Source organism: Bacillus nitratireducens, assembly GCF_001884135.1.
GTDB classification, from domain to species: domain Bacteria; phylum Bacillota; class Bacilli; order Bacillales; family Bacillaceae_G; genus Bacillus_A; species Bacillus_A nitratireducens.
In genome coordinates, this window is record NZ_MAOC01000051.1 from 55,770 (window position 1) to 113,440 (window position 57,671).

60 protein-coding genes, 1 tRNA gene and 2 riboswitches (2 of these 63 cut by a window edge) are annotated in these 57,671 nt (G+C 36.0%); of the genes, 15 read left to right on the top strand and 46 right to left on the bottom strand.

Going from position 1 to position 57,671, the window contains the following annotated elements:
- From BAU23_RS16200 to BAU23_RS16210, 3 genes are all read left to right on the top strand, one after another.
- A protein-coding gene (locus BAU23_RS16200) for a helix-turn-helix transcriptional regulator (RefSeq protein ID WP_000434128.1) crosses the window boundary here: on the top strand, positions 1–490 show its 3' portion. 206 nt of this gene lie to the left of the window's left edge; only the last 490 of its 696 coding nucleotides appear in the window; its start codon lies off the left edge, out of view; its stop codon occupies positions 488–490.
- Positions 491–621: 131 nt separating this feature from the next.
- Entirely contained in the window at positions 622–864 is a 243-nt protein-coding gene (locus tag BAU23_RS16205; RefSeq protein WP_000440717.1) for a DUF2626 domain-containing protein, read from the top strand.
- Between the two features lie 107 nt (positions 865–971).
- Positions 972–2,366, top strand: coding sequence for an L-cystine transporter (locus tag BAU23_RS16210; RefSeq protein ID WP_001094337.1), 1,395 nt, complete (start codon positions 972–974; stop codon positions 2,364–2,366).
- Positions 2,367–2,574: 208 nt separating this feature from the next.
- Here the strand turns inward: BAU23_RS16210 and BAU23_RS16215 are convergent, their stop codons facing one another.
- Together BAU23_RS16215 and BAU23_RS16220 are read right to left on the bottom strand one after the other, a co-directional pair.
- Positions 2,575–2,961: a hypothetical protein gene (locus tag BAU23_RS16215; RefSeq protein ID WP_000875404.1), complete on the bottom strand. Its 387-nt coding sequence runs from the start codon at positions 2,959–2,961 to the stop codon at positions 2,575–2,577.
- Positions 2,962–3,048: 87 nt separating this feature from the next.
- Positions 3,049–3,264 (bottom strand): DUF3912 family protein, encoded by a 216-nt coding sequence (locus BAU23_RS16220; protein WP_001008337.1) that lies wholly within the window; start codon positions 3,262–3,264, stop codon positions 3,049–3,051.
- Positions 3,265–3,516: 252 nt separating this feature from the next.
- Here BAU23_RS16220 and BAU23_RS16225 point away from each other — a divergent pair, with 252 nt between their 5' ends.
- On the top strand, positions 3,517–3,828 hold the full coding sequence (locus tag BAU23_RS16225) for a hypothetical protein (RefSeq protein WP_001095549.1): 312 nt from the start codon (positions 3,517–3,519) through the stop codon (positions 3,826–3,828).
- 34 nt (positions 3,829–3,862) lie between these two features.
- Here BAU23_RS16225 and BAU23_RS16230 read toward each other — a convergent pair whose 3' ends face one another.
- The 6 genes from BAU23_RS16230 to BAU23_RS16255 all read right to left on the bottom strand — a co-directional run bounded on the left by BAU23_RS16230 (position 3,863) and on the right by BAU23_RS16255 (position 11,716).
- Complete coding sequence (locus BAU23_RS16230) at positions 3,863–4,351, bottom strand: hypothetical protein (protein WP_000764257.1); 489 nt, start codon at positions 4,349–4,351, stop codon at positions 3,863–3,865.
- A gap of 79 nt (positions 4,352–4,430) precedes the next feature.
- The gene (locus tag BAU23_RS16235; protein WP_000675239.1) at positions 4,431–4,805 is read right to left on the bottom strand and encodes a nucleoside 2-deoxyribosyltransferase; all 375 of its coding nucleotides are present in this window, start codon (positions 4,803–4,805) and stop codon (positions 4,431–4,433) included.
- Between the two features lie 95 nt (positions 4,806–4,900).
- A complete protein-coding gene (locus BAU23_RS16240; RefSeq protein WP_079999300.1) occupies positions 4,901–5,161 on the bottom strand; it encodes a DUF3966 domain-containing protein in 261 nt (86 codons plus the stop codon).
- 247 nt (positions 5,162–5,408) lie between these two features.
- Positions 5,409–6,467, bottom strand: a complete 1,059-nt coding sequence (locus BAU23_RS16245; protein WP_001033972.1) for an undecaprenyldiphospho-muramoylpentapeptide beta-N-acetylglucosaminyltransferase — start codon at positions 6,465–6,467, stop codon at positions 5,409–5,411.
- A gap of 18 nt (positions 6,468–6,485) precedes the next feature.
- Complete coding sequence (gene metH / locus BAU23_RS16250) at positions 6,486–9,884, bottom strand: methionine synthase (RefSeq protein WP_000649666.1); 3,399 nt, start codon at positions 9,882–9,884, stop codon at positions 6,486–6,488.
- Entirely contained in the window at positions 9,884–11,716 is a 1,833-nt protein-coding gene (locus BAU23_RS16255) for a bifunctional homocysteine S-methyltransferase/methylenetetrahydrofolate reductase (RefSeq protein ID WP_000770347.1), read from the bottom strand. The genes metH and BAU23_RS16255 overlap by 1 nt, the downstream gene beginning before the upstream one ends.
- A gap of 70 nt (positions 11,717–11,786) precedes the next feature.
- Positions 11,787–11,896: riboswitch (SAM riboswitch) on the bottom strand.
- Positions 11,897–12,098: 202 nt separating this feature from the next.
- A riboswitch (SAM riboswitch) is annotated at positions 12,099–12,208 on the top strand.
- Positions 12,209–12,302: 94 nt separating this feature from the next.
- On the opposite strand from BAU23_RS16255, the gene metI reads away from it, so the two are divergent.
- From metI to BAU23_RS16275, 4 genes are all read left to right on the top strand, one after another.
- The gene (gene metI, locus BAU23_RS16260) at positions 12,303–13,415 is read left to right on the top strand and encodes a cystathionine gamma-synthase/O-acetylhomoserine thiolyase (protein WP_071734830.1); all 1,113 of its coding nucleotides are present in this window, start codon (positions 12,303–12,305) and stop codon (positions 13,413–13,415) included.
- Positions 13,412–14,575, top strand: coding sequence for a cystathionine beta-lyase (metC, locus tag BAU23_RS16265; protein WP_000122287.1), 1,164 nt, complete (start codon positions 13,412–13,414; stop codon positions 14,573–14,575). Before metI ends, metC begins: the two co-directional genes overlap by 4 nt.
- Before the next feature lie 162 nt (positions 14,576–14,737).
- The gene (locus BAU23_RS16270; protein ID WP_016130255.1) at positions 14,738–15,250 is read left to right on the top strand and encodes a cysteine hydrolase family protein; all 513 of its coding nucleotides are present in this window, start codon (positions 14,738–14,740) and stop codon (positions 15,248–15,250) included.
- A gap of 397 nt (positions 15,251–15,647) precedes the next feature.
- The gene (locus BAU23_RS16275) at positions 15,648–15,938 is read left to right on the top strand and encodes an ArsR/SmtB family transcription factor (protein WP_000894375.1); all 291 of its coding nucleotides are present in this window, start codon (positions 15,648–15,650) and stop codon (positions 15,936–15,938) included.
- Positions 15,939–16,082: 144 nt separating this feature from the next.
- Here BAU23_RS16275 and BAU23_RS16280 read toward each other — a convergent pair whose 3' ends face one another.
- Together BAU23_RS16280 and BAU23_RS16285 are read right to left on the bottom strand one after the other, a co-directional pair.
- Positions 16,083–17,195 carry a class I SAM-dependent methyltransferase gene (locus BAU23_RS16280; RefSeq protein ID WP_000525130.1) on the bottom strand — a complete coding sequence of 371 codons (1,113 nt, stop codon included), beginning with the start codon at positions 17,193–17,195 and terminating at the stop codon, positions 16,083–16,085.
- A gap of 9 nt (positions 17,196–17,204) precedes the next feature.
- Complete coding sequence (locus BAU23_RS16285; protein ID WP_000872320.1) at positions 17,205–17,834, bottom strand: MBL fold metallo-hydrolase; 630 nt, start codon at positions 17,832–17,834, stop codon at positions 17,205–17,207.
- 170 nt (positions 17,835–18,004) lie between these two features.
- Here BAU23_RS16285 and BAU23_RS16290 point away from each other — a divergent pair, with 170 nt between their 5' ends.
- Positions 18,005–18,178, top strand: coding sequence for a DUF2759 domain-containing protein (locus BAU23_RS16290; RefSeq protein WP_000524846.1), 174 nt, complete (start codon positions 18,005–18,007; stop codon positions 18,176–18,178).
- An 81-nt stretch (positions 18,179–18,259) separates the two neighbouring features.
- Here the strand turns inward: BAU23_RS16290 and glcK are convergent, their stop codons facing one another.
- From glcK to BAU23_RS16360, 14 genes are all read right to left on the bottom strand, one after another.
- Positions 18,260–19,243 (bottom strand): glucokinase, encoded by a 984-nt coding sequence (gene glcK / locus BAU23_RS16295; RefSeq protein WP_000391717.1) that lies wholly within the window; start codon positions 19,241–19,243, stop codon positions 18,260–18,262.
- 19 nt (positions 19,244–19,262) lie between these two features.
- The gene (locus BAU23_RS16300; RefSeq protein WP_000623706.1) at positions 19,263–19,463 is read right to left on the bottom strand and encodes a YqgQ family protein; all 201 of its coding nucleotides are present in this window, start codon (positions 19,461–19,463) and stop codon (positions 19,263–19,265) included.
- A 103-nt stretch (positions 19,464–19,566) separates the two neighbouring features.
- Complete coding sequence (locus BAU23_RS16305) at positions 19,567–20,145, bottom strand: 5-formyltetrahydrofolate cyclo-ligase (protein ID WP_000656843.1); 579 nt, start codon at positions 20,143–20,145, stop codon at positions 19,567–19,569.
- 105 nt (positions 20,146–20,250) lie between these two features.
- Positions 20,251–20,400 (bottom strand): 50S ribosomal protein L33, encoded by a 150-nt coding sequence (gene rpmG / locus BAU23_RS16310; protein WP_001265616.1) that lies wholly within the window; start codon positions 20,398–20,400, stop codon positions 20,251–20,253.
- Positions 20,401–20,469: 69 nt separating this feature from the next.
- Positions 20,470–22,821 (bottom strand): sugar phosphate nucleotidyltransferase, encoded by a 2,352-nt coding sequence (locus BAU23_RS16315; protein WP_000679291.1) that lies wholly within the window; start codon positions 22,819–22,821, stop codon positions 20,470–20,472.
- A gap of 300 nt (positions 22,822–23,121) precedes the next feature.
- Positions 23,122–23,778, bottom strand: a complete 657-nt coding sequence (phoU, locus tag BAU23_RS16320; protein ID WP_000251237.1) for a phosphate signaling complex protein PhoU — start codon at positions 23,776–23,778, stop codon at positions 23,122–23,124.
- Between the two features lie 324 nt (positions 23,779–24,102).
- Positions 24,103–24,918 (bottom strand): phosphate ABC transporter ATP-binding protein, encoded by an 816-nt coding sequence (gene pstB / locus BAU23_RS16325; protein WP_000226692.1) that lies wholly within the window; start codon positions 24,916–24,918, stop codon positions 24,103–24,105.
- A 28-nt stretch (positions 24,919–24,946) separates the two neighbouring features.
- Entirely contained in the window at positions 24,947–25,813 is an 867-nt protein-coding gene (gene pstA / locus BAU23_RS16330; RefSeq protein ID WP_001242567.1) for a phosphate ABC transporter permease PstA, read from the bottom strand.
- 1 nt (position 25,814) lies between these two features.
- Complete coding sequence (pstC, locus tag BAU23_RS16335) at positions 25,815–26,765, bottom strand: phosphate ABC transporter permease subunit PstC (protein ID WP_000940922.1); 951 nt, start codon at positions 26,763–26,765, stop codon at positions 25,815–25,817.
- A 27-nt stretch (positions 26,766–26,792) separates the two neighbouring features.
- Positions 26,793–27,710, bottom strand: a complete 918-nt coding sequence (locus tag BAU23_RS16340; protein ID WP_016130257.1) for a PstS family phosphate ABC transporter substrate-binding protein — start codon at positions 27,708–27,710, stop codon at positions 26,793–26,795.
- 367 nt (positions 27,711–28,077) lie between these two features.
- Positions 28,078–30,204, bottom strand: coding sequence for a peptidoglycan D,D-transpeptidase FtsI family protein (locus BAU23_RS16345; RefSeq protein ID WP_000038996.1), 2,127 nt, complete (start codon positions 30,202–30,204; stop codon positions 28,078–28,080).
- 109 nt (positions 30,205–30,313) lie between these two features.
- Positions 30,314–31,591, bottom strand: a complete 1,278-nt coding sequence (locus tag BAU23_RS16350; RefSeq protein WP_000871394.1) for an MFS transporter — start codon at positions 31,589–31,591, stop codon at positions 30,314–30,316.
- Positions 31,592–31,712: 121 nt separating this feature from the next.
- Positions 31,713–32,324 (bottom strand): superoxide dismutase [Mn], encoded by a 612-nt coding sequence (gene sodA / locus BAU23_RS16355; protein ID WP_001052033.1) that lies wholly within the window; start codon positions 32,322–32,324, stop codon positions 31,713–31,715.
- Positions 32,325–32,548: 224 nt separating this feature from the next.
- Positions 32,549–32,622, bottom strand: a tRNA-Ile gene (locus BAU23_RS16360).
- A gap of 238 nt (positions 32,623–32,860) precedes the next feature.
- On the opposite strand from BAU23_RS16360, the gene BAU23_RS16370 reads away from it, so the two are divergent.
- The 3 genes from BAU23_RS16370 to ispG all read left to right on the top strand — a co-directional run bounded on the left by BAU23_RS16370 (position 32,861) and on the right by ispG (position 35,323).
- Positions 32,861–33,628, top strand: coding sequence for a DUF1189 domain-containing protein (locus BAU23_RS16370; protein WP_000021681.1), 768 nt, complete (start codon positions 32,861–32,863; stop codon positions 33,626–33,628).
- A 66-nt stretch (positions 33,629–33,694) separates the two neighbouring features.
- Positions 33,695–34,060: a hypothetical protein gene (locus BAU23_RS16375; protein ID WP_000825424.1), complete on the top strand. Its 366-nt coding sequence runs from the start codon at positions 33,695–33,697 to the stop codon at positions 34,058–34,060.
- A 165-nt stretch (positions 34,061–34,225) separates the two neighbouring features.
- On the top strand, positions 34,226–35,323 hold the full coding sequence (gene ispG / locus BAU23_RS16380; protein ID WP_131802508.1) for a flavodoxin-dependent (E)-4-hydroxy-3-methylbut-2-enyl-diphosphate synthase: 1,098 nt from the start codon (positions 34,226–34,228) through the stop codon (positions 35,321–35,323).
- 79 nt (positions 35,324–35,402) lie between these two features.
- Here ispG and BAU23_RS16385 read toward each other — a convergent pair whose 3' ends face one another.
- The 4 genes from BAU23_RS16385 to BAU23_RS16400 all read right to left on the bottom strand — a co-directional run bounded on the left by BAU23_RS16385 (position 35,403) and on the right by BAU23_RS16400 (position 38,492).
- A complete protein-coding gene (locus BAU23_RS16385) occupies positions 35,403–35,816 on the bottom strand; it encodes a Fur family transcriptional regulator (protein ID WP_001054514.1) in 414 nt (137 codons plus the stop codon).
- A gap of 13 nt (positions 35,817–35,829) precedes the next feature.
- The gene (locus tag BAU23_RS16390; RefSeq protein ID WP_000613830.1) at positions 35,830–36,663 is read right to left on the bottom strand and encodes a metal ABC transporter permease; all 834 of its coding nucleotides are present in this window, start codon (positions 36,661–36,663) and stop codon (positions 35,830–35,832) included.
- The gene (locus tag BAU23_RS16395) at positions 36,663–37,433 is read right to left on the bottom strand and encodes a metal ABC transporter ATP-binding protein (protein WP_001059657.1); all 771 of its coding nucleotides are present in this window, start codon (positions 37,431–37,433) and stop codon (positions 36,663–36,665) included. Before BAU23_RS16395 ends, BAU23_RS16390 begins: the two co-directional genes overlap by 1 nt.
- A 180-nt stretch (positions 37,434–37,613) precedes the next feature.
- Complete coding sequence (locus tag BAU23_RS16400) at positions 37,614–38,492, bottom strand: YitT family protein (protein WP_000412583.1); 879 nt, start codon at positions 38,490–38,492, stop codon at positions 37,614–37,616.
- Positions 38,493–38,643: 151 nt separating this feature from the next.
- On the opposite strand from BAU23_RS16400, the gene BAU23_RS16405 reads away from it, so the two are divergent.
- Complete coding sequence (locus BAU23_RS16405; RefSeq protein WP_001048956.1) at positions 38,644–38,898, top strand: DUF2624 domain-containing protein; 255 nt, start codon at positions 38,644–38,646, stop codon at positions 38,896–38,898.
- 19 nt (positions 38,899–38,917) lie between these two features.
- On the opposite strand, the gene BAU23_RS16410 is transcribed toward BAU23_RS16405, so the two are convergent.
- Both BAU23_RS16410 and BAU23_RS16415 read right to left on the bottom strand, forming a co-directional pair.
- Positions 38,918–39,814: a deoxyribonuclease IV gene (locus tag BAU23_RS16410; RefSeq protein ID WP_000912449.1), complete on the bottom strand. Its 897-nt coding sequence runs from the start codon at positions 39,812–39,814 to the stop codon at positions 38,918–38,920.
- A gap of 233 nt (positions 39,815–40,047) precedes the next feature.
- Positions 40,048–41,358, bottom strand: a complete 1,311-nt coding sequence (locus tag BAU23_RS16415) for a DEAD/DEAH box helicase (RefSeq protein WP_000175089.1) — start codon at positions 41,356–41,358, stop codon at positions 40,048–40,050.
- Between the two features lie 181 nt (positions 41,359–41,539).
- Between BAU23_RS16415 and vrrA the strand changes: the two genes are divergently transcribed.
- Both vrrA and BAU23_RS16425 read left to right on the top strand, forming a co-directional pair.
- Positions 41,540–42,259, top strand: a complete 720-nt coding sequence (vrrA, locus tag BAU23_RS16420; protein ID WP_016130258.1) for a VrrA/YqfQ family protein — start codon at positions 41,540–41,542, stop codon at positions 42,257–42,259.
- Positions 42,260–42,348: 89 nt separating this feature from the next.
- On the top strand, positions 42,349–43,299 hold the full coding sequence (locus BAU23_RS16425; RefSeq protein ID WP_000706652.1) for a 4-hydroxy-3-methylbut-2-enyl diphosphate reductase: 951 nt from the start codon (positions 42,349–42,351) through the stop codon (positions 43,297–43,299).
- Positions 43,300–43,339: 40 nt separating this feature from the next.
- Here BAU23_RS16425 and BAU23_RS16430 read toward each other — a convergent pair whose 3' ends face one another.
- From BAU23_RS16430 to BAU23_RS16505, 16 genes are all read right to left on the bottom strand, one after another.
- On the bottom strand, positions 43,340–44,461 hold the full coding sequence (locus BAU23_RS16430; protein ID WP_016130259.1) for a Nif3-like dinuclear metal center hexameric protein: 1,122 nt from the start codon (positions 44,459–44,461) through the stop codon (positions 43,340–43,342).
- Positions 44,458–45,165 (bottom strand): tRNA (adenine(22)-N(1))-methyltransferase, encoded by a 708-nt coding sequence (locus BAU23_RS16435; RefSeq protein WP_001006562.1) that lies wholly within the window; start codon positions 45,163–45,165, stop codon positions 44,458–44,460. The genes BAU23_RS16430 and BAU23_RS16435 overlap by 4 nt, the downstream gene beginning before the upstream one ends.
- 316 nt (positions 45,166–45,481) lie before the next feature.
- Positions 45,482–45,838 (bottom strand): cytochrome c550, encoded by a 357-nt coding sequence (cccA, locus tag BAU23_RS16440; RefSeq protein WP_000828145.1) that lies wholly within the window; start codon positions 45,836–45,838, stop codon positions 45,482–45,484.
- 385 nt (positions 45,839–46,223) lie between these two features.
- Entirely contained in the window at positions 46,224–47,351 is a 1,128-nt protein-coding gene (rpoD, locus tag BAU23_RS16445; protein WP_000764062.1) for an RNA polymerase sigma factor RpoD, read from the bottom strand.
- A 59-nt stretch (positions 47,352–47,410) separates the two neighbouring features.
- Positions 47,411–49,207: a DNA primase gene (gene dnaG / locus BAU23_RS16450; RefSeq protein WP_071734831.1), complete on the bottom strand. Its 1,797-nt coding sequence runs from the start codon at positions 49,205–49,207 to the stop codon at positions 47,411–47,413.
- Positions 49,208–49,320: 113 nt separating this feature from the next.
- On the bottom strand, positions 49,321–49,434 hold the full coding sequence (locus BAU23_RS30620; protein ID WP_000075007.1) for a hypothetical protein: 114 nt from the start codon (positions 49,432–49,434) through the stop codon (positions 49,321–49,323).
- Positions 49,435–50,073: 639 nt separating this feature from the next.
- Complete coding sequence (locus BAU23_RS16460; RefSeq protein WP_000368933.1) at positions 50,074–50,886, bottom strand: pyruvate, water dikinase regulatory protein; 813 nt, start codon at positions 50,884–50,886, stop codon at positions 50,074–50,076.
- A 29-nt stretch (positions 50,887–50,915) separates the two neighbouring features.
- Positions 50,916–51,548, bottom strand: coding sequence for a transcriptional regulator CcpN (ccpN, locus tag BAU23_RS16465; RefSeq protein ID WP_002077328.1), 633 nt, complete (start codon positions 51,546–51,548; stop codon positions 50,916–50,918).
- A 106-nt stretch (positions 51,549–51,654) separates the two neighbouring features.
- The gene (gene recO, locus BAU23_RS16470) at positions 51,655–52,401 is read right to left on the bottom strand and encodes a DNA repair protein RecO (protein ID WP_000487006.1); all 747 of its coding nucleotides are present in this window, start codon (positions 52,399–52,401) and stop codon (positions 51,655–51,657) included.
- Positions 52,402–52,434: 33 nt separating this feature from the next.
- Positions 52,435–52,578: a YqzL family protein gene (locus BAU23_RS16475; protein ID WP_000883924.1), complete on the bottom strand. Its 144-nt coding sequence runs from the start codon at positions 52,576–52,578 to the stop codon at positions 52,435–52,437.
- A gap of 176 nt (positions 52,579–52,754) precedes the next feature.
- Positions 52,755–53,660: a GTPase Era gene (era, locus tag BAU23_RS16480; RefSeq protein WP_001080239.1), complete on the bottom strand. Its 906-nt coding sequence runs from the start codon at positions 53,658–53,660 to the stop codon at positions 52,755–52,757.
- A complete protein-coding gene (locus BAU23_RS16485) occupies positions 53,653–54,051 on the bottom strand; it encodes a cytidine deaminase (protein WP_001086292.1) in 399 nt (132 codons plus the stop codon). Before BAU23_RS16485 ends, era begins: the two co-directional genes overlap by 8 nt.
- 99 nt (positions 54,052–54,150) lie before the next feature.
- The gene (locus tag BAU23_RS16490; protein WP_000715486.1) at positions 54,151–54,504 is read right to left on the bottom strand and encodes a diacylglycerol kinase family protein; all 354 of its coding nucleotides are present in this window, start codon (positions 54,502–54,504) and stop codon (positions 54,151–54,153) included.
- The gene (gene ybeY, locus BAU23_RS16495) at positions 54,501–54,971 is read right to left on the bottom strand and encodes an rRNA maturation RNase YbeY (RefSeq protein WP_016130260.1); all 471 of its coding nucleotides are present in this window, start codon (positions 54,969–54,971) and stop codon (positions 54,501–54,503) included. Before ybeY ends, BAU23_RS16490 begins: the two co-directional genes overlap by 4 nt.
- Positions 54,968–57,112 (bottom strand): HD family phosphohydrolase, encoded by a 2,145-nt coding sequence (locus BAU23_RS16500; protein WP_000091502.1) that lies wholly within the window; start codon positions 57,110–57,112, stop codon positions 54,968–54,970. The genes ybeY and BAU23_RS16500 overlap by 4 nt, the downstream gene beginning before the upstream one ends.
- 197 nt (positions 57,113–57,309) lie before the next feature.
- Positions 57,310–57,671 carry the end of a PhoH family protein gene (locus BAU23_RS16505; RefSeq protein ID WP_000840505.1) on the bottom strand. The gene runs 598 nt beyond the window's last position, so only the last 362 of its 960 coding nucleotides appear in the window; its start codon lies beyond the right edge, outside the window; it ends in the stop codon at positions 57,310–57,312.

The window sequence follows — 57,671 nt, forward strand, 5'->3', positions numbered from 1 at the left end:
CGGCAGACCAAGCAGACTATACGTCTTGTCTCAAGATGTCATCCAGTTACAATTCCCATTTCGCGATTATCAATTATTAGCACAGATAGCATTTAATTCACTGCTAAGCTTAGGTAGCGCTGGTGAAAAAGCGCTATATGAAACAGGGAAACAATTCGGCAAAGAATTAATGCAACAACATATGCATCGCTTAAATGTAAGTGCAGAAGCATTGACGATAGAACAAAAAATGCAAATCGCAAAAGAAGCATTCTCAACAGCTGGTTTATCTCCTGCTTTTGAAATAAGTACGGATGGTACAAAAATTTTCTATGATGTACACAATTGCCCATTTAAAGAAGTTGCTGCGCATCATCCGACTGAAATTTGTAATATGCACGGAGATATGATGAAGGGGATTTTTGAAATCCTATTCCCGAACGTGGAATTAACACGGAACGATAGTCTACTAGATGGATGCAAATCTTGTAACTATAAGGTTCAAATTTAGTTTTTCAACTAAGAAGAAGTCAATATTATAATTGGCTTCTTTCTTTTATATGAATGAATATTTACAATAGTTAGAAAAATAAACTATAATGAAGAGAGGTTTTACTTTTTTTAGAAAAGGAGGGAGATGGCATGGAGCGCATGTTTCGCGTTCTCGGCTTTTGGACTGGAATTTTCTCGGTTATGTTTTACGTAGGGGATATGCAACAGGCTGCACTACTATTTTTAGGACAAACAGGTTTCTTCGTACTTTTAAGCTATTTAAAATTAACAGAGCGTATGTATATATACGTATTCGGGGCATATTTAACTGTTTTCTTCATAGGATTTACATACTACACGACGTTCTTACTTGTCCCTGGGGCTGGACATTAAAAGGTGGCATTTTGCCATCTTTTTTTTAATTCCGCAATTCCCTAGTTGACTTATAGGTTTTATTACCTTATATTCTATATAACAGATTGGAATTAGGGGGAATTATCATGAATACACTGCTTGTCGGAATTAACGTTGCAGTCATGCTCATCTTAGTTGGCGTATTATATTATATGCAACGTAAGCATGTATCTTTTAATAAACGTGTATTTACTGCTTTAGGAGTCGGAATTATATTCGGTCTTATATTACAATTTATTTATGAGCCAACTTCTAAAGTAATTATTGAATCAAATACTTGGTTTGGCTTAATCGGTAACGGTTATGTGAAATTGCTTCAAATGATTGTTATGCCACTTATTTTAGTATCTATTATTTCAGCATTTACAAAATTACAATTAACGAAAAACCTTGGTAAAATCAGTGGTCTTATTATTGGAATTTTAATTCTTACTACAGGAATTGCTGCAGCTGTCGGTATCGCTGCAAGCGCAGGATTTGATGTATCAGCAACAGGATTACAACAAGGTGATGCAGAATCTGCTCGTCTGAAATTAGTAGAAGAAAGATTTACTTCTATTGAAAAGACAACAATTCCAGACAAATTATTAGAACTGTTACCTACAAATCCGTTTCTTGATTTAACAGGTGCTCGCCCAACATCAACAATTTCTGTTGTAATATTTGCAGCATTTATCGGTATCGCCTTTATAGGTGTAAAACGAAAATATCCAGAACAAGCAGAGCTATTTAAGAAAATGCTTGATGCTGTATATGCAATTGTAATGCGTATGGTAACATTAATTTTACGTCTTACTCCATACGGCGTGTTAGCTCTTATGGCAAAAACAGTCGCTGGTAGCGATATAAATGCTATTTTAAAACTTGGTAACTTCGTGTTAGCGTCTTACGTAGCACTTATCGTAATGTTTATCATTCACTTATTATTAATCGCACTATCTGGTTTAAATCCAATTCAATATTTGAAAAAAGTGTTCCCGGTATTAACATTTGCATTCACATCTCGCTCTAGTGCTGGTGCAATGCCATTAAATATTGAAGCACAAAAAGAAAAACTTGGTATTTCTGAAGGAATTGCTAACTTCGCTGCATCCTTTGGAGTATCTATCGGTCAAAACGGTTGCGCAGGTATTTACCCAGCAATGCTTGCTATGATGGTCGCTCCAACTGTAGGAATTGATCCGTTACAACCACAATTTATTTTAACTTTAATCGCTGTCGTTGCTATTAGCTCATTCGGTGTTGCCGGCGTTGGTGGCGGTGCAACATTCGCAGCATTAATCGTATTATCTACAATGAACTTACCAATCGGCATTGTCGCTCTAGTTATCTCAGTTGAGCCATTAATCGATATGGGTCGTACAGCTCTTAACGTAAGTGGTTCTATGACAGCAGGTCTTATTTCTAGTAAATGGCTTGGAGAATTAGATCACGATACGTACAATCAAGATGATGTAAAAACTGGTGAGATTGCTTCATAATAAAAAAGGACGCTAACAAAAATGTTAGCGTCCTTTTTTAGTTCTTTTCATCTTCCTCTTTGTCTTTTAAACATAAGGCATAACATATTGTTTCAAACACTATGTATACAGCTCTACCGATTACTTCAGCCATGGTAAAACACCACCTATATATTAGAAAAGGTAATTATAAATAAATTATATATCTTTTCAGGTTTTTATACTTCTACTAAAACTCTTCTAGTTGCTCTTTTAACTCCTCCTCAATCTCATAACAAGATTCATCAACAAGTTCCCCTACTTTCTTACTCCCCAAAATGTTTGATTGAATTGGCATTCCTAAAAAAATTCTTTCGCATTTCCAAATTGGTATATTGTGAAATCCAATCATCTCTTTTTCTTCATCTAATATAGCTATGGCAGCTGATGAATAATAACCCACCTCAAAAGGATGCTCTTTATCTTTAACAAGTTCCATAGATAGTTCCATGTTTTTCTCTATGTATAAATATGAATACTCTTCAAAAAGTTTAAGTGATATTCGCTCTATTTCCTTTTCCATACATTGAATTTTCTCTTTCAATTCCAATGTGAAATCTCGTTCTTTATACTTCATTTCCATCTCCTTAAACATAGAAAAAGAGAATACAATAACATATTCTCTTTTCTCAAATATATTTCATTATGTCACAGCCCGTCCCTTTCACAAATAACCATTTTGCTCGCACCATGTATGAAATTGTCCTACGTCTACTCCAACTAGCACGATATCCTTTAGCTCTACAGCAACACTTTGTTCTCCAATTACAATAGCAAAGTGGGATTCTAATTGTTTTTCGTTTTTCTTTACAGTTCCAATTCGGTTCCGATACGGTCCGTCTTTTATATATGCTTTTTGTCCTACAATATCAAAGTTCAAGATTCTCACCTCTTTTACTGCGCTCAAATTGGAAATACAATCTCCACCTCGAAAAATTTCCTTTCATTGCACTATTTCTCTATATATATGACGAAACAATAAAAGAGTCCTTCCTTCTTTACAATTATTTTTTCTTTGTTTCATTTTTATGATTGAAACGTAAAGTTTATAATAAAATACACTTGGAAGCGCTTTCTGTGTAATTTTTTATGTTATAATATAAAAGTAGAACTTCGTAAAGAGGGTTAAAAAATGAATACAAACATGATTAAAAAAGTAATTGAAGCATTAAAAGTATATGGCTTTCAGGATGTATCATTCTGTGAAGAAACGAAGCAATTCTTATTTCATAACGAAACCGATATTATGAGCGGCTATGCAAAAATAACATATAGTAGTCAATTCGAAAAATTTAACGTACAAATTCATCCAATTGAAACGCATCACCAAGCAGAGTTACAAGAGGTTGAAAGACATATACAAGCTTGCATACGAAAAGTAGAGTATTTAAATGCACTTCTTACTGGACAAACAAAGCTAGATGATAAAATTATTATTATGTAAAAAAAAGAACGTGATATCCTCACGTTCTTTTTCTTTATATGTTCATTTTTTCTTTCAGTTGTAATCCTGTAACAGATTGTAATACATCCATTACCTCTCCAAAAGTCATATCAAAGATCGTTTTATCTTCTATGTACGGGAATTGTCTAAAACGCTTTTCTAACATTTTCACTGCATCCGATGTGAAATTTGCGCTATCAATGCCAAATTCTGTTTCAAGAAGCACAATCCAATCTAACACATGAAAACCTAATCCATTTACGAATGAAATAAGTTTTTCTTCTGACTGTGGAGATAAGAATACGTTTCGCTCCATCTCACTAAATAGTTCTTCTCCTAAAATTCCTGCTAACTCATCATCATGTTCGCGTTCAATAATCTCTTCGTAACCGTAATCATCAACAAGCTCTTCTACTTCTTCACCATCCGCAAAAAGCAATTGGCTAAGAAGTGCATCTTTCTTAAATTCACTGTTTTGTACAACTTCTAAAAAACTTGTTTCCCATCCATTTTCTAATTTCATATAACATAACTCCTTTATGACCTTTTCTTATCATCACTGTACCCAAAAGATCACTTTTATAACCTTTAGGTAATTACTATTATTCCATATTATTTATAACATAAGATGCAAACTCAGCTGCATCTCCTTCAAAAATATTAATCTCTGGCAAATGGTAAAACGTTGTTTGGAGCTTGTTTCCTTCATGATACATATATACCTTTTTCTCTAGCGCAATCGCCATTCCAAGCTCTGTATGACTTCCATTTCCGCCATCTAATATAAGTAAAAATACATCCGCTTCTTTAATAGCGTTCTTTTCTGCTTGACCAATTTCTCTTAATTGTTCTTGATTAACTGCTCTTTCATTTTTGGTCCAATCATATGTATGGTACCATCCTGCTTCTTTTAACTGGCTTGATACAAAACGAACAATATGTTTATTTTGAAATCCCGAGGCAATATAAAATTTCATTTATGTCCACCCTTTAAATACGTATGGGGAAACTCCTTTTTAGCGTTAATGGTTGTAGAAATAATTAAGGAAGACTGCAAAAAAAATCCCCATCTTTAGAACTTATTTGCGTTTAAATGATGGGGTGTTTCATGGTCTTCTTTTATTTTTTGTTTTTTATAACTTTCATCAGCTAACATTTCTAGTTCAGCTGTTATCTCTGATTTTTCAAGCTCTCGTTCTTGTGAAAATTTCCGTGAAATATAAACAATAACACTACCAACGTACAACACAAAGCATATAATAAGTGCAGTATTTTCATAGAGACTTAGCTCCAACACAGTCACTCCTAATCCATTCGTATTTTCACGCTTAATCAATTGGAATTTCCCTACTAACCATTTGTTACCCCGCATTAACGGGCAGTAAGACCCCCACTTCAAAATTCAGCGAAAACAAAGAAGTTAGGTGGGGATTAACTGCCCGTAAAAGCCCGATTGGTGAGGGCTAATAATCAGTGGGGGATTAACCCCTCCCCCACTGATTAAAGTTTCACTTTATTGTAACATAAAAATATCAATTCTTGGAATCTTTCATCCTAGTAAAAAAGGCATGATTATATAATCATGCCTCTGAAATATGTTGAATGATAGTTTTAATTGCTTCTTTTCCATTATATTTTTTTAATGCTGTTTTATACGTCTCATTATTATGAGATAGCTCCTCTATATGCTTTATAAGCGAGTTCACCGTTACATCCTCTTCATATAATACCGATGCATACCCTTGTCTTTCAAAGGATTCCGCATTTAAAATTTGATCTCCACGGCTTGCAAATTTCGATAACGGAATTAAAACCATTGGCTTTTGCAATGTTAAAAACTCAAAAATCGCATTGGAGCCCGCACGCGAAATAACAAAATCTGTTGCCGCTAATATGTCTGGCAACTCCCCATGTACATATTCAAATTGTCTATATCCTTCTTTATTTTGTAAGGATTCATCAAGATTTCCTTTTCCGCAAAGATGCACAATTTGATAATTTTTCAGAAGATCTGGAAGTGCCGATCGAACAGTTTCATTAATTTTCTTTGCTCCTAAACTTCCTCCCATAACAGTAATAACTGACTTCTTACGGGAAAATCCTAGAAACTTTAAACCTTTTTCAAGATTTCCTCTTAGTACTTCTTCACGTACTGGTGATCCTGTATATACTACTTTCTCTTTCGGTAAGTGCTTCGCAGCTTCTTCAAATGTAACAAATATTTTCGAGGCAAAACGGAGCGCAATTTTATTTGCTAGTCCAGGTGTCATATCAGATTCATGTAGCAAAACTGGCACCCTATTTAGCCATCCTCCAATTACGACTGGTACAGATACGAAACCACCTTTTGAAAAAATAACATCCGGCTTTAGTTTACGAATTGTTAAGTACGCATCCATAACCCCTTTCATTACGAGAAAAGGGTCTTTTATATTTTTTAAATCAAAATAACGACGTAGCTTCCCACTTGCAATACTATAGTACGGAATCCCTTCCTTTTCTATAATCGTTTTTTCAATCCCTTGATGAGAACCGATATAAGAAATGTCCCAGTTTTTTTCCTGTAAATGTGGAATAATTGCTAAATTAGGTGTTACATGTCCTGCCGAACCGCCACCTGTAAAGACTATTTTGTTCATACGTCTCCCCCTTCTACACTATAGTACACTAAAATACCTTGCCTCAGGGTGAGAAAATACCATAGCCGTTACAGACGCTTCTGGCTCCATCATAAATCCTTCTGTTAATGAAATACCTATTTCTTCCGGCTGAATTAAACGGAACAATTTTTCTTGGTCAGCAAGTTCTGGACAAGCTGGATAACCAAAGGAAACACGTATTCCTCTATATTTCGTGCGGAAACGTTCTTCCATCGTCAGTTCAGGTGAGTCTGGAATGCCCCAACGATCACGAATGAGCATATGTGTTTTTTCAGCAAGTCCTTCTGCTAATTCAAGCGCTAACGATTGAATGGCATGACTGCGTAAATAATCACCCTTCGCCTTCCACTCTTCAGCAATGTCCCGAACTCCTTCCCCAACAGTAACAGATAAGAAAGCAACATAATCCATTTCATCCCCAATCGGACGTAAATAATCACCTAAAGTACGGTATGGAGCCTTTCCTTGTCTAGGGAATGTGAAACGCTCTATAATACGCGTATGATCTTCTGGATCATATATTACAATGTTTTGTCCGTCGCTTTGTGCTGGGAAAAACTGATACACTGCTTTCGGGCGTAACCAAGATTGTCCCTCTTGTAATAATTCATCGATTAAATCATTTAATTCGTGCGCTCTTCTATCTCCTTCTTGCAGGAGTTTTTTTACATTTCCTTTTAATCCAAGATGATGCCCAAGCAGCATTTGTCTATTTAAAAACGGTGCGAGATGTGCAACTGGAATATCGCGCAATACAATTCGTTTTGTTGAATCAGGTATCATAACCTCCGCCTTCGGTAATGGCTCAATTACTGCTGGAATTTCCACTGGTTTTTCCTCTTTTTTAACGATATGAAGATGACGTTCTTTTTTATCCTGTTTCATCTTCTCACGCTCTTCTTCTTTTTGAAGCTTATTAATAATATCAAGCCCCGTCATCGCATCACTCGCATAGCATACGAGCCCTTTATATGATGGAGAAATACGATTATCTGTAAACTTTCTCGTTAGCGCTGCACCACCGACAACGATTGGAATATCAATATTTGCCGCTTTTAGATCTTCAGCAGTTGTTACCATTTGTTGGGCTGATTTTACTAGCAAGCCTGAAAGACCAATAATATCAGGCTTCTTCTCTTGTACTTCTTGAACAATTCGATCCGAACGAACATTAATCCCTAAATTAATAATTTCATATCCGTTATTTGATAAAATAATTTCAACGAGATTTTTCCCAATATCATGTACGTCACCTTTTACAGTCGCTAATAATACTTTCCCTTTTTTTGCGCTATCACTAGACTCCATATGTGGCTCTAAATAGCTTACGGAAGCTTTCATACTTTCGGCACTTTGCAATACTTCAGCAACGATAAGCTCATTATTATTAAATAATCGTCCCACCTCGTCCATTCCTGTCATAAGTGGGCCATTAATAATATCAAGAGGTTTTCTTCCTTCTGTAAGCGCAAGACTTAAATCCTCGTGTAACCCTTGTTTCGTACCTTCTACAATATAATTTGCTAGTCGTTCATCAAGCGTTAGTGTTTCTTGTACAACGACATCTTTCTTTTTGGCAACACGGTAAAAGTTTGTAAATTCTTCTAACGTCTCTTTCGTCGTTTCAAATAACAATGCATCTGCAAGACGTTTTTCTTCCTCTGGAATTGACGCATAGCGTTCTAATTTTTCCGTATTAACAATCGCATAATCTAATCCCGCTTTCGTTGCATGATATAAAAAGACGGAATTTAATACTTCACGGCCCGCGGGCGGTAAACCAAATGATATATTACTTACACCTAAAATCGTTAAACATTCTGGTAACGCTTCTTTAATAAGACGAATTCCTTCTATAGTCGCTGCCGCTGAACCTATATATTCTTCATCACCTGTCCCTACAGGAAACACAAGCGCATCAAAAATAATATCAGATGGACGTATGCCATACTTCTTCGTTAGTAACTCATAGCTTCTTTTCGCAATTTCTATCTTTCGTTCTGCACTAACTGCCATACCGTCTTCATCAATTGTTCCTACAACTATAGCGGCACCGTATTTCCGAAGAAGAGGTGTCACTTTTTCAAAACGTTCTTCTCCATCTTCTAAATTAATAGAATTGATAACACCTTTTCCTTGAATATAAGTTAGAGCTCTTGCCATAACATTTTCATCTGTTGAATCAATCATAATCGGTACTTTTAATACTTTCGTAACTTCTGCCAAGAATCTTTCCATATCTTCTATTTCATCACGGTCAGGGTCTGCCATACAAATGTCAATAATATGAGCATTCTTCTTCACTTGCGCTCTTGCCACTTCAGCTGCCTCTTCAAATTTTCCTTCTGCTATTAATCTTTTAAACTTGCGTGATCCAATTACGTTCGTCCTTTCTCCAACAAATAACGGTCTCATAGAGTCATCATATTGCAACGCCTCTAATCCACTAACTCCATGCCCTTCTCGTTCATGTTGCTCACGCGGCTTAAGAGATGCTAACGCGGATTTCATTGCTCTTATATGTTCTGGTGTTGTGCCGCAACAACCACCGATAATATTAATCCATCCTTCTTCAGCAAATCGCTTCACTTTTTCAGCGAGAGAAGATGGAGATTCATGATAATGTCCATCTTCATCAGGAAGACCTGCATTTGGATAACAAGAAATATAACACTCCGATAAATCAGATAAGGAACGAATATGGTCTCTCATAAACTCTGGACCAGTCGCACAGTTTAATCCAACCGATAACGGCTTCATATGCTCTATCGATAAATAAAAGGCCTCTATCGTTTGCCCCGCTAAAGTCGTTCCCATCGGTTCAATCGTTCCAGAAATCATAATAGGAACCGTTTTATTTAGTTCATCAAAAGCTGCTTGAATTCCAATATAAGCAGCTTTCACATTACGCATATCTTGACTCGTCTCCACAAGTAATACATCAATTTCACCTTTCAATAACCCTCTCGCCTGCCTTGTATAGGCCTCAATCAGTTCCTCAAATGTAACTCCTCCTGTAACACTAATTGCTTTCGTTGTCGGCCCCATCGCACCTGCAACATATACTTCCTTCCCGCTTTCTTTAACAGCTTGCTTCGCCAATAGTGCTGCCTTTTCATTTAGTTCTTCATCTAAATGAGACAGCTCATAATCACTTAATACGATATTTGTCGCCCCAAATGTATTTGTTTCAATGATGTCAGCTCCAGCTTCAATATAAGCTTTATGAATCTTTAAAATAACATCCGGCCTTGTTTCTACTAAATATTCATTACACCCCTCGTAATCTTCTCCTCCGAAATCTTCCGCAGTTAAGTCCTCTTGTTGTATCATTGTCCCCATTGCACCATCTAATATTAAAATGTTATTTTTTAATTTTTCTTCTATACACTTCATCAATTAATACCTTCTTTCACTTCTTGCTTTTCTCTCACATATTTAACAAGATGTTCTGTAATTTCATATTTTAGAAATGGTGTAATTAGATAGATACCGTTAAAATATTTCATCGCCGCATCGATCAACTCTTGTGAAATACGAATCCCTTCCTCAATAGCTGCCTCTTTCGTTTCGTGTCCATCCATTCTCTCCCTTATTTCTTCAGGAAGGGTAATACCCGGCACCTCAAAATGGAGAAAGTCTGCATTCCGCTTACTTACTAATGGCATAATTCCAATAAAAATAGGTTGTTCCAAATGTTTTGTTGCTTCATATACTTCTTCTATTAAAGCAACATCATATATCGGCTGTGTTAAGAAATATTCAGCCCCAGCATCTATTTTTCGTTCCATTCGCTTTACCGCTGCTTTTAAATGCCTTACGTGGGGATTAAATGCGCCGCCTACAGAAAATCTTGTTGCCGGTCCAATGGATTTCCCTAAAATGGAACGTCCATCGTTCATTTCTTTAATCATTTTAATTAACTCTATAGAGGACAGATCATATACAGAAGTTGCTCCCGGAAAATCACCAACGCGCGCTGGATCACCAGTTAAAGCTAGCACTTCCTCCATCCCTAACGCCGATAAACCTAATAAATGAGATTGTAGCCCAATGACGTTATGGTCTCTACACGTTAAATGAGTCAATACCGGAATATCATGCTTCGTTAATAATGCACCCATTGCCATATTAGAAACGCGAGGCGATGCTAATGAATTATCTGCTAGAGTAATAGCGTCTGCCCCAGCTCTTTTCAGTGCTCTTGCCCCTTCAAAAAAACGCTGCGTGTCTAATGTTTTCGGTGGGTCTAGTTCCACTACAACTGTCGTTTGTTTCTTTGCTTTTTCTGCTAGAGTGACGTGAGATTTCGAACGTTTCTCGTGTGTATGAACTACTTTTGGTCTTTGAATCGTGTCCTTTTCTATTACAGGCGTAACATTTAGAGTAGCACGCTTCATACTTTCAATATGTTCTGGAGTAGTACCACAACAACCACCCAATAACCGAATACCTTGCTCAATAAATTTCAGTGTCATCGCTTCGAAATAAGCCGGACTTCCCTCATATACGTAACGTCCCTCCACATAATTCGGGAGACCTGCATTTGGATATGCTGACAAGTAGCCATTCTGCGGAATCGATATCATTTTAAAAGCTTCCGTCATATGAAGTGGTCCTAGTTGACAGTTCAATCCAACAACATTTGCACCGTAATCTATAAGCTGCTTTAATATTTCATTGACATCATTTCCATTTTGAGTCGTACCTGCTTCATGTAACGCTAATTGAGCAACAATCGGAATATTTGTTTGCTTACGCAATACTTTAACGGCATGAAGTAATTCAAATTCATCGTAAAAAGTTTCTAATAGTAATCCATCAACCTGTTCTTCTAGTAAAGCACCTGCCTGTTCAAGTAGCATAAACTCCCTTTCCATATCAGTCGTTGTAACAGCTCCAATATGTTTCATACCACCGATTGTTCCTAAAATTGCATTTCTTTCTGTAACAGATGCTTTCGCAATCTTCACTGCCGCTTTATTAATTTGAACAACTTGATTTTCTAAGCCATACATACGTAATTTCGCCTCATTTGCTCCATACGTATTTGTTTGAATCACATCTGCACCAGCAGCTACATATTGTTTATGAATCGATATAATTAAGTCTGGATCAGACAAATTCAATTCTTCAAAACTACTTTGCAAACCATGTGAATGTAATAACGTTCCAACCGCACCATCACCTATTACAATTCCTTTTGATAATAAATCTAGTAATTTCACGAATCTCCCTCATTTCTATCAATATAAAAACCCCCTCTTCACTTTGAAGAGGGGGACATAATTGTTCCGCCTCTTATTATGCAAAACATTCGTTTTGCAGGTATTAGCACCGTTTCAAACATTTCGTTTGAAGGTTGCCGGGTTTCACAGGGCCTTTCCCTCCACCGCTCTCAATAAGAGTTGTCTTTATTATTTTATTTATGTAGCTAAAAGGAAATACGTTCCCCTTTTAACAATGTTTGTTAATTTTTTATAAATTTAGCATGCACAAATATAAAAGTCAATGACACTTGCGGAAAAATAAAAATTATTTAAAATAAAGTTGCAATTCAATTAACTTTTGTTGTAAAGTTAAAAACATAATAAAAATTTCATACGAACATTCTTATCTAGAGAGGTAGAGGGACTGGCCCTATGACGCCTCAGCAACCATTAACATTTGTTAATAAGGTGCTAATTCCAGCAAATTGTGAAAGATTTGACAGATGAGAAGAAGACTCTATTCAATCCGAAAGCCTTCTTCTTAGAAGGCTTTTTTTATTTTATATTCAACTACTGATTCAATTTAAAAAGGAGGAATTTTTACATGTCAACTATCGAAACAAAACTAGCACAAATCGGAAATCGTAGCGAAACTACAACAGGAACTGTTAATCTACCCGTTTATTTCTCAACCGCTTATCGTCACGAAGGACTTGGTAAATCTACCGGCTTTGACTATTCACGAACTGGAAATCCAACTCGTGGTCTTTTAGAACAGGCAATCGCAGACTTAGAATATGGCGAACAAGGTTATGCCTGTAGTTCAGGTATGGCAGCTGTTCTCCTCGTCCTTTCATTATTCCGTTCTGGAGATGAACTTATTGTATCCGAAGATTTATACGGGGGAACGTATCGCTTATTTTCCGAACATGAAAAAAAGTGGAATGTTCGATGTAGATACGTAAATACACAATCTATTAAACAAATTGAGCAAGCTATCACAAATGAAACGAAGGCTATTTTCATAGAAACTCCGACTAATCCATTAATGCAAGTTACTGATATTGCCGCTGTCGCAACTGTAGCGAAAAGACACGGACTACTTCTTATCGTAGATAACACATTCTACACGCCTTATATACAGCAGCCATTAACAGAAGGTGCTGACATCGTACTTCATAGTGCAACGAAATATTTAGGTGGGCATAATGATGTATTAAGCGGACTTGTCGTTGCAAAAGGAAAGGAACTTTGTGAGGAAATCGCTCATTATCATAATGCCTCCGGTGCTGTCTTAAGCCCATTTGACTCATGGCTATTAATTCGTGGCATGAAAACTTTAGCGCTTCGCATGAAACAACATGAAGAAAATGCGAAAGCAATTGTTGCTTATTTAAATGATGAAGATGGTGTGACAGATGTATTTTATCCAGGAAGAGGCGGCATGATTTCGTTTCGCCTTCAAGATGAAACATGGATTAATCCATTCTTACAATCTTTATCCTTAATCACATTTGCTGAAAGTCTTGGTGGTGTAGAGAGTTTAATGACTTATCCAGCAACGCAAACGCATGCTGATATTCCAGAAGAAATCAGAACGGCAAACGGTGTATGTAATCGTCTTCTTCGATTCTCCGTCGGCATTGAAAATAGTAACGATTTAATTCAAGACTTAAAGCAAGCCATTAAACTTGTAAAAGAAGGTGTAAGAATATGAGTTATTCTATCGATACACTCCTACTACACAACCAATATAAACATGACTCGCAAACAGGAGCTGTTAACGTTCCCATTTATAACACATCAACATTTCACCAGTTTGACGTAGATACTTTTGGGAAATACGACTATAGCCGATCGGGTAATCCAACTCGTGAAGCTCTTGAAGATATCATTGCTTTATTAGAGGGCGGAACAAAAGGATTCGCATTTGCATCAGGAATTGCAGCGATTTCCACTGCATTTCTCCTTCTTTCACAAGGTGATCACGTACTCATTTCAGAAGACGTATACGGAGGCACTTATCGAATTATAACTGAAGTACTCTCTCGTTACGGTGTTTCACATACATTTGTAGATATGACAAATGTAGAAAAAGTAAAAGAAAACATTAAACCAAATACGAAGCTCTTTTATGTAGAAACACCTTCTAACCCACTTTTAAAAGTGACAGATATTCGTGCTGTTTCTAATCTTGCAAAATCTATTGGTGCTCTTACTTTTGTTGATAATACATTTTTGACACCACTATTCCAGAAGCCACTTGATCTTGGCGCCGATGTCGTTCTTCATAGTGCCACAAAGTTTATTGCTGGTCATAGTGATGTTACTGCCGGATTAGCGGTTGTAAAAGATGCCGAACTCGCTCAAAAACTTGGATTTTTACAAAATGCATTTGGCGCTATTTTAGGACCTCAAGATTGTTCTCTCGTACTTCGCGGTTTAAAAACATTGCATGTACGTCTCGAGCACTCCGCTGCTAACGCCAATAAAATTGCACATTATTTACAAGAGCATGCTAAAGTCCAAAATGTCTATTATCCTGGCTTACAATCACATCTTGGTTATGATATTCAACAATCTCAAGCTACATCAGCCGGAGCTGTCCTATCTTTCACTTTACAATCAGAAGACGCACTCCGCCAATTTTTATCGAAAGTTAAACTACCCGTTTTTGCGGTTAGTCTAGGGGCTGTTGAATCTATTCTTTCCTATCCAGCAAAAATGTCACATGCCGCTTTATCACAGGAGGCACGTGACGAAAGAGGCATTTCTAATTCATTGCTTCGTTTATCTGTCGGTCTTGAAAATGTTAACGATCTAATATCCGATTTTGAAAATGCCCTTTCTTATGTAGAAGAACCTGTAAATGCATAGAGAGAAAAGAAGATATGAAATTAAGTTTTCATATCTTCTTTTTATGTTTTTGAGTATATTTCTTACTTTTCGTATAGTTCATAAAAAAACGATAGAGCACCATCTATTTCCAAGTAATAAATTAATTGATATATTAAGAAGTAAAAAAAGGGGCAAAAAATAATGGATACTTGTGCAGATGTTTTAATCGTTATCGATTTACAAAATGGAGTATGTTATAGCGAAGAACACTTATTTGACTTACAAAGCTTACTTTCAAAAGTAAATAAAAGAATTTCTTCATACAGAAAATCAAATAAACCAATCATTTTTGTTCAACATTGCGATGATGATTTAGTACCTGAAAAAGAACTTTGGGCTATTCATGCTGATCTAGATGTTCAAGAACAAGATTTTTTTGTAAGAAAAACACATGCAAATTCATTTTATAAAACAAACTTAAAAGAGATTTTAGATCAATTATCCGTACATCGTATTGAATTCTGTGGTGCCCAAACAGAATTCTGCATGGATGCTACGATTAAATTTGCCCACGGACTAGGATACGAAAACTTCATGGTACAGAAAACAACCTCTACGTTACATAATCCATTTATGTCGGCAAAAGAGACAATTGATTTTTATGAGAATATATGGAACCATAGATTTTTAAAGTTGATAAAAGATGAGCTCTAGAATAAATGACTCAAATATTTAATCATCACCATAAGGAAGCTGATTATAGTCAGCTTCTTTTAACCTGTTCTATATTCTATATATATCATTACAATTCCTTTGTCATATTATTTTAAAAATTTCGTATATTCATTTGAAAGAATAAGAAAATCATGATAAAATTGTGTTACAAATATATCTATATCTTTCAATTTTTAAAACGCATCAAAATTTTCACCCAAAAGTGTCATTTTACAAAACCGTACAAATTTATCTATTTTATTTACATCAGGGTCTCTTTTCTTACAATTTCTTTACTTTAGGACTTTTTTTCTGCAACAACTGTTTTCTTTTCTTTAATTTTTTGGTATGTATAGTATGGTATGGTATAACAGCTCACACGGAGGTGGAAAAGAACATGTTAGAAACCTTTCAAAAAGAAATAGAACTATATGAAAGCAATGCAGAATTATTGAAAGTGCTTGCTCATCCTGTTCGCTTATGTATTGTAAAAGGATTAATTGAACGTGGCCCAAGCAATGTTTCTACAATGTACACTGGCTTAAACATGCCACAATCTACAATTTCACAGCATTTAGCAAAGTTAAAAAGTGCTAAAATCGTTTCTAGTGAAAGAAAAGGATTAGAAATTTACTACAAAGTAGAAAACGAAACAATTATTCAACTCGTTCGTGTATTATTAGGTTAGGGACTAATAGACAGAGAAAAAGAACGTATTCTATATTTTTCATCTCATATCTTTAATATAAATATATATCATGAGAGGAAATATATAATACTACATAAGTCGTATGAAAAAACAAGACACAGAAATATACTGTGTCTTGTTTTTTCATGTTGTTAAATATCGATTCAAATGTAAATTCTTCATATCTTTCGTGTGCATAACAATATCAAAGGCACTTCCTAAGCCTCCGTTCAAAATCATAGAACGAACTGCTCGATTTCGTTTTTGAGTTTCAGAAAAAGGATTCGTATCTTGATGACTCGTAAGATGTTCTAATATTCCTGCCGCTAACAAAAACTCTGATTGCTTCCTGTGCCATATCGTATGAATCCCTTGTAACTCGAAAATCATCTTCAACTCATCCCAATGAACATGGGTAGTTAAATCCATTTCTCCTGGATATGCAAGAGGGTTACGAATTAGCTTATGCTTATAATATCCTCTTAAACTTCCTTCATGATGTGCAGGATGCATCCATTCTTCTTTTGTATAACCATAATCAACTGTAATACATATACCTCGCTGGAACCATTCTGCAATCTCTTCTATATACTCTTCCATTGCAATAGGTACCTCAAATCGCTGCCCCTCTGCAATATGAATATTATATTTCAATAAGTATCGACCAATTCTTTTCTCTACTGGCCTAAATACTTCAGCAAGGTCCCCTTCCTCTGTATACGTGATACGTACTTCATACAAAATTCCATTTCTTTTCTCAACTACTTCAACAGGAAACGCATCAAATAGCTCATTCGAAAAAATAATTCCTTCGAAAGACTCTCCCATTTCAATATACGATGTATAATACGATACATTATCAAATGAGCAAAGACTCTCCTGCTGTAATCTTCTATGAAAAGGGCTCACTTCAACAATTGAATAGTTTAAACTACTAAAGGTTTCCGGAGATAATTGTTTCCATTCTTGTAAAACATCATAGGCAAACCTTCCTGTTCCCCCACCAACCTCACAAATATTTGAAGAAACTTCTCCATTTTCAACAAGCCGAATGAAAAACTTAGCAAAAGTCTTCGCAAAGACAGAAGATACATTACTACTCGTAAAAAAATCTCCTTGCCTCCCAATTTTTTCACGTTCTCTCATATAATATCCATGTCCCTCTGCATATAATACGAGGTTCATATACGTACTGTATGAAATTGAATAATCCTTTTCTTTCCCCATCCATTCCCTTAAAATGAGCTCCATCCCCATAATGACTCCTTATTGTAAAAACGGATTATTTTCTTTTTCAAATCCAATGCTTGTCTCTGGACCATGCCCACATAGCACCGCTGTTTCATCTGGTAATACAAATAATTTCTCTTCAATACTTCCGATTAATTCAGCAAAGCTTCCGCCAGGCAAATCTGTTCTTCCAATACTCATTTGGAATAATACATCACCAGAAAATACGGCATTCGCCTCTTTACAATAATAAGAAATACTTCCTGGAGAATGTCCTGGTGTCTCAAAAATTTCAAAGTTAAAAGAACCGATTGTTAATGTACCTTCTGCATCAATAATTTGATCTGCTGGTTTCGCTGTAATACTGCGGTTCATCATAAAAATTTGTGATCCATTCACAGTTGCATCTCCTAACCAATCCGCTTCTTCTTTATGTACATATACCGGAATACGAAAAGCATCTCTCACGGCATCAACAGCACCAATATGATCAAAGTGAGCATGTGTTAATAAAACCGCAAGGGGCTTTAACTGCGCTTCTTGTAAATATGTAACAAGTTTCTCTCCTTCATGACCAGGATCAAAAATAATACACTCATTTTGATTATTCGTTAAAATATAAGCATTTGTTTGTAATGGGCCTAAAGGCATTTGTGTCCATTTCATATAAAAATCTCCTCCAGTTATTGAACTTACTTTCAATGATACAACATTTCTTTCTCTTAGGAAAAGAAAGGATGCTATCTCGACATTCATTTTTAAAACATGTACAATATAAAAGAGTAAATATTCCAAAAACTCATCGTAAGAAATGAGAAGACAGAGGAGGATATTGTATGGGCCTTGTTATTATTTTTGCGCTAGTCACTCTGTTAGCTGTATTTGCTACGCTTAGAACACTTCGCGAAAAGAACTTTTTCGCGGGCGGTTTTGCAATTGCAACCGTACTCGTTTTCGGATGGTTTACAATCATGACTGTTCTATATAATGGGTACCCTCCAGCAGCTTAATTCATTTACATGGAATTCTTCATCAAGATTTTGCATAAAAAGAGGAAGGGGTGCCCCCTTCCTCTTCTCATATTTCACAACTTATATCATCTTCGCTTCGTATTTGTGCTTTTTTACAAGCCAAGCTCCTCCGATAACACCTGCGTCATTACCAAGTGTCGCAATGGCTAACTTCGTGCTCTTTACAGCGCGTGAGAAAGCATATTGTTCGAAATAGCGTTGAACTGGCTCTAAAAGTGCATCTCCAGCTTTAGACACGCCTCCACCAATAACAATTTTCTCTGGATTCAACGTGCTAGACAGGTTCGCTACAGCTAATCCTAAATAAGAAGCTACTTTTTCTACTACTTCGCCTGCTAGTTCATCACCTTGTCCATGCGCTTCAAACACATCTTTTGATGTAATAAGCCCTTCTTCTGCTAACATAGAACGCAACATGCTCTCTTTATCAGTCTCTTGAATTTTTTGCATGGCAACACGCACAATACCCGTTGCAGATGTTACTGTTTCTAAGCAACCAGACTTCCCGCAATTACACGGGAAAGCATTCTCTGTAACTACTGTAATATGTCCAATCTCGCCAGCAGCTCCACTTATACCGTGTACAATCTCACCATTGGCGATTACACCGCCACCAACACCAGTGCCAAGTGTCATACAGATTAAATCTTTTGCTCCTTCGCCAGCACCTTTCCACATTTCACCAAGCGCCGCTAAGTTTGCATCATTATCAATCACAACAGGTAATCCTGTTTCTACTTCTAATAAATCTTTTAACGGATAGTTTTTCCATCCTAAATTAACCGCTTCATAAATCATTCCAGATGCCACATGTACAGGACCAGGAGCTCCCATACCAACACCAATTAACTTACTTTTTAATTCACCTAACTCTTCTAACTTTTTATCAATAGCTTTCGCTACATCAAGTGTAATATGTTTTCCTTGCTCATTTGTATTCGTAGGGATTTCCCACTTATGTAAAATTTCACCGTACACATTAATAAATGCTAATTTAATCGTTGTACCACCAAGGTCAACCCCAACTAACCATTTCTCTTCCATGTTGCTTACCTACCTTTATCTAATTCTTATTTAGCTCTTTTTGAATTTCTTGCTTCAATAAAAATAAAGCTGTTTGATAGTCTTGTGGATCGATTAACTGTGATTGATTTAATTCACGCAATTCATCTTGCATTAATTGTAAATCTGCAATTCGATCACCCGTATAAATAATCGTACCAAATTTCTTTAGCAATTGTTGAATATCATAAATGGATATCATTTCATCACCCTCAATGCTTACTTACTATAAAAAACTATAATAAGAAAACGTTCACATATTTTATTATAATCAAGAAGAAAAAGTCTCGTCAATTTTTATTTGTCTATACAAGCCCATTTATAACCATTGTTCCTTTTTCTGTAATAATTTTTTCTACATTTTTATCAAATGGTTCAACAGGAATATGTTTTACCATTTGAAAATCATAAGCTAATGATAGCGTTTTCCCTTTATAATGCACGAGATAACGATCATAGTAGCCACCGCCATATCCAATCCGTTCCCCTCGCCGCGTATAGGCTACTCCTGGCACGATAAGAAGATCAATTTCACACGCATTCACTTCTTCCGTAAACGCTGGAATCGGTTCACGTAAATCCATATATACTGTTTCTAATTGATCAAAATTACTAATTTTTCGGAAAGACATCGTTCTTGTCCCTTTATTACACTTTGGAACAACAATTTTCTTTCCTTCTTCCCAAGCTTTTTCGATAATAGGATATGTATTCACTTCATGTTCCATCGAGAGAGTGATTCCAATTGTTTTAGCTTCAATCCACTCTTTTTGTCCATACAACGAAACTGCAATTTGTTCCGATAAAGTTGTATACTGTTCTTCAGATAAAGAATTCATGCGTTCTATTATTTGTTTACGTAAACGTATTTTCTCTTCTTTCACACACTTTTCCCCCTTACAGTGACACTTTACTCTACGAGGATAGTGTATCACTTTTACATAGGAATCGCATAAAAAAAAGAAACAGTAGGAAAATATTCCTACTGCTTACTTTGTTTCACGGTGTAACGTAGACTTCTTGTCACGCTTGCAATACTTTTTAAGCTCGATACGCTCAGCGTTGTTACGTTTATTTTTCTTTGAGATATAGTTACGATCTCCGCATTCTGTACATGCTAGAGTAATATTCACACGCATTCTTATTTCCCTCCAGTACTAATAACTTAAATCAGACTATACCATAATACCACTTTTAAAATAAAAATTCTACACCTTTTGATATTGTCTAATTTTTTCTATAAGATTTTTCATGTTTTCCCTTGCTATTACTGGGTTTCTAGCATGTGAATACACTAAAAATTTTGGTTGTTTTGCGTCAGAAACGATATAAGACCACTCTTTTTCTGTATATTTGAACTGTACTCCTTCTAATATCCCGTCTTCTTTTCTTTCCATGTCAGCCAATAATTTCCGCATTACTTTCCCTTTTTCCTTCCACGAACACACAACTTCATCGCAAAGTAAATAGAGCGGAGGTGATTGCTCTAATATGCTGAGAAATGTTTTTTCCTGCAGTGCTATTAACTCAAATAATTTTCCTATTCGATATAAAATATCTCGCTTCCATCTTATTTGAAAAGACTTTTTTTCATCATGCATATAAAATAGAAGGTAACAACCGCCCAATTTCAAAGACATTGGGTAAATTTTACCTGCTGATTCGAATAATAAATCAGGAATATCTACTTCTTCAAAATCAGTTCCTTGGTAAATATTACTATGATTATCATATAAATCGAATTGATTTCCTTGTTCAGAAAACATAAGCGCCATATTCGCTTTACTCGATTTCATCAAAGCTTTCACATGATCTTTTTGTCCCCCCGCATAAATCCATGTAACTGTGCACCCAAGCCTTTGCAGAAAGAGAATAAGTAACTGTTGTAACATATCATTTCTCTTATTAATAAGAAGATGAAACTTCTGTTTTTGTATTTTCTCTATATCAATGTGTTCTAATACTGCTTCTATATAATTATTTAAAGAAACATGAACCTGCTTACTTCGTCCCATTTCTTTCTCACATACGTAACGAAACGACTCAGACATATATAGTTGTTCGATCGTTTTTTGCTGCTTATACGATAACATTCCATCCCTGCCATACATCTTTATAACAATCCCTCTATCACTTTCCACTTGAATAAAAACCCCACCTGCACAGTTCAAATTATGAATGGCATACTGAAAAAGTGACTCGTTCATTTCTTTACATTCCATCGTATGAATCCCAATACCATGAATAGCATGGAGGAATAAGTTTTTATAGGACGTTGTTTCTATATTTTCTTGACTTCCGATTAATATACTCTCTCCTTTTACAAAAAGAGAACCATAAGCCATTGCGGCTTTCACAATAAATTGAGGGGTAATCTCAACATTGCCTCTTCCTACAATCCGGCTTTTTTGTAACCATCCTGCCCCCTTTTCACTCTCTTGAACACCAGCAGAGCCTACTATTGAATGACTATCTATCACCTTATATGGCCATAGTTTTCCTTTTTGCTTAATTACTGTACTTTTCCCTATATGGCAATGGTCCGCTACGATACTTTTTTGAAAAAGTGTAACATCATCTTCAACCATTGTATGCTCTCCAATTGTTGTTTCTAGCAACTCACAATATTTTCCGATACGGGCGTTTGCAAAAACGATGCTTTTTTGAAGATGAGAATAACTTGAAACCATACTATTTTTCCCTATAATAGAGTACGGTTCAATTACAGCCCCCGCACCAATTATTGCGCCTTCTCCAATAAAAGAAGGACCATGAATTTTCGTCCCTTTTCCTATCGTTACGCCTTCTCCCATCCACACCATTGGTAATACTTCTGTATATGGAATAGGCACCTTCAATTTTTTCGTCAACAAATCGAATTGAGCTTGCCGATATTGATCAAATGTACCAATATCTAGCCAATAGTCTTCTGATAAATATGCAAATAACGCATTTTTATTTGCCAATAATGGAAATACATCATGACTGAAATCAAAAAATTCCATGGATGGTATGTAAGAAAAAATTTCCGGCTCCATTATATAAATACCTGTATTCACAACATTAGAAACTACCTCATTCCAACTCGGTTTTTCTATATATCGTATAATTTCTTGTTCTTTATTCGTTACAACTAACCCAAATGAGAGTGGATTTTCTACTTCTTTCACAAACATCGTTACCATTCTCTTCTTCTGTTCATGAAATGCAATTCCTTCTGATAATTGAAAATCAGTTAATGCATCCCCACTAATAACAACAAATGTTTCATCTAAAAAACTTTCCGCCTGCTTAATACTCCCTGCGGTTCCAAGTGGGGGAGAGTCTTCAAAATAATACAAGTTAACTCCCCATTTACTACCATCACCAAAGTGCTGCTTAATAGCTGTACTCATATATTGAACGGTAATTGCAATTTCACGAATGCCATGCTGACGTAATAATTCAATATTATATTCAAGAACTGGCTTTTCTAACAATGGTAACATCGGTTTTGGAGTATTACATGTTAATGGTCTAAGGCGTCTTCCCTTTCCTCCAGCTAAAATAACCCCCTTCATATACTTCAGCCTCCACTTATATAATGTTCAAGAACTCCGTATACCACATGTATATCATTTATCCCGCATTAACTGCCCACAAATAGCAGGATAAATAAATGTACCTTTTAATCCTAGCAAAAAAGAAAGCGCTTACCATTAACTTAGCAAAATATTTAATAAGATGTAATTAACACATATGTACTTATTTTTCCATTAATTATGATACATCTTATCATCATAAACTAAAGGAAACAACGAGCTTTTTTTGTCATGTTTTGACTAAAAAAAGCAGGTGACTTCTCATCACCTACTCTTTTCCTACTCATTCAATAAATAATGCTTTCCTTTTACTAAATAAAATACATTCTCAGCAATATTTGTAACATGGTCTGCTACACGCTCAATATATCTTGCAACAAAGGATAGTTGTGTAATTTGTGTAATCGCTTCTGGTTGTCCAGGGATAGAGGAAATAAATTCACGAATCGCCTTTCCATAAATTTCATCAACTGAATCATCCATTTCAGCAATTTGTCTAGCAAAAGCTAAATTTTCTTGCTCGTATGCTTCTAATGCTAAATTTAACATTTCATGAGCAATCTCAAACATTTCATCAAGATTCTGCAAGCTAACAACCACTTCTTTTTCTCCAAGGCGAATTGTTGATTTCGCAATATTAACAGCGTGGTCTGCAATACGTTCTAAATCTGTCGCTGTTTTAATTGAAATGAAAATTCTTCGTAAATCACTTGCTACAGGCTGCTGCTTTGTAATAAGCATAAGCGCAAGATCATTTATTTCTTCTTCTAAATTATCCATACGATAATCACCATCAATGACCTCTAACGCTTTCTCTACATCTCTTTTGTGAAGTCCTTCCATAGCAATCAATAGAGCTTCCCTTGCTAATTCACCAAGTTCAACTACCTTTTGCTGTAACGTTTTTAAATCACATTGAAACTGTTCTCTTACCATTGCTTCTTCCCCCTCAATATTATGTGCATTATATATAAAGTGAAACTTTAATCAGTGGGGGGTTTTGTTCATCCCCACTGATTATCAGCCCTCACCAATCGGGCGTTTACGGGCAGCCCGACTCCCACCTAACTTCTTTGCTTCATCCGAATTTTGAGGTGGGAGTTTTACTGCCCGTTAATGCGGGATAAATCCCCTCCCCAGCCTCTTGTACGTTTATTAAGCCTTGAGAAAAGAGAAATATTACTCCCCCTATTTAAAATGAGGTGAAAGTGAGAAATGCCCTCTATTAAGAGGGCATTTACTCTTAGCCTTACAACGATATCAACCAAATCGTCCTGTAATGTAGTCTTCTGTTCGCTTGTCTGCAGGTGTTGTAAATAATTTATTTGTATCTGTATATTCCACAACTTCTCCACTTAAGAAGAAGGCAGTTTTATCTGAAATACGTGCTGCTTGTTGCATATTGTGCGTTACAATAACAATACTAAAATCTTTCTTTAACTCCTGAATTAGTTCTTCTACTTTTAATGTTGAAATTGGATCTAACGCTGATGTTGGTTCATCCATTAAAATTACGTCTGGCTCAATCGCTAAGCAGCGTGCAATACATAGACGTTGTTGCTGCCCACCAGATAAACCATATGCATTATCGTGCAAACGATCTTTTAACTCATCCCAAATGGCTGCTCCGCGCAAGCTTTTTTCAACGATTTCATCAAGTGTTTTTTTGTCACGAACACCATGAATTTTCGGTCCATATGCTACATTTTCATAAATAGATTTCGGGAATGGATTTGGCTTTTGGAACACCATACCCACATGCGTACGTAATTCTTCAACCGGATATGATTTATCGAATATATTTCGTTCTCTATATTCGATAACTCCAGTAGTTCGAACGATAGGTACTAACTCTACCATACGATTTAGCGTTTTTAAGTATGTTGATTTCCCGCAACCACTTGGACCGATAATCGCTGTTACTTCATTCTCATGAATACTTAAGTTGATATCTTTTAAAGCATGGTCTTCTCCGTACCATAAATTTAAATTTTTCGTATCAAACACTACTTTTTTTGGTGCTGTCTCAATCTTCTTCTCATTTTTCACCTGTACATTTACTACTGTTGCTACCATTTGAATTCCCCTTTCATCCACTTCCAACTTATTTTCGATTTCGTAACCATAAGACAAATATATTTATAAAGAGCAACAATCCTAGCAAAACAATCATCCCAGCTGCTGCTACATACTGAAATTCTTCTTGTGGTCTACTCATCCAATTAAAAATTTGAATTGGTAAAACCGTAAATCTATCGAACATACTAAACGGAACATAATTTGCAAATGCAAGTGCCCCAATAACTAACAACGGCGCTGCTTCTCCAATCGCTCTCGATACCGCTAACGTACATCCCGTTAAAATCCCTGGCAAAGCTACTGGCAGTACAATTTGATACATCGTTTGCCATTTCGTAGCACCTAATCCGTAAGAAGCTTCTAATAAAGAACTTGGTACAGATCGAATCGCTTCTTGGCTAGCCACAACAACCGTTGGTAAGACGAGTAAACTCATCGTCAGTGCCGCTGCGATTATGCTCTCTCCCAAATGGAGAGCGTATACGAAAATAGTTAACCCGAGTAAACCAAACACAACGGAAGGTACCCCTGCTAATGTTTGATTATTCAATTCTATTAACTTTTTAAAAACAGACTCTTTCGCATAATGCTCTAAATAAAGAGCTGTTCCGACTCCAAATATAAAGGAGACCGGTATAACAATACTCATAAATAATATTGTTCCTGACAAAGCAGCAACAATCCCAGCTTCTTTCGGATTACGTGAAGCGAAGTTTGTAAAAAAATCTATTGAAAGATAACTCATACCTTTTTCAAAAATTTGAAACAACAAAATAAACAAAATTACGATTGAAAACAAAATTGCTATATAAAATAATGATTTGTAAATTCTATCTTTTAAAAAACGTGATGCCATATTTTCTTGTACTTTTTTATGGTTTAACATTCGCATATTATGTCCCCCTCCTAAAACGGCGCATAATATACTGCGAAATGATGTTCATAATAAAAGTAAACATGAATAAAGTCGCACCTACAGCATACATGCTGTAATAAGTAAGCGTTCCATGCGGAGCATCCCCTAAACTCACTTGTACAATATAAGCTGTTAATGTTTGAATGGAATGAGTCGGATCTATCGATACATTAGGTGTTGATCCGGCTGCAATAACAACAATCATTGTTTCACCAATCGCCCGAGAAGCTGCCAATATAATCGCTGCCATAATGCCCGTAAAAGCTGATGGAAATACTATTTGTTTTACCATCTCAAAACGAGTTGCCCCTAGCCCTAGTGAAGCTTCTTTAATTCCTTTCGCTACAGCTCTCATTGCATCTTCAGAAAGAGAGGCAACCGTAGGTACCATCATAAATCCAATCACAATGCCTGGGCTAATAGCATTAAAAAACTGCAAATCTGGTATGACCCGTTGTAAAAGTGGCGTAACAATTGTTAATGCGAAAAAACCATATACAATTGTTGGGATACCTGCTAGTAGCTCTAACAACGGTTTTAATATTTTCCGGGCACCATTTGAAGCATATTCGCTCAAAAATATGGCACACCCTAAACCGATTGGAATTGCTACAACCATAGCAATTGCTGTTACAAGAATTGTTCCACATATAAGTGGTAATATACCGAATTTAGGATCTTCAAAAAAAGGTAACCATTCTTGCTCCGTCAAAAAGGAGTATAATGATATTTTTTGAAAAAACATGATTGTTTCATTAGCCAACGTAAAAATAATTCCAAGTGTCGTCACTATAGACACGCTAGCAATTATTTTTAGTAATAACGGAACTATTCGATTGATTCGCTGCGCTTTTTTTCTTCTATTTGTATTTCTCTCAATCAAATGTTGTACAGAAAATGTAATTTGACTTTTGTCATTATGAGCCAAAGATGAAAACCCCTTTCCACCCTGACATTACCTTTTTATTTCTGTTAACATTCGCAGCTGTTCATTGTATTTTTTTTTTGGCAATTTTACATATCCGACCTCTTCAGCGAGGTTGCCAACATGTTTAATCATAAACTCAACATAATTTGCTACATTCATTTTATTTCGGATAGATGCATCATTTACATAAGTAAATAGCGGTCTAGCTAAAGGCTTATACGCACCTGACTGAATGGTCTCTTTCGTTGGAAATACACCATTCACCTTGATTGCTTTCACCTTATCTCGGTTAGCCATATAATAAGCATATCCTACAAAAGCAATGGCATTTTTATCATTCATTACCCCTTGCATAATCACTTGATCGTCTTCAGACAAAGAGACCGTTTTTACAAGGCGACTATTTTGTAAGACAATATTTTGAAAATAATCATAAGTACCAGAGTCTACGCCTGGCGCATAAAATTTAATTTGTTCACGTGGCCATGATGAATGAATTTGCGACCATCGTTTTGAACTTCCATCTTCACCCCATAGTAGACGTAACTCGTCTATCGTTATATTGTTTACCCACGTATTTTGACGATTCACAACAATCGTAAGACCATCATAAGCAACCTCAAATGGCGTAAATTGAATGGAGTTTTTCTTCATTGCATTTTCTTCTACACGCTTCATCACTCTCGAAGCATTGTTTATATCTACTTCTCCTTTACTGAAACGATTAAACCCTCCTCCTGTTCCAGAAATACTAATAGAAATTTTCACGTTTGGATGAGCCTTTGTATATTCCTCTGCTACTGCCTCTATAATAGGAAAAACCGTTGAGGATCCATCAACTCTCACTTCTCCCATTTCATTTGTAGCGAATGCAGTAGACATGTTATAACAAAGAATACATGCCGATAATGTCAAAACCTTAATCGATACACTCATCCATTTCACGTGTTCTTCCTCCTAGAAGTAACCGGAAATAACAGGATTACAGATATAAGAATACTGCTAAACTATTAATTCGGTTTTAATTGTTTGTAAAAGTTTTGTAAAGTTCCACAAAAACAAATGTATACAGCAATTTGTTTTTCATTTTTGCACTTTAGATGCAGTAAATTTTCTAATCATCCATAAACTGCTATCTCCTAGCACATAACACAAATTTAAAGCGTATGCACCAATCTTGTTGTATTCATCTTTTTTGAAACTACATGTTTTTTCAACAGTTTACGCTTGTCCACATTTACTAAACCATATGCATAAAGCATAAAAAAAAGCACACTATCTTTTCAGATAGTGTGCTTTTTTTACAACTTTTTTATTCATCATCTTGTGTATTACTTTTTTTCTCTTTTTCATCTTTTGGAGCTTCACCAGTTAATGCTTGTTTTTTCAAATCATAGTAAGCGTCCATAATTTCACGACTGATATATCCATTAATTCCTGTTTTATCATCATGTACCCATGGGACAACAACAGAAAATGCTACTTCTGGATCTTCAAGTGGCGCATAACCTACTAATGTTAAGTTATATGTTTCAACACGCTCACCTTTTGCATTTCTACCAATCTCTTTATCTCCGCCATATACAGTTTGAGCTGTACCTGTCTTCCCAGCTGCTTTATATGGTGCACCTGCAAAGTATTTTGTAGCTGTACCACCTGTATCGTTAAACACTTGTCTAAATCCTTCTTGAACACGTTTAATTTGTGATTCAGGCATATCAACACGGTTTAATACTTTCGGTTCAATCGATTGAACAACTTTTCCAACTTCCTCTGGCTTCGCCGATGGCTGACGAATTTCCTTTACAACTTGAGGTTGCATACGATATCCACCATTTGCAATCGTCGAAATATATTGCGCTAATTGAAGCGGTGTATACGTATCATACTGCCCGATTGATAAATCTAATAAGAAACCTGGTTGATTTCCTTTACCTATTTGACCAGCAGTTTCATTTGGCAAATCAATTCCTGTTTTTACACCAAGTCCAAACTGACCAAAATAGTAACGCATAGTATCGAACGCACTTTTCGGAATATCTAACGTACCGCCTCGTACATATGGAACCCCAGCGATATTCATCGCTGTTTTAAACATATAAACGTTTGAAGACTGTTTTAACGCTGTAAGGTCATTAATATACCCCATCTGTTTCCAAGATGACTTCGTAGGTGTCCCTTTTAATTTAATCGGTTCATCTAACTGTACAGCTCCAGGTTGAATCGCGCCAGTTTGATACCCAGTAAGTACTGTCGCACCTTTTACAGTTGAACCCATCGGATAAGAACTTGTCATCGTTCCTAATGCAAAATCCTCTACTTTCGTTTCGCCGTCTTTATTCACTAATTGTTTCCCTGCCATAGATAAAACTTCACCATTTTTCGGGTTCATCATTACAACGAATGCACGGTCTAAAAGAGGTTCGCTCCCTTTAAATCTCATTAAGTTTTTTGTAAGTATTTCTTCTACGCGCTTTTGTAATTCCATATCGATTGTTAAATTCAGGTCGTTACCTCGTTGTCCTTGTGACACATTAATAGTTTCTAAAATATTACCCTCTTTATCTGTAACATTTCTAACTTCAGCTTTTGTGCCGTGTAGACTATCTTCATATTGTTGCTCAAGGTAACTTTTCCCTACGCGATCGTTACGATTATAATCACGAACAAGGTAGTAATCTAGTCGTTCTCTCGGCAACCCTTCATCAGAAGAAGTTACACCACCAAGTACACTTCGGAACATATCGTCATATTTATATTTTCGCTCCCAGTCAACATTTGTATCTACGCCTGGTAATTTCGCTAAATTTTCACTAATAATCGCGTATTCTTCTTCTGTTGCACCTTTTTTAACGATTTGCGGCGTCATTGCATATCCGCTTTCCATCTTACTTTTAATCGCCAATATTTCTAAATCTTTTGCTGAAAGTTGATTAATCTCTTCTTCTGTTACACGATTTCGTTGACGTTCATCTAGTTCTTTATCGTCAATTTTATTCACTTTAAACTCTTCACGATCTTTTTTTGTGATTTTCGCTTCTGCTTCTTCTTTATGTAAAGCAAGCCAATAATCTTTTTTATCGCGATCCGTTAACTTATCTGTTGGGACTTCAATTAAATCTGCTAGCTTTTTCGCCGTTTCTAAGCGATCTGCTGCAGTTGATCCCTTCATTTTTGTAAATGTAATTGTACGAACAGGCTCATTATCTACGACCGCTTCTCCATTACGATCAAATATTTTCCCACGCGGTACAGGATTACTTATCGTTGAATTTTCTTTCTTCTCAACTTCATTTTTATATTCCTCACCACGAACAATTTGTACGTATCCAAGCCTTACAATAACCGCGGAGAACATTAAAAACACGCAAAAAAACAACACGTTTAACCGAAAGGGAACGTGGGTCTTTTTCTTTTGTTGTTTCTGCTTCTTGCTCATACAAACCCCCTCTACCAACAGCTATGTAATGTGAAAGGGACACCTTCATACAGGTGCCCTCACTGCTGTCTTACATCTTTTTCTATTCTAGCATAAAACATACGATAAGTTAACCTTCTGGTTCAGTTTGATTCTGCGTGCTTCCTTGCGCTACAACACTGGTTTTGTTCACATTCCCCTCATCATATTTGACATTTTTAACTGCAAAATAAATAAGAAAATGTCCAGCTCCTAAAATACATAGTAAGAAAGGTAAACTTTTTTCAGGCGGAAAAAATATGACAGCACATAAAAAACTTAAAATGGAACAAATTCTTCCAGCATTTAACCATAATTCCCTGACCACTATATATTCTACACGCCATTCTCTCGCCTGTTTTGCTCTACCAATTACATCGTATGTCATGGAGCCATACGGAACGAGTAAAATAGGATATGCGACCGCAATACATGCTGCATAAATAAGTAATTTCGTATATGTAACATTAAAAATAACTAAAAATACAACCGCGTATAAAATAATACCACCAAGTAAAATTGCTTTTTTTCGCCATTCTTTCTTTAACATACGAGCAACTAAATAATAGCATACAAATGATACTGCAGAATTCACTAAACTATATTTCCCTAGTGCTAACTCGCTACCAGATGCTAAATAGACGTATACCGAAATAACGAAAATAAACGTTCCCTCTCTCAAACCTTGGAAGAAATGAGCGCGCGTAATTCTTCCCCAGTTTTTATCAACTTGCCGCTCTTTCAATACTTGCACAATTTCATAGCGCCCTTCACATTCTCTCTTCGATAGAAAAAAGCTTAGAACGACAGCAACCGCAAATAGCATTAACGAGAGGAAGAAAACGACAGTATAACCGCTCCATTTTTCCATACGTGAAATTGTATATCCTGCAGCTATCGGTCCAATCATTCCAGAGAACGATGTAAGAAGTCCGAGAAAACCGTTAAAAAAATCTCTTGTTTCTGGTTCTGTAATCTCAAATGTCAACAAGTTAAAAGCGAGCCAATAAAAACCATAACCAACTCCTAAAAGGGCTCCCATTAGTAAAATATAGTGAGATGCACTTTTTCCCGCTACTAAAACGACGATAAAAAAAACAGCTAACGTGCCTACACCTATTCGCAATAAAATCGAGCGATCAATACGTTTCGCTAATTTCCCGCCCACAAGAAATGTTAGAGGTTGCAATACAACGCTGGCCAAATTATACAAGCCCAAATTTACATAATTTTGTGTTTGCTTCCATAAATAAATGTTTACAAACGTATTCGATAAAGAAATTGCGAGCGTGTATAAACCTCCTATAACGAGCAATAATACTAAGTCCCGATTCACTTCAACATCACCAATTACATGTTTCCACTTCATACACAACTCTCCTTTACTTCATGTTCTAGTCTTCCAAAGACAAGCTCAATTATGTAAAAGGAGAGCATAGAAAAAAGCTAGGAGAAAACTCCTAGCTTTTTTCTAGCTGTATTAACTTTAATTATTTTGCTTCTTGGTAAAGTTTTTCAGCAACGTTCCAATCTACAACGTTCCAGAATGCACCGATGTAGTCAGGACGACGGTTTTGGTAATTTAAGTAGTAAGCATGCTCCCAAACATCTAAACCGATAACTGGAGTTTTACCTTCAGTTAGAGGAGAATCTTGGTTTGGAGTGCTTGTTACTTCTAACTCACCATTGTTTACTACTAACCAAGCCCAACCAGAACCGAAGCGAGTTGCGCCAGCTTTTGCGAATTCTTCTTTGAATGCATCGAAGCTACCGAATTTCGCTTCAATCGCAGTTGCAAGTTCGCCTACTGGTTGTCCTCCGCCGTTTGGAGATAGGATTGTCCAGAAGAATGTATGGTTAGCATGTCCGCCACCATTGTTACGTACTGCTGTACGGATTGCTTCAGGTACTTCGTTTAAGTTTGCAACTAATTCTTCAACGCTTTTGTCAGCTAATTCTGCATGACCTTCTAAAGCAGCGTTTAAGTTTGTAATATACGTGTTGTGATGTTTCGTATGATGGATGTTCATTGTTTCTTTATCAAAGTGAGGTTCTAAAGCATCATACGCATAAGGTAAATTTGGTAATTCGTGTTTTGCCATTGTTATATTCCTCCCGGTTTATGTATTGTCACTACATATGTGACCTACAACTTCATTCTACCCTAATTGCCATAGGGTGCAAACAAATAAATCGCTTTGTCTTGCTATCATTAAAGTAGCAAAATTCCCACTTCTTTTCAATTAAAATGCTCATATATTCCGTAAAAAAAGCTTCCTTCTACAAGGAAGCTTCCTGCTGACATAATAAACATATGAAATGGATATGGACCCTGTAGGACTCGAACCTACGACCGGACGGTTATGAGCCGTCTGCTCTAACCAGCTGAGCTAAGGGTCCACAATTATGTATGTAACATTAAAAAAACTAAATTCCCATCGAATATATCGTTTGAAAAATGTAAGATAAATTTACCATATACAAAAGAAAAGTGTCAATTGTATTTTTCTCTACTAAAAGAAGTAAATTAATAAGAAGAAATTTAGTCCCTTCTACTATATGTAAATATAATATATCTTGAGCTTCTCTAGATTCGTACGTTACAATGATTTTATACATACATAAAGGAAGTGAATCTATGTCCATTTTTAAACAGCTAGCAAAAAGCGTATATTCGCCTAAAGATATGGCGCTTTTCCGTTTTCAAAAAATCGGTAAAACCATTTTGTATATTATGCTTCTTTGCCTAATCACTACTATTCCAAGAACTTTCTTGTACGGTAGCGTCATCCAAGATGGTGTTAACATGGTAAATAAAGTAATCGAAAAAGATTTACCTGATTTTAAAATCGAAAACGGCGAGCTACAAGCTGATATTAATCAACCTATCGAAAAAGAAGACGGAAATGCCCTTTTCGTATTTGATCCAAATTCAACAGACTTAGAAAAATATCAAAATAAAACAGGTTTATTTGTTTTAAAAGATAAAGTAGTCTCCATGGGGAATGGTCAAACACAAACATACTCCTATAATGACTTACTAGGCGCATCTCTTGAGAAGAAAGATTTACAAGATTTCATTTCTTTATTTGACAGTATTTATCCGATCTTACTATTCGTTATTGGGTTCCTATTGTACTTGTTCCAATTATTTATTACCTTTGTAGGAGTTACCTTGCTTGCCTTCATCGGTTCTGCGATGAGCGGTCAACGCAAATTATCTTATAAACAAGTTTGGACATTAACTGCTTACAGCTACACAATTCCAACAATCTTCTTTATGATTATGGATTTATTCAAAATAAACGTACCTGGTGCAACATTCATTTACATTGCAGTTGTTTTAATCGTTCTATACTTAACAATTAAAGAAGTTCCAAAACCAAAAGATAAACAAGAACTATAAAAAAAATGCCTAAATAGGCATTTTTTTTTTGGACAAGCATATATTCCTAGCAAAGGAGTGAAGGATATGAAGAGATTAGGTGTACTCTTATTCGTGCTTGTCCTCGGTTATATATTTTATTACGACATTAAAATCGGTACTTTACCGATGTTAAGTTCATACAAAAAAACAACAGCTGCCGAAACGATAAAAAAAGAAAATACAGATACAAAGCAGAATAAAGAGAAAGAAACAGAAAAAGAAACGGATACAGCTTATAAAGCAATTGAAGTAAAAACTGGTGATACAGTCCTTTCTATTACAGAAGCGATCAATAAGAAAAAAATTCCTTCTATTGAAAAAGTAATTGATGATTTTAAACAATTAAATAAAAATGCATCTGCTACAAAAATCCAAGTTGGAAAGTCTTATAAATTCCCGTTATATCAATAAGCCATCACTTAATCCTTGTCAATTACATAAAGGCGCTGATACAATAGTAAAAGTGAAACCGAGTACTTTGGTTTCTATAGCCCTTTCTCACACATACTATCATTGATGTAAGGGACTAAAATAAGAAACTTCTTTTATAAGGAGAGCGATCTATTCGTGAATGAAATGACTCATCGTACAAAAACACGTCCAGTTAAAGTCGGTAATTTAACAATTGGCGGTAACAATGAATTAATTATACAAAGTATGACAACAACAAAAACACATGATGTTGAGGCTACAGTTGCTGAAATTAAACGTTTAGAAGAAGCAGGCTGTCAAGTCGTTCGTGTTGCTGTTCCAGACGAGCGCGCAGCAAATGCTATTGCTGATATTAAAAAACAAATCAACATTCCACTTGTTGCTGATATTCATTTTGATTATCGCCTTGCTTTAAAAGCAATCGAAGGCGGCATTGATAAAGTACGTATCAATCCAGGTAATATTGGACGTCGCCATAAAGTAGAAGCTGTTGTAAACGCAGCGAAAGAGCGCGGCATTCCAATCCGTATCGGCGTAAATGCAGGTTCATTAGAACGTCATATTTTAGAAAAATATGGATACCCAACTGCTGATGGTATGGTCGAGAGCGCACTGCACCATATTAAAATTTTAGAGGACTTAGATTTCCACGATATTATCGTATCAATGAAAGCCTCTGATGTTAACTTAGCAATTGAAGCATATGAAAAAGCCGCTCGTGCTTTTGATTATCCATTACATTTAGGTATTACAGAATCAGGAACTTTGTTTGCTGGAACTGTAAAAAGTGCTGCTGGTCTTGGAGCAATTTTAAATAAAGGTATCGGAAATACACTACGTATTTCTTTAAGTGCTGATCCAGTGGAAGAAGTAAAGGTTGCACGTGAACTATTAAAGTCATTCGGTCTTGCATCTAATGCAGCAACACTTATTTCTTGTCCAACTTGTGGTCGTATTGAAATTGATTTAATTAGCATCGCTAACGAGGTGGAAGAATACATCTCTACACTAAAAGTACCAATTAAAGTTGCAGTACTTGGTTGCGCTGTAAACGGTCCTGGTGAAGCTCGTGAAGCTGATATCGGTATTGCCGGTGCACGTGGAGAAGGTTTATTATTCCGTAAAGGGCAAGTTGTTCGTAAAGTACCAGAAGAAATAATGGTGGAAGAACTGAAAAAAGAAATCGATGTAATTGCCGCTGAAATGGCTGCTGAACGAGAAAAAGAAACACAAGAACAATAAAAAGAAGGTTGCCACAATATTTGTGGGCAACCTTCTTTTTTACGTAAAAAAGCTCGTCAGTTATGTAACCGACGAGTTCTTATTTTGCACATTTTGGACAACGGCCATATATTTCAAACTTATGACCGGTTACTTCATAACCGTTAAAATCTTTATTCATAAAATCCATTGGGCAAGAAGTGATTTCTTTCGTACCACCACAATCTAAACAAATAAAATGATGATGATGTGCCATAATAGAGCATGTAAAACGAAAATGTTTTTCACCATTTAATTCCGTTTGCTCTAAAACTCCAATTTCAGCGAATACCGTTAAGTTACGATAAATCGTATCGAAACTAAGTCCTGGATAATCATCCTTCATATGTTCTAAAACGTCTTTCGCAGTTAAATAACGATTATGTGCCGCGAATAACCTTAGCATCTCTTCCCTTTTCCCCGTATGTTTATATCCTTTTTCCTTCATTAGGCGTAAAGCTTCTGTTAGATTCATACCTATCCCTACTTTATGCAGTTTTTTTCTTCTTCCATAAAATCGCACCGATTAAAATAAGAACCGCTATCATAACAATTGTACCACCTGGTGCTAGATCAAGTTGATACGAAGCAAACATTCCACCAATTACTGCAATTTCACCAAATAAAATGGAAAAGAAAATTGTTTGTTTAAATCCTTTTGCAATACGAATACTTGCTGCAACTGGTAACGTCATTAAAGATGATACGAGAAGAACACCTACAACCCGCATTGATACCGCAATTACAAGAGCAACTAATATAATGAAAATAAAGTGAATCCACTTTGCACTCAAACCGGTTGATACAGCGTATTCCTCATCAAATGATAGTAAAAACAACTCTTTGTATAATAAAACAATCGTTATAATAACTACAATTGCTACTATCCCAATAATAATTAAATCCGCACTTGTTACAGCACTTACACTACCAAATAAATAACTAAATAAATCCGTATTGAATCCATTAGCAAGTGAAATGAAGATAACTCCAATCCCCATCCCTGCTGAAAGTATAATCGGAATTGCTAACTCTTGATAATGCTTATATACAGTACGTAATTTTTCAATTAGCAATGCTCCACCGATTGAAAAAAACATTCCCATATATAAAGGGTTTAAAAACCCACCAGTAAAGATTGTCTTTTCAAGTAATAAACTTGCTGCAATTCCCGACAACGTCACATGACTTAATGCATCCGCAATAAGCGACATACGACGAATTACAACGAACACGCCGATAAGTGGTGCGACAAGCCCTATTAAAACACCAGCGTATAAAGAATTACGTAAAAAATCATATTGTAAAAAATCCTGTATCATTATATCCTCCCGTGATGCCCATGTTCATGTTCTAAGCGATGAACATGATGTCCATATAAAATCGACATTTCGGCATCTTCTAACTCTCGGAATTTCTCTACATTCCCATGGAAATGTAGATGCTGATTTAAACATGCAACATGCGTCACTTTTTCTGTTACAGCACCCATATCGTGCGTAACAAGAATTAACGTGATCCCTAGCCTTTTGTTTAAATCCTCTAGTATCTCATAGAAGCTTTCCACATTTTTCACATCAATCCCAACAGTAGGTTCGTCCAAAATAAGTAATTCCGGATCACTTACAAGTGCACGAGCAATAAATACACGTTGTTGTTGTCCACCAGAAAGCTCTCCAATGTTGCGACCTTGGAACTCACTCATCCCTACATCAGCAATCGCTTTTTCTACTTTCGCCTTATCGTCTTTCGTAAAGAAGCGAAAAAGACCTTTTTTGGAAACAAGTCCCATTGAAACAACTTCAAAAACAGTCGCCGGGAAACCTGAGTTAAAGCTATTTGCCTTTTGAGATACATAACCAACTTTATTCCACTCTTTAAACTTTTTACTATCAATGCCAAACAATCTAATACTTCCTTGCTTCGGCTTTAAAACACCCAATAAACATTTAAGTAAAGTCGATTTCCCTGAACCATTTGGTCCAACTAAACCTAAAAAAGCTCCCTTCGGAACTTGCAAATTAATATCTTCTAACACATTTCGATCTTCATACCGAAACGTAAGTCCTTCTATTTCTAATATATTATTCATTACACATCACCTATTTTAATTCAGAATGATTCCGATTTATCTCTATTTGAATTATAGTACAGCTTATTATAGTTGTAAACCAATCTGCCCAAAATATATTCCTTATTTCCAGAAACCTTACTATTATAACAAAAAGCAGAGAAAATTTCTCTGCTTTCGAAAGATATTGTAATTAATTTTTTAGTGAATCGCTGATTTAAACTTACCGCCATTCGTCTCCTGCGTACTCATAATCGTAACAAAGGCATTTTCATCAATTTCATGCACAATCGACTTTAACTTCGTCACTTCAAGACGCGTTACAACTGCATAAATAACTTCTTTTTCTTTATCTGTATAGCCACCTTTAGCAACAAGTTTTGTTGTTCCACGGCCAAGGCGGTGTAAAATTGCATTTGATACTTCTTCATATTGATCTGACACTATTAAAACTGCTTTCGTTTCGTCTAATCCTTGAATTACTGTATCAATAGTTTTAAATGCGATATAGTACGTCATAACAGAATACATCGCCTGTTCAACGCCAAACACAAATGCTGCCCACGCAAAAATAAATAAGTTCACAAACATTACAAACTCGCCAACAGAGAAAGGTAATTTCTTCGTTAATAAAATACCCATAATTTCTGTTCCGTCCATTGATCCACCGTGACGAATAACGAGCCCTACACCAAGACCTAAAATAAGACCGCCAAACACTGTCGCTAAAATCGGCTCAGTTGTAAATGGCGGGACAGCGTGCAACGTCGATTCAATAAATGCTAAAGCAACGATTCCGAACGCAGAAGATAACATGAATGTTTTTCCAATTTGTTTATAACCCGAGTACATAAACGGAATGTTAAGGATAACAACTAAAGTAGAAAAACTTAACCACCAAATATTAGGAGTAAGATAATCTAATATAAGAGAAATACCAATAATTCCACCATCAATAATTTTATTTGGCATTAAAAATAGTTCAATCGCTACCGCCGCACACGCTGCTCCAAAGATAATCATAACTAAGCGATATATAAGATGAATAACACTTTCTTTTCGATGTTGCTTTTTTTCCATAAGTCCTCCTTATACTCTTTATCTATAGTTTTGTTCTTATATTATAGCATAAGCTTCTTTTTCTCATGGAAAAAACGAAACTCTATAAGAATATATACAAGCTATGTGCACATATATTTCGATAGTAGAACGTGTGAAGGAGGACAACACGATGAACCTCATCAAACAAATTGTTAATAAAAAATTAAACCATATTTCTACAAAAGAGCTATTAAAATATAGCAAAGAATATGAAGTTCCAATTACAACCGCACAAGCTGATCAAATTGTTTTACTTATGAAAGGAAAAAATATTAACATTTACGATAATAACGAGCGACTAGATCTCTTAAAACAAATCGCAAAGGTAACTTCTCCTGCCACCGCCCAACAAGTAAATACTTTATTTCAGCAACTATTAAAATAAGGAGGGGAAAATCCCCTCCTTATTGTGCTTTAATTTTTTCAAGAATCCCTTCATCAAAAGTACCATTCTTCAGCATTTCGATTTCTAATTTATATGGTGGCTTCTTGTCTTTTTTATCTTCACCTACATACGGCGTTTCAAGAATTTTTGGTACGTGCATTAACTGCGGATGATGCACAATATGATGCAACGCTTTATAACCGATATGACCAAAACCGATATTTTCATGACGGTCCTTTCCTGCGCCGCGTACATTTTTACTATCATTAATATGAAGTACTTGCAAACGATCAATACCAACAATCTTATCAAATTCGTTTAATACACCGTCAAAATCATTTACAATGTCATAACCTGCATCGTGCGTATGACACGTATCAAAACATACAGATAACTTTTCATTATATTTTACGCCATCAATAATTTTCGCAATTTCTTCGAAGCTACGACCGCATTCCGTTCCCTTTCCTGCCATCGTTTCTAGCGCAATGTTAACCGTTTGTTCTGGCGTTATTACTTCATTAAGCCCTTTAATAATTTGTTGAATACCAGCATCTGCTCCTGCACCAACGTGAGCTCCTGGGTGAAGAACAATTTGTCTCGCCACACCTAATGCTGCCGTTCTTTCAATTTCCATACGAAGGAAGTCAACACCTAATTGAAACGTCTCAGGTTTCGTCGTATTCCCAACATTAATAATATAGGGAGCATGGACGATAATTTCTTCAATACCGTTCAGTTCCATATGTTTTCTTCCTGCTTCTATATTCAATTCTTCAATTGGTTTTCTTCGTGTATTTTGCGGTGCACCTGTATAAATCATGAACGTTGTTGCACCGTACGAAACAGCCTCTTCACTTGCTGCTAATAACATCTTCTTACCACTCATTGAAACATGAGATCCAATCTTTAACATACAATCACCTCTTCAATATACAATAGATATAATGATAGCATAATTTGTAGAAAAATGTAGTGAATTGTTTGTTCTCAAAAAAGGCACTACGCAAATTTATATGACTATTTAAACAAGCTATACTCTATATTTAACTTAACTGGATTAGGCAAAACTTTAATCAATATTTTTCTATCCTTACTGATTATATGCTCTCACAAATAGCGGGATAAAAAAAGATAAGGGAAAATCCCTTATCTTTTTTTATTGCTATATTTTCTCTTCACTTTATCACGTTCTGTTGCAAGTTTTCGTTTATAGTTTGGTTTTACTTTCTTCGGCTTTTTAACAACTTTTGTTGCCATAACATCTAGTCCATCATTTGGTTTTTTACGGCTCTTACGACGACGACGGTCACCTAAATCCGCCCACTCATCTCCGCGTAAATCTACATGCTTAAACTCGATATGACGTTGTTTTTCCAAACTATCTAACGCTTCTTCATTTGCTGGATCATAAATTGTCACTGCAATACCTGAATGACCCGCACGTGCAGTTCTTCCAACACGGTGAACGAAGAAATCTAAATCTGATGGAAGTTCATAGTTAATAACATGACTAATTCCTTCAATATCAATACCGCGTGCTGCTAAATCTGTTGCAACAATATATTGGAACTCTAAATCACGAACTTGTTTCATCATTTTTTTACGATCACGTGGTGATAAATCACCGTGTATACGCCCTACTTTTAACCCACGTTCTGCTAATCCATCGGCTACTTCATCAGCCTTCTTCTTTGTGTTTGTAAACACAATTGCTAGGTACGGTTTAAATTGAAGTAGCATATTTTTCACTAATTCAATTTTATTACGGTGTCTTGAAGGCACAAGATAATGCTCAATATTTCCTGCTGCAACTTGTTTCGGATTAATATGAATATGCTCTGGATTCTCCATATATTTCTTCAAAAACGGTTTTAATTTTTGAGGAATTGTTGCAGAGAAAACTAGCATTTGTAAGTTTTTAGGCATACGTCCTGCAATTTTATCTACATCTTGAATGAATCCCATATCAAGCATTAAGTCTGCTTCATCGACAATAATAGTATTTGCTTTATAAACAAATAACGCTTTTTCTTCTACTAAGTCTTTAATACGTCCTGGTGTTCCAACTACAATATGAGGTTGTTTTTTCAACTTTTCAATTGATCGTTGTTTATCAGTTCCACCAATTAAACAACGTGCTGTAATCATTTGATCTTCTGCACAGAACTTTGTTAATTTCACGATTTCTTCGTAAATTTGTTGTGCTAACTCACGAGTAGGCGCTGTAATAACAAGTTGTACTTCTTCACGACTTGCATCAATTCTGTTTAATGTAGGAAGTAAGTATGCATGTGTTTTCCCAGAACCTGTTTGGGATTGTCCAATTACACTCACACCTTTTTTCACAACCGGGAAAATTTTCTGTTGAATTCCTGTCGGCTCTGAAAAGCGTAGTTCACGAACTGCATCTATTAAAAATGGTTTAAAATCATACTGTGTAAAAGTTTGTAGTGTCATAAGTTACACCTTCTTTCTAAAATTTCTACTGCGCGCACAAATCAGTCAAGTCTACATTATATCGAAATCTACAAGTAAAATCCATCTTTAGTTTAGGTTTTTACTTCAAAAACTAACCTTCTTCCCTTTCATTGCATATTGTATGTGTATATACCTAACTGAAGAAAGGAGGATTTCCCACATGTTTCCGAAATCCCCTATAAGACAAATGTATCCGAATCGAGGACAACAATCTTACACACCATATCCGATTCCACAACTACCACCGATGGCTCAAAAAAAGAAAGGTTTCCTTGCTAAACTCTTTAAAAAACACGATCCAACCGAACCTTTCATGCAAATGGTCCCTCCTTATCGACAAATGGAAGGGCCACCGATGATGTACCAACAACCGCCGCCCCAATATCAACAGCAACAACCATACCAACAACAATATACACAACAATATCAACCATACATGCAGCAATATCCAGAGCAGATGATACCACCTCAAATGTATGAATCAAATGATACACGTGGTACTGCGTCAGCTACAACTGCAGCGGCATCTAGCAGTGGCATCGGTAGTTTTTTTTCAAATTTAATTTCGAACCCAACTAATATGATAAATAATATCGAAAAAGTATCTCAAGTCGTGCAATCTGTCGGTCCTGTTGTCGAACAGTACGGTCCCATTATGCGTAGTCTACCAAGCATTGTTAAAATCCTCACCTCTGGAAAAAGTACGGAAGAAAATCAAACTGAAGATGCAACAGAACAGGTTGAGGTAGCAACTCCACCTCCTCCACCTCCAAAAAGGAAACGAAAACGAAAAAAAATAGTGCTTGAACCGGTAATAGAAAAAGAGGTTCCGAAAGAACCCGTTCAACAATCAGCAACAAAACCAAAACTATATGTGTAACAATCCTTTGTTTTCTATCCCCTCCTCCTTTATAATGTAAAAGACTATGCACAAAAGTATCTCTTGTTTAGAAGGAGAGGATTACTCATATGAAAATTGTTAAAATTTCCCCTCGTGGTTATTGCTACGGTGTTGTCGATGCAATGGTAATTGCACGTAACGCTGCATTAGATAAATCATTACCGAGACCTATTTATATTTTAGGTATGATTGTTCACAATAAACATGTTACAGACGCTTTTGAAGAAGATGGAATCATTACGTTAGACGGACCAAGTCGCTTAGATATTTTAGATCAAATTGATTCTGGTACTGTTATTTTTACTGCTCACGGTGTTTCTCCTGAAGTTAAACAACGTGCAAAAGAAAAAGGTTTAACGACAATCGATGCAACTTGTCCAGATGTTACAAAAACACATGACCTTATTGAAGCAAAAAAAGCTGAAGGATACCATGTCATTTATATCGGCAAAAAAAACCATCCAGAACCAGAAGGCGCGGTTGGTATTGCACCTGATATCGTTCATCTTATCGAAAGAGCTGATGATTTAGAAACATTAGAAATCCCAACGGATAAAATTTTAGTTACGAATCAAACAACAATGAGTCAATGGGACGTTCAACATTTAATGGAGGACATTCAGAAAAAATTCCCAACAGCAGAATTCCATAAGGAAATTTGTTTAGCAACTCAAGTTCGCCAAGAAGCGGTAGCTAAACAAGCGGATGTTGCAGATTTAACAATCGTTGTTGGTGATCCAAAAAGTAACAATTCGAATCGCTTAGCGCAAGTATCACAAGAAATTGCTGGTACGAAAGCTTATCGTGTTGCGGATGTAAGTGAAATTCAATTAGAGTGGCTACAAGGTGTAGAAAACGTAGCTGTTACAGCAGGTGCTTCTACTCCAACACCAATTACAAAAGAGGTTATCGCTTTCTTGGATCAATATGACCCAATGAATCCGGCTACGTGGGAAAGAATTCGAAAAGTACCACTTCAAAAAATCTTACCTCGTGTAAAAGTGAAAAAAGAACAATAATAAAAACCGTTGCCTATATGAGCAACGGTTTTTATTTTTCTTATACAAATGTAAACGGATCTGTATGTAACTGCGAAGCATGAATGTGTACATTGAATTTCTTTGCATCCACTTTTTCTTGTAATTGCTTTTGCACACCTTGCTTCATTACTTTTTCAACGTTATGTCCTGGATCAACTATATTTAAACCAAGCATCATCGCATCATGAGCAACATGGTAATACATGTCACCTGTTACATATACATCTGCCCCTTTAAATTTCGCTTGGTTTATATATTTATTACCGTCACCACCAAGTACAGCTACTTTACGCACTGTATCATCTAACTTCCCGACAACTCGCGCACCCTTTACATGTAATGATTGTTTCACGTGTAAAGCGAACTGCTCAAGCGTCATTTCTTCTTGTAAATACCCTATTTTACCAAGGCCTAATGTTTCACCTTTATTATCAAGAGGATATACATCATACGCCACTTCTTCGTATGGATGGGCTGCCAACATCGATTTAATAACTTTTCTTTGTAATGAAGCTGGAATAATCGTTTCGATACGCACCTCGTCCACACGTTCTAACTGTCCAGTTTCACCGATATAAGGGTTTGTACCTTCTTGAGGGATAAACGTACCCACCCCTTCACTACCGAACGTACAGTGGCTGTAACTACCGATATGACCTGCATCCGCATCTCCAAGAGCTTTGCGAACTTCTTCTGCATGAGTTACCGGAACAAATACAACAATTTTTTTCATTTCTTCTGCATATGTAGGAACTAATACTTCTGTATTTTGTAACCCTAACGCATCAGCAAGTAAATCATTTACCCCGCCCTTAGCAATATCTACATTTGTATGTGCTGCATAAATCGCAATATCATTTTTAATACACGCCTCAATAATTCTTCCGTACGCCTTATCTGTATGAATCGCTTTTAATGGACTAAAGATTAAAGGATGGTGCGCTATAATGATATTCGCCCCTAATTGGATCGCCTCGTCCACAACTTCCTCCGTTACATCTAACGCGATTAGTACGTGCTGCACAGGTTTATTAAGTGCCCCAATCTGCAGGCCGATCTTATCCCCTTCCATCGCTAAATGCTTCGGATACATACTTTCAAATAAAGAAATAATTTCATGACCATTCGGAATTTTACTCATGATAAAACCTCCCCTATCATTTTCATTTTCGCGTCTACTTCTGCACGCTTCGCCTGTGTTTCTTCAGATTCTGCCGCACGCTCTAACTGTTTTAAAATATTTTGGAAGTTTTTCAATTCTCCTTCCCACTTTTCAACAAAAGCTTCACTTTTTTCTTTTATTAAAAATGGACCCATAAACAATTCAGCTTGTTTATTATCCGAATAAGGTGCTGCAATATTTCCTCGTTCCCCAACTAAAATCTCGTAAATTTTCCCGTCTTCTTTTACGATTTTTTCATGGATAAGCTCCCAGCCATTTTCAATAAACCATTCACGAATGTGATGTGCTGCAATGTTCGGCTGTAAAATTAAACGTGTTACACCTTCTAATTTTTCTTTACCACTTTCTAAAATGTCACGAATTAATGCTCCACCCATACCAGCAACTGTAATCACATCTACTTCCCCTGGTGTAATTACTTCTAATCCATTCCCTTTACGAACGTCTACCTTATCTCGCAGGCCACTTTCAGCTACAGTTGCTTGCGCAGATCGAAATGGTCCATCTACAACTTCTCCTGCAACTGCTTTTGTAGCAATATTATTTATAATTGTATAACACGGTAAATACGCATGATCCGATCCAATATCAGCTACTGTGGATCCTACTGGAATCTCCCGCACAACTTCTTCTAATCGTTTTGAAAGCTTTACTTCATTCATGTATTTCCATTACTCCTTCTCTTGTCAGTCTGTCTCCATGATAATGAATTTATAGTGGTTGTTGCAAGTCCATAACAACACTTCCATTCTCTATTACTAATCGTATTTTAGAAAGTATAGAAAAACAAGCCTTTTGCACAAAAGCAAAAGGCTTGTTTTTCTATACTTTACCCCGCTATTTGCGGACAGTAAGACTCCCACCTCAAAACTCGGCTAGAACAAAGAAGCTAGGTGGGAGACCAACTGCCCGTAAACGCCCGATTGGTGAAGGCTAATAATCAATGGGGGATGAACCCCCACTGATTAAAGTTTCACTTTATTTTTTCTTCGATAACCAATCAGCTACTTTTGCCGCTTGATCAGCTGGAACTATATTTGGCGGCATATTCCCTTTTCCTTTTGAAAGAATTTCTTTAATTTCATCTTTTGAAAGTTTCCCACCAATTTTTTGTAAATTAGGTCCCACTGCTCCTTGTAACTGATCACCGTGACAGCTCGTACAGCTTTGCTTTACAATATCCTCTGGCTTTGATGCTGTTTGCGCTGGTTTCCCACCATTTTTTGCATCAGCTAACTCTTTAGATTTATTTAGCCCCTGAAATGAAAATACAAACATAACGATAATACCTAATGCTGCAATAAGAGCGAACGGAATCAACGGATTACGTTTCATATCTCTTCTCCCCCCTCTATACCCCTAAATAGTTAGATGATTCAGTCATTTTTATTGTACTTGAAAACGTTCTATCAGAAAAGAGTAAACTAATATTTGTTAAAAATATTCCATAAATTCAGTTTATTGATTTTCACTATTATATCGCATATTATTTCGATAATTACTAACGTTTCTCATCATATTTTTTACTTTTCTACATATTATTTTGTATATAATAAACAAAATAAATCGAAAAATCGAAAAATGAGCATTTGCAAATCAAAAGACAATTCTGTAAAATAAATTACAAGAAATTGTAATCGTTGCCGATAGCTAAATTTTAACAAAAATTAACAAAATAAAAAAGTTTACTTCACAAAAGTGAAGTAAACTTAAAGGTAGCCTATTCTAAGAAATCCTTAAGACGCTTACTACGGCTTGGATGTCTTAATTTGCGAAGTGCTTTCGCTTCAATTTGACGAATACGTTCTCTCGTTACGCCGAATACTTTCCCAACTTCTTCAAGCGTACGAGTTCGTCCATCATCTAAACCAAAACGAAGACGCAGAACATTTTCTTCACGATCTGTTAGTGTATCTAACACATCTTCTAATTGTTCTTTTAGCAACTCATACGCTGCATGGTCCGCAGGCGATGTTGCTTCTTGGTCTTCAATAAAGTCACCTAAATGGGAGTCATCTTCTTCACCAATTGGTGTTTCAAGAGAAACTGGCTCCTGTGCAATTTTTAAAATTTCGCGTACTTTTTCTGGAGCAAGATCCATTTCTTCACCAATCTCTTCAGGTGATGGTTCGCGTCCTAAATCTTGTAATAATTGACGTTGTACACGGATTAACTTATTAATTGTTTCAACCATATGAACTGGAATACGAATTGTTCGCGCTTGGTCTGCAATCGCACGTGTAATAGCTTGGCGAATCCACCAAGTTGCATACGTACTAAATTTAAAACCTTTACGGTAGTCGAACTTTTCAACTGCCTTAATTAGACCCATATTTCCTTCTTGGATTAAGTCTAAGAAAAGCATACCACGGCCCACGTAGCGCTTTGCAATACTTACTACAAGACGTAAGTTTGCTTCCGCAAGACGGCGTTTTGCTTCTTCATCGCCTTCTTCAATACGTGTCGCAAGTCGAATTTCTTCTTCAGCAGATAGTAAGTCTACACGACCAATTTCTTTTAAGTACATACGAACAGGGTCATTGATTTTCACACCTGGCGGCACACTTAAATCATTAAGGTCAAATTCTTCTTCCGTTTTTGTAATTTGGCGATTATTAGGACCTTCGTCGTTGTCATTGTCACCAACTAAGTCAATCCCTTGTTCACCTAAATATTCATAGTATTCATCCATTTGATCGGATTCAATTTCAAATCCATTCATGCGTTCTGCAATCTCTTCATATGTAAGAACGCCACGTTTTTTTCCGAGCTCAGTGAGTTGTTCTTTCACTTGCTCAAGGGTCATTTCAGTTTCAATTTGTTTAGAACGAGCTGGTTTGTCAGCCATCTGTTCCCCTCCTTACGCGAGATACAAACATTCATTATACTAAAATTTTATCAAAAAAGCTATTTCCTTGCTTTTTGATTTTGTAAATATGCCACATAATATTTAGCAGCCTCTACAGGATCTGTTTTTTCCATTTGTTTTACTTTAAAGATGATTTCCATCTTTTCAAGTTTTTCCTGATGACGTTTGAGCGTCTCCAAATGACCTTGCAACACTTCTTCTGTGTATTCTGGATTAATAAATTCATCCGTCGAAATATCAGTGATAATATTTTTCAACTTTTCATCAGAGAGCCAACTTAAAAATGTTCCGACTGAAGGTTCATTTCCCTTTTCATAATATGCGTATAGTTCATATAAAATCCCTTTATGTTCTTGTGTATGAAAATCTTCTATATGGGGTTCCATACGAACAGCCACTTCTGCACTTTGCAACATATGGTAAATAATTTCTCTTTCTGCCCTTTCAAAACCTGTTAACTTCGGTTTCGTTTGAACAATTTGAGATGGCTTAGAAACCTGCTTTATTTGTTTTTGCTGTACCTTTTGTTCTTTGCGATATTGGTGCAATTGATTCAAAAGTGTTTCCATTGAATACGAAAATTCTTGCGATAATGACTTTAAATATGATTCAGCCTGCATCGCATCCTGTAGCAATGATAACTCTTTTAAAACACTTTTTACATATTCTTCTTTGCCAGACTCATCTTGCAAATTTTTCCCTAAACGCAAATAATTTATTTTGAAACCAACAAAACTTATACTTGATTTCACAAGATTTTCAAAAGCAGTTGTCCCATATTGTTGCACATATTCATCAGGATCAAGCTTATCTGGCAAGGGTGTGACTTTCACTTGGCAACCAACTTGCAATAACAACTGCCCTGCTTTCATCGTCGCTTCTCGCCCTGCTTTATCACCATCATAGCAAAGAACAACAGTTTCAACGTTACGTCGCAGAAGTTTCGCTTGTTCTTCAGTTAAAGCTGTTCCCATTGTCGCAACAGCTTCTTCCACACCACTTTTTACCGCGGCTAGTACATCGGCATATCCTTCAAAAAGGACAACCTGCCCACGTTTTCTAATATACGGCCTTGCTTGGTGGAAGTTATACAACAACTTACTTTTATGAAAAATTGGTGTTTCGGGGCTATTTAAATATTTCGGAGTATCATCTCCTAGCGCCCTTCCACTAAACGCTATCACCTTACCTTGTAAAGTGTAAATTGGAAACATAACCCTTCCACGGAATCGGTCATAATGACTACCATCCTTCTCGCTTCTTATAAGAAGGCCGGCTTGTTCCATACTAGATAGCGAAAAACCTCTTTTTTGCAAAATTTTTGTCGCTGCATCCCAAGCTGGTGATGCATAACCAATTTCAAACTTCTCAATCATTTCTTTTGTAATACCACGTTTTAATAAATACGAAAGTGCTTCATTTCCTTCTTCTGTATTTACTAATAAATGGTGATAATACTTCTTCAAAAGTTCATGAGCCTGTTGCATGATGACAGTGTCATCAGATATGTTTTCTTGTTGTCCTTGCCCTGATGTATATTCTGCAACTGCAATTCCATTTCTTTCACCCAGCTTTTGAACAGCCTCCGTGAAAGCAAGTCCTTCCATTTTCATAAGAAAAGAAAAGACATTTCCACCTTCTCCACATCCGAAGCAATGAAAAATTTGCTTATCAGATGAAACAGAGAATGAAGGGGAATTCTCACCATGAAATGGACAAAGGCCGAAATAGTTACGCCCCTGCTTTCTAAGTTGAACATACTCACCTATCACTTCTACAATATCGGATGACGTCCGAATCTGTTCAACAACTTCTTCGGGAATTCTGTTCCCCATAACTCCATCTCCGTGTCGTAGTTTGTATTCGATATTAATTACAAGATTCCTTTATAATTCGACAATATTTTTTCTAAATTTATTAGAAAGTGCTGTCGATCACGTTGTGTAAACTATTTTGGGCCTTTTGTATAAGCCCCTTTCTTGCGTAACTTCACAAATACATACCTACTATATAAAATTGTATCCATTTGCTCATCTTTTACAAATGTACTTCGTGGAGACAATACATGTACTCCTTTTTCAAAAGAAGACTAGCAAGCCACATATCCTATGTGATCACGAAATCTGTAGCTTTTGCATGTTGATAAATATAAAAACCGACTTCATCTTACTTAAAATCTACATAGACCCAATTATCTTGCTGTTTCCTTAAACGATGAGCCTACGATACGACAAACAAAATTTCGACATAAATTTTTGTTCTAACGCCCACAATTTCATCCTTCACAGGATATGCATCTGCATCAACTAATGTCTCACTGATGTTTTGCATATTTCTGTATTCTACATCCCTTCTGTGAATCCTTCCATAATGTGCGTTTTCTTGTTTAGATTTTGTCGATTTAACGTAAATACATGTCTTTTTCGCAAATCCTATCCCTAGTTTATTCTGAAAAATTAAAGTCTAAACGTAAAATATAGGTTTTTATCACAATTTTTTATTATAATATATTTTCTTCAACTACGCTACATATCCCTTTAATTTTCATTTTACATTTAAAGATAACTAAATCGTTCCTTCAACATAATAAAAAAACAGAAGAATATAAGTATAACCATTACACTGTATTCTATTACTAAATCGACAGTTATTGTCCTACTTCTCACGAGCGAAAAAAGCACATTCACCTGTGGTAAATGTGCTAAAACATTTTTTGGTTTTGCACTGCATTCACAATAATATTAGCTGTTTCTTCAATCGCCTTATTTGATACATCAATCACTTGACAATTTATTTTACTCACTACATTCTCAAAATGAACGATTTCTTCTTTAATACGATTAATATTCGCATATGTTGCTCCATCACTTAATCCAAGTGATTTTAATCGTTCTTTTCGAATATGATTTAACTTATCCGGTGTAATTTTCAAACCGAAACATTTCTCTTTTGCCACTTTATATAATTCCTCAGGCGGATCCACTTCTGGTACAAGTGGTACATTGGCAACTTTCAAGCGTTTGTTATGCGCTAAATATTGTGAAAGTGGTGTTTTTGATGTACGTGAAATTCCAATCAACACGATATCGGCTTTTAAAATACCACGTGCATCTCTACCATCATCATACTTAACCGCAAATTCAATCGCTTCAATCTTTTTAAAGTACTCTTCATCTAATCTTCGAACGACACCTGGCTCATACCTTGGTACTTGCCCTGTAATTTCTTCAATTTGATCGATAAGAGGTCCGATAATATCGTATGCCTCTACCCCTTCTTTTGCCGCCTCTGTCAATAAATATTGACGCATATCAGGCTTTACTAACGTAAAACAAATAAGCGCCTTATTGCTCTTGGCAATTGAAATCACTTCTTTTAATGTCCCTGTATCTTCTACATAAGGTACACGTCTAATATCAGGAGCGAATGGGAACTGTCCCATTGCCGCTCTAACAACCAAATCAGCCGTTTCTCCTACAGAGTCAGATACGACATATACGATTTTATTATCCATTACATTACCTCACTTTAAACAAATTACACTTATTCGTTATTTACTAAATTTACAAACGCACGTGTAATATTTGTTTTTGTAATTCGCCCAATCACTTCTAGACCTTGTTTCGTGTCCTTTACAACTGGCATTGCATCAATCTGTCTTTCTATTAATTCCATCGCAATATCATATAAAGAATCCTCCCTGCGACACATCGCAATGTTTGGCATCCTTGTCATGATAATATTAACCGGAAGTGAGGTTAAATCCTGCTTCCCTAAGCTAGCTCTTAATAAATCTTTACGAGATACAACGCCAACCAATAAAATAGCTTGATCTACAACAAACAATGTACCAACATCCTCTAGAAACATAGTACAGATTGCATCGTATACTGATACATTTTTATCAATTACAGCAGGTCTAGATTGATAATCTTGCACTTTAATTTTTTTAACAGCTTCAGATAATAGCTGTCCCCCAGTTTTACCCGTATAAAAATAACCTACGCGTGGACGCGCTTCTAAATAACCAGCCATCGTTAAAATTGCTAAGTCTGGTCTTAGCGTTGCACGTGTTAAACCCAATTGCGCAGCAATTGACTCCCCTGTAATAGGACCGTGATCTTTTACAATCTGAATGATATGTTCTTGCCGTTTATTCAGCTCTATGATAATCACCACCTTTAATGCACAACGAAAAAAGTTATACTATCTCTTAAATATTATATACTAAATATGCTATTCGAAAAAGAAAGTATGTAAAAAGGACCGTATACGGCCCTAATTATATTTGAAATTTATCAAGTTGTTCTAAGAAACGCCTTGATTTCAAATAAATCCCACAATATTCATCATAATATGTATTCAATACTGTGCGCATTTGTTTTTTTGTACTGTCCTTCACCGATACATTACCGAGCCGGTGTAGATCGAAGTGAAAAAAGAGACGTAATAATTTATGAACAGCCTCTCCCACCGGAATACGATACTGATCTTGCTCTGCATGACGCGAGCACAGAAAACCGCCTTCCCGAACAGAGAAGGCGACAAAATCTGTTTCTTGATGACAAATAGCACATGTATCAAAGTACGGGCGCATCCCTAATACCGGAAGCATTTTCGTTTGATAAATTAATGATAATACTTCAGGGTCAACACCCTCACACATATAATGCAACGTTTGATATAACATTTCAAATAAATACGGATTATTCTTCTTATCTTCTGTTGCTTTATCAGTTAATTCAATAATAAATGATGCATAAGCAGTTAAAAATATATCCTCACGAATTTCTTTCATAGATGAAATAATCTCGCCTTGTTGCAAAGTTCCAAGTCCAGATCCTATTTGAATAAGAAAATGACCATGTGTCATAAGTTGCGAAACAGCTGCTAACCGACTCTTCGGTTTTTTCGCCCCTCTTGCCATTGCACTTACCTTACCAAATTCCCGTGAGAATATTGTAACAATCTTGTTCGTTTCTCCGTAATCTGTCGTACGGATAACAATGCCCTCAACTTTTTGAAACATGTTCGTCACCATCCAAGGTTTGAACAAAACGGGTCAAGAAATTGGAGAGTCTAAATGAGCTAACTCCTCTTCATGTTGATCCATCTCATCGTTTACGTCTTTTTCCATTTCTTTCAAAAGCAAATACGTTTCAATGCTTCCTGTTTTGGAGAAAAACTTCCAGGTAAAATCTAGCATAAGAATCCACCTTTCTCAATAAGCGTAGCCTATAAACCAATTTCCTTTGTTGTTATTAAATTGACCCATTTTGTTCATTTTCATGTGAGAAAAATTTTTCCTAATTTATCAAGGTTCATAAAAACCAATAATCAGTGGATGAATGAACCATCCACTGATTACAACTTTACTCCATATTAATACTCGTCTTCACGGAAACCAAGGTCACGAAGCTGCGACATCTTATTACGCCAATCCTTTTGCACTTTTACCCATACTTCTAAAAATACTTTAGAACCAAGTAGTGCTTCAATGTCAAAACGAGCTCGCTTACCGACTTCTTTTAACATCTTCCCTTGCTTACCTATAATAATTCCTTTTTGTGATGCACGTTCAACAACAATCGTTGCGTTTATATAAACCGCTCCACCCTCACGTTTTTGAATCGCATCAATAACAACCGCTACAGAGTGCGGCACTTCTTCACGTGTTAAATGTAATACTTTTTCACGAATAAGTTCTGAAATAATAAATCGCTCTGGATGATCCGTTACTTGATTATCTGGGTAGTATTGCGGTCCTTCTGGTAAATACTTTTTAATTGTTCCAATTAAAGCGTCCACATTATTACCGTCTAATGCAGAAATTGGTACAATCTCTGCAAACTCATATAGTTTACGGTATTGATCAATTAACTCTAATAATTGCTCTGGATGAAGTTGGTCAATTTTATTAATTACCAAAAATACTGGTTGTTTCGTTTCTTTTAATTTCTCAATAATGAATTCCTCACCACGACCAAATCCTTCAACTGCATTGACCATAAACAGAACAATATCAACTTCTTTTAATGTCGTTTGAGCCATCTTCACCATGAAATCGCCTAGTTTATGTTTAGGTTTATGTATTCCTGGTGTATCAATGAAAATTACTTGTGAATCATTTTCTGTATATACGCCTTGAATTTTATTACGAGTTGTTTGTGGCTTGTCACTCATAATGGCAATTTTTTGGCCGATAATACGATTTAAAAATGTAGATTTTCCAACATTCGGTCTGCCAATAATAGAGACAAAACCTGATTTATAACCTTTTCTATTCATGTAAATCCTCCGCTAAAAATGCTCCTGGTAACAATTCTCCAACTGTAGTCTCTTGAACGTCACCATGTAAATTTGATAGGTATACTTTCGTATCCTGTTTACATAATTCTATCATAACTTGTCGGCATGCTCCACAAGGAGGTACCGGACGCTTTGTATCCGCTACAACTGCAATAGCTACAAACCCTTTATCACCTTCAGAAATCGCCTTAAATAAAGCTGTTCTTTCTGCACAGTTACATAAACCATATGATGCATTTTCAACATTACATCCACGATATATTTTTCCATCCTGAGTTAGTAAAGCTGCACCTACTTGAAATTTAGAATATGGTACGTACGCTTGTTTACGCGCTTCGATTGCTTCTTGAATTAATTGTTTGCTATTCATATTCCCGCATCCTTTCCGTTCACAGCTGTGAATAGATACATTCTTCTATTAAAGGCCCTCACGGCGCTCCCAAAGCTTAATAAAAGCTTTGGAATGCAACTATACCATATACGGTAAGAAGATAATAGCACCAATTACAACAGCTATAATCGTAAATAATAAAACTGATCCCGCTGCAACATCCTTTGCGTTTTTCGCAAACGGATGAATATCGGTGGTTGCTAAATCTACTGTTTTTTCAATAGCCGTATTCACCATCTCCAAACTCATTACAATTCCAATCACAATAAGTAATACAATCCATTCTATTTTTGTAATATGGAAATAAAAGCCGCAGCATATGACAATGACTGCGGCTAAATAATGAATTTTCATATTTCGTTCATGACGAAGACAAAAGTATATACCAGCTATAGCATATCCAAAACTATTTATAAGTTTTCCTTTTTTCATCGCCCTAATCCAAATGCCTCTAAAATTTCTTTTTGTCTTCCAAACATTTCTTTTTCATCTTCTTCTGTCATGTGATCATAACCAAGCAAATGTAAAAAGCCATGTAACGCTAAAAACCCAAGTTCACGATCAAAAGAGTGTCCATATTCCTCAGCTTGCTCTTTCGCTCTTGGAATAGAAATAATAAGATCCCCTAACATACGTGGCATCTCCGCACCGATAATTTCCATTTCTCCTTCTCCCATTTCTTCCATAGCAAAAGAAATAACATCCGTAGGCTGATCCTTATCTCGGTAATCACGGTTTATTTCACGAATACGTTCATTATCTACAAATGTAACCGATAATTCTGCGCCTTCTTCTATGTCCTCCATTTGGGCTGCTTTCTCTACTAAACCTCGAATCAAACTTATATATTCGTCTTTCACTTCTTCTGTTTCATCAATAAAATCAATTAATAAACTCATTCTTTCTCCTTTTCTTCCGGCGGTTCCGGATATGTAATACGGGAATGGAAAATACCATTTAACGTTTCACATAACGTTTTTCCAACGATTTGTAGTTCCTTAAATGTCAAATCACATTCACTAAATTGACCATCTTGCAGGCGATCTTTAATAATACTTTGCACTAAATTATTAATCTGATCTGGTGTTGGATGGTTCATCGAACGTACCGCCGCTTCCACACTATCAGCAATACCAACGATCGCCGACTCTTTAGAAGTTGCTTTTGATCCTGGATAGCGGAACATTTCCTCCGTATATTTCTCTTTATCTTCTTTAATCGCATTATAATAAAAATATTTAAGTAGCGTTGTACCATGATGCTGTCCAGCAATATCGATAATTTCTTGAGGTATATGGTGTTCTTCTAACATTCTCACCCCATCGGTTACATGAGCAATTATAATATCTTTGCTCGTTACAGGGTCTAATCTATCATGCGGGTTTTCAATACCCATTTGGTTTTCAATAAAAAACTGTGGTTGTACAGTTTTCCCTACATCATGATAATACGCCCCTACACGCGCTAATACTCCATTTGCTCCAACTGCTTCACAAGCAGCTTCTGAGAGATTAGCTACCATTACACTATGGTGATAGGTACCTGGTGCTTCTAATAAAATTTTGCGTAAAAGCGGGTGATTCGGACTTGAAAGTTCCATCAATTTCATACTTGATACAATCCCAAGACCACTTTCTAAATACGGTAAAATCCCCATAGCTAGAACAGAAGAGATAATACCCGAAACAGCAGCCATTAATAATTGCACCCCAATTTCAAGAGGTGAAAAATTCCCGTTACGTAATAATAGCAAAGCCGCTAATACGACTACATTTAATACAGAAACGAGTATACCAGCTTGTAAAATCATCGTACGACGATTTTTTTCTCTCAAGAAAATACTAACTGATAATGAACTTAATAAAACATAAATCCCCACACTATAATTCAGTGTACTCGTTACACCTTCATTAAACATAATACTTCCGCATACAGAAAAGATCATACTCGTTAAAAATACAAATCGATCACCAATCATTAATTTTACAAGTATTGTTCCCATCGCAACTGGAACAACATACGCGATTCCTGCATATTCAAGCTTTTGAAACAAACTAATGATTTTCATTAAAACAATCGTGATAGACAAAATTGTAATATAAGCTAAGACATACGGCCTATCTTCTCTTTTCCGCTGTAAAAACACTTCAAACTGCTTATGCATAAAGTACAATAACACACAAATGAGTACCGCTAGACCAACATAAGGTTGGAAGGTATTGCCCTTCTCTAACAATCCTGCTAATTTCAACTGCTCATATGCTTCTCGTGAAATCGTATCGCCTTCTTTCACAAGAACTTGCCCTTGAAGGATAAAAACTGATGCAACTGAATCTTCCGCTATTTTTTTACTATCTTTCGTCGCAGCTGAATCATAAAAATAGTTCGCTGTAACCGCATACTTCCCTAGTGTATTCACCGCATCTTTTAAATCACTGCTTATACTTACGCTACTCATTTCAGTAACGAATTGTTCTCTTGCAGCTTCTTCTTGATCCATCTTGATGTGTTCCCTCATAATTTTATTAACTGCTGTTACAGCCGCATCCTTTGCCAATGACAATTGACTTGAATCAGCATTAATAAATTTCAACAAAATCGAATCTGTTAAGCTTTTCGCTAAATCTGTTGGTAATTTCTTCTTTAACTTGTCCAATTTGTCCACATCAGAAATTTTTCTATACTCGTCTGGGCCAGTCGATTTAGCCTCTGCCTCTACTTCACTTACCGCATCAAAGACGGAAGTTACAATATCCACTTTATTTTGCTTATATTCGCTTTTATATGTATATTTATCCTCAACCTTTTGAGCGGCTTCGTTTTTCTTTTTCGCCGTTGCGGCTTTATCTTCAATTTTAATAGGAGAGTGAATTGTTTTTTTAGCAATTTCGAGCTCTTTAACATCTAATTGCTCTGGCTTTACATTATTCATAAGTGCAAAAAACAGTACTGCTCCTAATAATACGTAAGAAACCCAACTTAGTTTTTTCGAATGTTGTATATTACGAAACCACTTAAAAATTTCTTGAGATCTTGACATGATTTCAATACCTTCTCCTCTCCAGAAATAAAGTGAAACTATTTATAGCTTTCATTTCTTCTAGGCAACGATACTTTTTAAGACCATATTTTTATAGACCGTCACCTATAGTTTATTTCCCTCGTCTTTAATGATAGTAAAAAATATGTCATTCGCCAACCTTATCATACAAAAAGAAATGACCCTGACAAATAGGATCATTCCATTTTATCATATGCCTCAATAATACGTTGCACTAATGGGTGTCTCACAACGTCTGTTTGTTCCAGTGTTATGAACGAAAGACCTGATACACCAGATAAAATATTAGCAGCAATAGAAAGACCTGATTTTACCCCTTTTGGCAAATCTACCTGTGAGGGATCTCCCGTAATAACCATTTTAGAACTAAAACCTAATCGTGTTAAAAACATTTTTATTTGAGCACCAGTTGTATTCTGTGCCTCATCTAATATAACAAATGAATCATCAAGAGTACGTCCTCTCATATAAGCAAGAGGTGCAATTTCAATTACACCACGTTCCATCATACGCTGTGTGTATTCTTGCCCAAGAATAT

What these genes read in the sequence shown, in the direction of transcription:
- BAU23_RS16400 (WP_000412583.1), bottom strand. Translation starts at nt 38,492, where the DNA reads ATGGAAAAAAAGCAACATCGAAAAGAAAGTGTTATTCATCTTATATAT.
- phoU (WP_000251237.1), bottom strand. Translation starts at nt 23,778, where the DNA reads ATGGTAAGAGAACAGTTTCAATGTGATTTAAAAACGTTACAGCAAAAG.
- BAU23_RS16315 (WP_000679291.1), bottom strand. Translation starts at nt 22,821, where the DNA reads ATGAAGGGGGTTATTTTAGCTGGAGGAAAGGGAAGACGCCTTAGACCA.
- metI (WP_071734830.1), top strand. Translation starts at nt 12,303, where the DNA reads ATGTCAACTATCGAAACAAAACTAGCACAAATCGGAAATCGTAGCGAA.
- era (WP_001080239.1), bottom strand. Translation starts at nt 53,660, where the DNA reads ATGAATAGAAAAGGTTATAAATCAGGTTTTGTCTCTATTATTGGCAGA.
- cccA (WP_000828145.1), bottom strand. Translation starts at nt 45,838, where the DNA reads ATGAAACGTAATCCGTTGATTCCGTTCGCTCTTATTGCAGCATTAGGT.
- rpoD (WP_000764062.1), bottom strand. Translation starts at nt 47,351, where the DNA reads ATGGCTGACAAACCAGCTCGTTCTAAACAAATTGAAACTGAAATGACC.
- BAU23_RS16210 (WP_001094337.1), top strand. Translation starts at nt 972, where the DNA reads ATGAATACACTGCTTGTCGGAATTAACGTTGCAGTCATGCTCATCTTA.
- BAU23_RS16230 (WP_000764257.1), bottom strand. Translation starts at nt 4,351, where the DNA reads ATGAAATTAGAAAATGGATGGGAAACAAGTTTTTTAGAAGTTGTACAA.
- BAU23_RS16395 (WP_001059657.1), bottom strand. Translation starts at nt 37,433, where the DNA reads ATGAATAATATATTAGAAATAGAAGGACTTACGTTTCGGTATGAAGAT.
- BAU23_RS16430 (WP_016130259.1), bottom strand. Translation starts at nt 44,461, where the DNA reads ATGAGTAAAATTCCGAATGGTCATGAAATTATTTCTTTATTTGAAAGT.
- BAU23_RS16290 (WP_000524846.1), top strand. Translation starts at nt 18,005, where the DNA reads ATGGGCCTTGTTATTATTTTTGCGCTAGTCACTCTGTTAGCTGTATTT.
- BAU23_RS16270 (WP_016130255.1), top strand. Translation starts at nt 14,738, where the DNA reads ATGGATACTTGTGCAGATGTTTTAATCGTTATCGATTTACAAAATGGA.
- metC (WP_000122287.1), top strand. Translation starts at nt 13,412, where the DNA reads ATGAGTTATTCTATCGATACACTCCTACTACACAACCAATATAAACAT.
- dnaG (WP_071734831.1), bottom strand. Translation starts at nt 49,207, where the DNA reads ATGGGGAACAGAATTCCCGAAGAAGTTGTTGAACAGATTCGGACGTCA.
- ybeY (WP_016130260.1), bottom strand. Translation starts at nt 54,971, where the DNA reads ATGAGTTTATTAATTGATTTTATTGATGAAACAGAAGAAGTGAAAGAC.
- rpmG (WP_001265616.1), bottom strand. Translation starts at nt 20,400, where the DNA reads ATGCGTGTGAATATTACTCTAGCATGTACAGAATGCGGAGATCGTAAC.
- BAU23_RS16245 (WP_001033972.1), bottom strand. Translation starts at nt 6,467, where the DNA reads ATGAACAAAATAGTCTTTACAGGTGGCGGTTCGGCAGGACATGTAACA.
- BAU23_RS16280 (WP_000525130.1), bottom strand. Translation starts at nt 17,195, where the DNA reads ATGGGGATGGAGCTCATTTTAAGGGAATGGATGGGGAAAGAAAAGGAT.
- vrrA (WP_016130258.1), top strand. Translation starts at nt 41,540, where the DNA reads ATGTTTCCGAAATCCCCTATAAGACAAATGTATCCGAATCGAGGACAA.
- BAU23_RS16385 (WP_001054514.1), bottom strand. Translation starts at nt 35,816, where the DNA reads ATGAATCTAACAGAAGCTTTACGCCTAATGAAGGAAAAAGGATATAAA.
- BAU23_RS16300 (WP_000623706.1), bottom strand. Translation starts at nt 19,463, where the DNA reads ATGATATCCATTTATGATATTCAACAATTGCTAAAGAAATTTGGTACG.
- BAU23_RS16235 (WP_000675239.1), bottom strand. Translation starts at nt 4,805, where the DNA reads ATGAAATTTTATATTGCCTCGGGATTTCAAAATAAACATATTGTTCGT.
- BAU23_RS16410 (WP_000912449.1), bottom strand. Translation starts at nt 39,814, where the DNA reads ATGTTAAAGATTGGATCTCATGTTTCAATGAGTGGTAAGAAGATGTTA.
- BAU23_RS16225 (WP_001095549.1), top strand. Translation starts at nt 3,517, where the DNA reads ATGAATACAAACATGATTAAAAAAGTAATTGAAGCATTAAAAGTATAT.
- pstB (WP_000226692.1), bottom strand. Translation starts at nt 24,918, where the DNA reads ATGGTAGCAACAGTAGTAAATGTACAGGTGAAAAATGAGAAGAAGATT.
- BAU23_RS16285 (WP_000872320.1), bottom strand. Translation starts at nt 17,834, where the DNA reads ATGAAATGGACACAAATGCCTTTAGGCCCATTACAAACAAATGCTTAT.
- BAU23_RS16485 (WP_001086292.1), bottom strand. Translation starts at nt 54,051, where the DNA reads ATGAATAGCAAACAATTAATTCAAGAAGCAATCGAAGCGCGTAAACAA.
- BAU23_RS16350 (WP_000871394.1), bottom strand. Translation starts at nt 31,591, where the DNA reads ATGAAGTGGAAACATGTAATTGGTGATGTTGAAGTGAATCGGGACTTA.
- BAU23_RS16415 (WP_000175089.1), bottom strand. Translation starts at nt 41,358, where the DNA reads ATGACACTACAAACTTTTACACAGTATGATTTTAAACCATTTTTAATA.
- BAU23_RS16435 (WP_001006562.1), bottom strand. Translation starts at nt 45,165, where the DNA reads ATGAATGAAGTAAAGCTTTCAAAACGATTAGAAGAAGTTGTGCGGGAG.
- metH (WP_000649666.1), bottom strand. Translation starts at nt 9,884, where the DNA reads ATGAAGTGTATAGAAGAAAAATTAAAAAATAACATTTTAATATTAGAT.
- ispG (WP_131802508.1), top strand. Translation starts at nt 34,226, where the DNA reads ATGACTCATCGTACAAAAACACGTCCAGTTAAAGTCGGTAATTTAACA.
- BAU23_RS16205 (WP_000440717.1), top strand. Translation starts at nt 622, where the DNA reads ATGGAGCGCATGTTTCGCGTTCTCGGCTTTTGGACTGGAATTTTCTCG.
- BAU23_RS16375 (WP_000825424.1), top strand. Translation starts at nt 33,695, where the DNA reads ATGAAGAGATTAGGTGTACTCTTATTCGTGCTTGTCCTCGGTTATATA.
- BAU23_RS16390 (WP_000613830.1), bottom strand. Translation starts at nt 36,663, where the DNA reads ATGATACAGGATTTTTTACAATATGATTTTTTACGTAATTCTTTATAC.
- sodA (WP_001052033.1), bottom strand. Translation starts at nt 32,324, where the DNA reads ATGGCAAAACACGAATTACCAAATTTACCTTATGCGTATGATGCTTTA.
- pstA (WP_001242567.1), bottom strand. Translation starts at nt 25,813, where the DNA reads ATGCGAATGTTAAACCATAAAAAAGTACAAGAAAATATGGCATCACGT.
- BAU23_RS16425 (WP_000706652.1), top strand. Translation starts at nt 42,349, where the DNA reads ATGAAAATTGTTAAAATTTCCCCTCGTGGTTATTGCTACGGTGTTGTC.
- BAU23_RS16475 (WP_000883924.1), bottom strand. Translation starts at nt 52,578, where the DNA reads ATGCTAGATTTTACCTGGAAGTTTTTCTCCAAAACAGGAAGCATTGAA.
- recO (WP_000487006.1), bottom strand. Translation starts at nt 52,401, where the DNA reads ATGTTTCAAAAAGTTGAGGGCATTGTTATCCGTACGACAGATTACGGA.
- BAU23_RS16345 (WP_000038996.1), bottom strand. Translation starts at nt 30,204, where the DNA reads ATGAGCAAGAAGCAGAAACAACAAAAGAAAAAGACCCACGTTCCCTTT.
- BAU23_RS16215 (WP_000875404.1), bottom strand. Translation starts at nt 2,961, where the DNA reads ATGAAGTATAAAGAACGAGATTTCACATTGGAATTGAAAGAGAAAATT.
- glcK (WP_000391717.1), bottom strand. Translation starts at nt 19,243, where the DNA reads ATGGAAGAGAAATGGTTAGTTGGGGTTGACCTTGGTGGTACAACGATT.
- BAU23_RS16460 (WP_000368933.1), bottom strand. Translation starts at nt 50,886, where the DNA reads ATGGATAATAAAATCGTATATGTCGTATCTGACTCTGTAGGAGAAACG.
- BAU23_RS16370 (WP_000021681.1), top strand. Translation starts at nt 32,861, where the DNA reads ATGTCCATTTTTAAACAGCTAGCAAAAAGCGTATATTCGCCTAAAGAT.
- BAU23_RS16275 (WP_000894375.1), top strand. Translation starts at nt 15,648, where the DNA reads ATGTTAGAAACCTTTCAAAAAGAAATAGAACTATATGAAAGCAATGCA.
- BAU23_RS16405 (WP_001048956.1), top strand. Translation starts at nt 38,644, where the DNA reads ATGAACCTCATCAAACAAATTGTTAATAAAAAATTAAACCATATTTCT.
- BAU23_RS16490 (WP_000715486.1), bottom strand. Translation starts at nt 54,504, where the DNA reads ATGAAAAAAGGAAAACTTATAAATAGTTTTGGATATGCTATAGCTGGT.
- BAU23_RS16500 (WP_000091502.1), bottom strand. Translation starts at nt 57,112, where the DNA reads ATGTCAAGATCTCAAGAAATTTTTAAGTGGTTTCGTAATATACAACAT.